The following is a 51,042-nucleotide window of genomic DNA, read 5'->3' on the forward strand; positions in this document are numbered from 1 at the left end:
TACTCACCCGTCCGCCGCTAGAATTACTCCCGAAGGAGCTCTTCTCGCTCGACTTGCATGTGTTAGGCACGCCGCCAGCGTTCGTCCTGAGCCAGGATCAAACTCTCATATTAAAAGTTTAATCTACTCATAAGTCATTGACTGGCTTTTATTTACCTTAATTCTGTTTAATTTTCAAAGACCAAATCTTTTATTTTTCGTCGTCATCTGACAGCTTATTTAGTATAACAAACTCATTTTTGATTGTCAACACTCTCTTTTAAACTTTTTAATAAAAATTACAATTTAAGAATCAAGAGCGTTTTATTTAGTTTTGCGTTAGCAAAACTCCATTGACTTTCCGCCGTCTCTCGTGACGACAAAGGTTATTTTAGCATAAATTTAATCCTTAATTTACATTTCATTTTCTTTTGTAATAATTTAAATTAATAAATCTCATTTTTTCTCTTTATATATTCATTTTTCTCAAATAGACACACCAGGACTAGTATATTTCATAAAAAATATACACCCTTAACATTAATGGTTAAGAGTGTACATTTTTATATGTTGGATAAATTATTGTTGAATTTTAAATGAACTCTTTAAAGATACTGTTCTATTAAATACTAATTTATCTTTAGTAGTATACTTAGGATCTACATTGAAATATCCATGTCTAACTAGCTGAAACTTGTCATTAGGCTTTGCATTTTTCATGAATGGTTCAACAAATCCTTGAGTTATTTCTAAGGAATTTGGATTTATATTATCTAAGAATGTTTTTCCTTCTTCCTGTTCGTCATCTAAAATTAAAGAATTATATAATCTAAATTCTGCTGGAACTGCGTGTTGTGCGCTAACCCAATGAATTGTACCTTTAACCTTTCTTCCAGTAAAACCAGTTCCGCTCTTTGTTTCTGGATCATAGGTACAATGAATTTCTTTAATGTTTCCATTTTCATCTTTTATAACTTCATTACATTTAATAAAGTAAGCATGCTTTAGTCTTACCTCATTCCCTGGGAATAATCTGAAATATTTCTTTGGAGGATTTTCCATAAAATCTTCAGCATCGATATATAATTCTCTTGAAAATGGAATTTGACGTTTGCCCAGTTCAAGATTATCTTGATTGTTTTCAGCTTCTAACATTTCAACCTTACCTTCTGGATAGTTAGTTATAACTACCTTTATTGGCCTTAATACTCCCATAGTTCTAGGTGCCTTAATTTTTAAATCCTCTCTTATAAAGTGCTCTAACATAGCAACATCTACTAGGCTATTGCTCTTTGATACACCAATAGCTCTACAAAAATTTCTGATAGCTTCTGGAGTATATCCCCTTCTTCTTAATCCTGATATAGTAGGCATACGAGGGTCATCCCAAGCATCAACAATTCCCTCGTCTACAAGTAGCTTTAACTTTCTCTTACTCATCACTGTATTAGTCAAGTTCAATCTTGCAAACTCAATTTGTTGAGGTTGATTTTCCATCTCACATTCTCTGATTACCCAATCATAAAGAGGACGATGGTCTTCAAATTCTAGTGTACAAATCGAATGGGTAATTCCTTCGATTGCATCTTCAATAGGATGCGCAAAGTCGTACATTGGATATATACACCATTTGTCCCCTGTATTGTGATGAGTTGCATGAGCTATTCTATAAATTACAGGATCTCTCATGTTTATATTGGGAGATGCCATATCTATTTTGGCTCTTAATACCTTTTCTCCATCTTTAAACTCACCATTTTTCATTCTTTCAAAAAGATCTAAATTCTCTTCTACTGTTCTGTTTCTATAAGGACTTTCTTTTCCAGGCTCAGTTAAAGTACCTCTATATTCTCTTATTTCTTCTGGTGATAAGTCACATACATAAGCTTTTCCTTTCTTTATGAGAAGAACAGCTCTTTTATACATTTCTTCAAAATAATCTGAAGCAAAATATAACCCATCCCACTCGAATCCTAGCCATCTAACATCTTCTTTAATAGATTCTACATATTCTGTATCTTCCTTTATTGGGTTTGTATCATCAAATCTTAGGTTTGTTCTTCCATTAAATTCATCAGCTAATTCAAAATTTAAAGTTATAGATTTTGCATGACCAATATGAAGATAACCATTTGGTTCTGGTGGGAAACGAGTAATCACTTCTTTTCTTTTTCCAGATTTTAAATCCTCTATAACAATATTTTTTATAAAGTTAGATGAAGCATTATTGTTTTCCATATTTTCACCTTTCTTTCATTTGACTATCTTAATAGTTTTTTATGTACTTTTTATTGTATACATTTTAATTATATAAAATCACAGACAATTAAAACATATTTCTTTATTTTATATGTAAAATTGCACATTATATCTAATTATACAATAAAACTTAAATTATGGCACGTAATTTCACAAAAAAGATTTGGTTAATCATATCTACTTATAAGTATTTTCGTATTAATACATACATCTTAAAATATTAATACTTTTTTATAATAATTAAGGCTATGTTTTTACGTTTTTAATTTTTTAAAACATAGCCTATTTTCTTAAATTTTATTTTTATCACCATGTTCAGTATAAGTATAGTCTCCATTAGAAGCTTTACGTTCTATATCTTTTAATTTAGCTTTAATATCTACTAATTCAGATTGTATATTAGACAATATTTTTTTTATTTCCTCCATATTTTTTCTCCTTCCTTATTAAAAGAACTTGTTGTATTTAGTGTTTTTATTTTATTATATATTATTCATTATTTAATAGATAATAATTATTTATTCATATTTATTATTGACATCATCTATGTTTTTATTTTATAATAAAAGCATAAACTTATTGTTTAACTTTATCTGTTACAATATATTATTCCCAATTAAACTGATGCGCTTTATAAATTCAAGTATAATAATCCCCTTTAACCTTAGTAAAAAGTTAGGTATATGCTTAATGCTATACCTAACTTTTTTATCTTATTTACTCAGCACCTCTATATATTTTTTCATATAATTCGGCAAGTCCATAGGACGTCTACTTGAAACTATATTTCCATCTACAACTACAGGTTCATCTATCCAAGTTGCTCCTGCATTTTCCATGTCATCCTTAATTCCTGGGGTGCTAGTAACATTTTTCCCATTTAAAATCTTAGCTGAAATAGAAACCCATCCAGCATGACATATTTGTCCTATAACCTTGTTCTGTTCATTCATTTTTGCTACAATTTCTAATACTTCTGGAAACCTTCTTAGCTTATCTGGTGCCCATCCTCCAGGAATTAAGATACCATCATACTCTTCCACATTTACCTCTAAAAAAGAACAATCTGAATATGCAGGAACTCCATACTTTCCAACATATTTCTCCTTAGCCTTTTCTCCTGCAACAACAACTTTTACTCCTTCTTCTCTTAGTCTTAAAATAGGATACCATAGTTCTAAATCCTCAAAATCATCATGAATAAGACTAAGTACCTTTTTGTTATCTAACATTTTCATTCCCCCTATGTTTATACATATCCTACAGATCTCTATATTAAACCTTTATTCTTAAATATAATTATATCATATAAAACTATTTCTTACTATTTTTTACAGATGCAATACTCATTAATTTATGATATAATATGGCGATGATTGTAAAATACAGTAAAAGGATGGTAATGACGTGATTACAGTAACTAATGTAAGCTTAAGATACGGCGAAAGAAAACTTTTTGAGGATGTAAATTTAAAGTTTACTCCTGGCAACTGTTATGGTGTCATAGGAGCTAATGGTGCTGGAAAAAGTACATTTTTAAAGATATTATCTGGAGAAATCGAACCAAACACAGGTGATGTAAGTATTCCAGATGGAATTAGAATGTCTGTTTTAAAACAGGATCACTATCAATATGATGATTATGAAGTTTTAGAAACGGTTATAATGGGAAATGCAAGACTCTATGAGATCATGAAGGAAAAAGAGGCACTCTACGCAAAGCCTGACTTTACAGACGAAGATGGAATAAAAGCTTCAGAGCTGGAATGTGAATTTGCAGAATTAGACGGCTGGGAAGCTGAAGCTGAGGCTTCTTCACTGCTTCAAGGATTAGGCATAGGAACAGAACTTCACTATAAAAAAGTTTCTGAATTAACGGGACCAGAGAAGGTTAAAGTACTTCTTGCACAGGCCCTATTCGGAAAACCTGGAATATTAATACTAGACGAGCCTACTAACCACCTTGATATAAAGTCTATTAGTTGGCTTGAAGAATTTTTAATTAATTTTGAAGGTACTGTTATAGTTGTATCTCACGATAGACATTTCTTAAATAAGGTTTGTACCCATATGGCTGATGTTGACTTTGGTAAAATTAAACTATATATTGGAAATTATGACTTTTGGTATGAATCAAGCCAATTGGCTCTTCAAATGGCTAAGGATCAAAATAAGAAAAAGGAAGAAAAAATCAAAGAATTACAAAATTTTATTGCAAGATTTAGTGCCAATGCTTCTAAATCAAAACAAGCTACTTCACGTAAAAAGCTTTTAGAAAAGATTACCTTAGAGGATATTCAACCATCTAGTAGAAGATATCCTTATGTTGGATTTAAGCCAAATAGAGAAGTTGGAAATGATATTCTTATGGTAGATGGATTATCTAAAACCATAGATGGAGAAAAAGTTCTAAACAATGTTAGTTTTATGCTCTCCAAAGGTGATAAGGTTGCATTTATAGGAGACGAGCTTTCCATAACTACATTATTTAAAATTCTAACTGGGGAAATAGAACCAGATGCTGGAAACTATAAATGGGGAGTTACTATTTCTACTGCTTACTTTCCTAAAGATAACTCCGAATTCTTTAATGATGTAGATTTGACCTTAGTAGATTGGCTTCGTCAATTCTCTGAAGAAAAGTCAGAAAGTTACCTAAGAGGTTTTCTTGGAAGAATGCTATTCTCTGGTGAAGAAGCTCTAAAGCAAGCTAAAGTTCTATCAGGTGGAGAAAGGGTAAGATGTATGCTTGCAAAGATGATGCTAACAAACGCTAATGTACTAATTCTTGACCAGCCTACAAATCACCTTGATCTTGAATCTATAACAGCCTTAAACAATGGGCTTCGTGATTATAGTAGCAATATTTTATTTACTTCTCACGACCATCAATTTATACAAACTATAGCAAATAGAATTATTTGTATTTCACCATCTGGAATTGTTGATAAAAGAATGACTTACGATGAATATCTTGAAAGTATAGGCTAAAAAGAAGAACCCAATTAGGGTTCTTCTTTTTAGCTACAAAAACTTTTCATTTAAGCAATATTTAATTTACTTTTAAATTCCTCAAAATGTATTTGTAAGGAATCATAGTCACCCTTTTCTACTAAATCTCGTCTTATCAAATCCGAACCTACCCCTACTGCATTTACTCCCAGATTAATATATTTACCTACATTCTCCATATTCACACCGCCTACAGCCATAATCTTTACATCATCAGAAGGTCCTTTAATCTGTTTTACATATTTTTCACTTACTGCAGATACAGGGAACAATTTTATCATACTGCATCCCAAGTTCTGAGCAGTTATTATTTCTGTATGAGTTAATACTCCTGGAATAATTAAAACTCCCTCTGTATTAGCATACTCTATTGCATTTACTGAAAGATTAGATGTTACTAAAAATCTTGCTCCAGCTTCTATAGCTTTTCTTGCATCCTCTTCACCTTTAACCTTACCAGCACCTATGTTAGCTACCTTATCAAATTTCTTTACTGCTTCTTTAATATGTTCTAGAGCATTTAAAGTATTCAAAGTAATTTCTATATTAGTTATTCCACTTTTAATTAGAGTCTCAATTGTTTTCATACTTTGTGAAAAAGAAAATCCATTAAGTATTGCTATTATTTTATTTTTTTCAATTGATTCTAGTACGTCTTTATACATATAAATCTCCTCTTCTGCTTTTAATTTTTAGAAAGTATAAAAATAAGTTTATATTTTTCACAACATTGTATCGTATTATGAAATCTAGTTTCATAATATAATATTTAAAAAAAAAGCTTCATAGGAATTAATGAAGTATTTTTATAGGATTTTAAAAATCCTCTTGTTTTCACACCACGAAATACAATTTATATTTTAAAATATTTTTATATTGATATTATATATCTTTTTTCAAACTTTTTCTACACTTTTTGATTTTTTCATAATTTTCTGAATTATGCATTATTATTTATAACCTAGCCAAAACTTTACTTTTTCTAGTATGGTTTTTACTAGGTTATAACGTCTATCCTTTTTTCAAGAATTAATTATGAAACTTGCTTATTTACTATTCTCAATTTTTTCAGCCAACTCGTTTAAATAAACCCATCTTTCCATTTTTTCTTCTAACTCTTTTTCTACTTCTTCTTTCTCCTTCAACAAGTCCTGTAACATACCATAATCAGAACTTGCCTCATTAATTTTATTTTCTAATTCTTCTATTTTTTCTTCCAAACTAGCAATTACAGAATCTATTTCTTCATATTCTTTTTGTTCTTTATACGAAAACTTTAATGCCCTTTCTTTTTTTCTTTCAGAATTATTTTTATTTACATTCTTTGAGTTTTTATTATTGTCTTTATCTTCTTTTTGTACATTACTTGAAGTTACACTTTCCTTGAACTCAGAATAATTTCCTGTATACTGAACTATTTTTCCATTTCCCTCAAAAGCAAATATCTTTTCTGCCATTCTATCTAAGAAATATCTATCATGAGATACAGTAATAACTGCTCCCTGGAAATTTTCAAGATAATCCTCTAGAATTGTAAGGGTTTCTGTATCTAAATCGTTAGTAGGCTCATCCAGAAGAAGTACATTGGGAGCTTCCATTAAGACTCTTAATAAATATAATCTTCTTTTTTCTCCACCTGAAAGCTTGGATATAGGAGTCCATTGAGCAGATGGCGGGAATAAGAATCTCTCCAACATTTGTGAAGCTGTTATCTTATCTCCATCAGCAGTTGTTAAAAACTCCGCAGCCTCTTTTATATATTCTATAACTCTTAAGCTTTCATTCATATTCGAAGCTTCTTGAGAATATAATCCTATTTTTACTGTCTCTCCAATTTCAATTTCTCCATTATCTGGCTCTATCCTTCCACTTAATATATTTATAAGTGTAGATTTTCCCATGCCATTTGGCCCTATTATACCTACTCTATCATTTCTCAAAACAATATAGCTAAAATCATCTATTAATTTCTTATCACCGAATGCTTTGTTTATATGACGAAGTTCAATTACCTTCTTACCAAGACGACTGCTGCCAACTGATATATCAATTTTTTCATTAGATATATTTACTTCCTGCTGACTTAACTTTTCAAAACGTTCTATTCTCGCCTTTTGTTTTGTAGTTCTTGCTTTTGCTCCTCTTTTAATCCATGCTAATTCTTTTTTCAAAAGGCTTTGTCTCTTTTTTTCATTAGTAGCTTCTATGCTTTCTCTTTCTAGCTTTTTCTCTAAAAATGTACTGTAGTTTCCTTTATAGGTATAAAGATTTCCTTTGTCCAGTTCTATGATTTCATTGACCACTCTATCTAGAAAATATCTATCATGAGTAATCATAAGGAGAGCGCCTTTTCTTTTATTAAGATATTGTTCTAGCCAATCAATAGTATCATTATCAAGATGATTTGTAGGCTCATCTAAAATCAATAAATCGGAAGGATTTATTAAAGCTGAGGCTAAGGCTATTCTCTTTCTCTGTCCCCCAGACAAGGTTCCTACCTTTGCTTTAAATTCTGTAATACCAAGCTGTGTAAGCACTGACTTTGCTTCATTTTCTAAACTCCAAGCGTTGAGCGCATCCATATTATGCATAAGTTTCATCAATTTTCCACTTGATGTTTCTGGATTTTCAACAGCTTCTTCATACTCTCTTATGACTTTCATAATTGGAGAATTACCTTTAAAAACTTGCTCTAAGACTGAAGCCTCTGGATCAAAATATGGATTTTGAGCAAGATACTCAATTCTTACAGAGTTGCCTTTGATTATCCTTCCACTATCACTTTCCTCCACACCTGCAATAACTTTGAGCAATGTACTTTTTCCTGTACCATTTATCCCTATTACCCCTATTTTATCTCCTTCATTAATTCCTAAATTTATATTATTAAATAGTTTTCTCTCACTATAACTTTTTGAAATACCTTCTGCACTTAAAAGATTCATAGTACTCCCTTTCTCTATACACAACATACATTTTTAAATATACATTTTATTTTATAACATATAGAGAAAAAATTAAACTGCTACTTTTCAATTATTTCTATGCTATCTCCAACTCTTACCTTTCCACCTTTTAATACCCTTGTAAATATTCCTTCTCTTGGCATAACGCAATCTCCAACTAGATTTTTAATAGCACACCCCCTATGACATTCCTTACCTATCTGAGTAACTTCTTGAATTGTTTCTCCAATTTTAAGCTTAGTTCCTACAGGAAGCTCCCATAGATTTATTCCTTCAGTAGTTAGATTTTCAGCAAACTTTCCTGCATCTAAATTTTTTACTCCCACTTCTTTCATCTTATTAATACTTTCAATTCCAAGTAAACTAACTTGTCTATGCCACTTCCCTGCATGAGCATCTCCTTCAAGCCCAAATTCTTCTATAAAATTTCCTTCTGGAATACTTGCCTTTGGAATTCCCTTTTTCTTACTAATATTTACTGATAATATCTTTGGCATTTATATTTTCTCCCCTTTTCTTATAAATTCTCCTGATTTTCCTCCTGTCTTTTTAACAAGTCTTATATTATCAATAACCATTCTCTTATCAATGGCTTTACACATGTCATAAATAGTTAAAGCTGCTATGGAAATTGCTGTTAACGCCTCCATTTCTACCCCTGTCTTACCGGTGGTTCTTGCTTCTGCTTCTATGTTAATGGCCGAATTTTCTTCATCTATTTCAAACTTCAAATCCACTCCATTTATAAGTATATTATGGCACATAGGAATCACATCACTTGTTCTCTTAGCCCCCATTATTCCAGCTACTTGAGCAACTGCTAGTACATCTCCTTTTTTCATCTGTCCTTCCTTAACCATAATTAAGGTTTCTTTATTCATTCTTACAACGCCTCTTGCAATAGCAATACGCTTAGTGCCATTTTTTCCTCCTACATCGACCATTCTTGCTTTACCGTTCTCATTAAAATGCGTAAACTCCATAGTATACCTCATCCTCCTATCTGCACCATTTCTCTATTTACAGGAGTATAATCACCTTTATTTATATGATGCTCTTTCGGCTTGATTTCTAGCGCTTTTCTTATAATAGGCAAAACATCTCCACCTTGCCTTAATACAGTTTTTATATCTATCTCCTCATTAGAATGGAGACATGGCTTAACTTTTCCATCTGCTGTAAGTCTTAATCTATTACAATTTGAGCAAAAATGTGAACTTATAGGATTAATTAATCCCACTCTTCCTTTTGCATTAGGGAGTTTGTAATGTTTAGCTGGTGATGATTTATCTTTATTATCTATTGGTATTAAACTTGGATTTCTATTTAGAACTATATTATTTGAAATGAAATGCTTTTGAGCCCACCAACTATTATCGCCAATTGGCATAAGCTCAATAAATCGTATATCTATTTCGTTTTTTAAAGTAAGATTTACAAAATTCTCAATTTCATCATCATTAAAACCTTTAATAAGCACTATATTTAGCTTTAATGGAAACAGACCTGCTTTCTTAGCTGCTTCTATTCCTCGAAGCACATCTTGAAGATTACCTCCCCTTGTTATGTACTCATATTTATATTTATTAAGAGTATCTAGACTTATATTTACCCTTTTTAAACCTGCCTTCTTTAAATCAGCAGCATACTTCTTCAGCAATATTCCATTAGTTGTTAGAGCAATCTCATTTATCCCTTCAATATTTGATATTTTATCTACAAGTTCCACTATACCTCTTCTAACTAAAGGTTCTCCCCCAGTAAGCCTTACTTTATTTATTCCTACCTTGGTTGACTCTACAACTATTTTTTCAATCTCTTCTAATGTTAAAATACTAGAGTGACACTTCTTTACAACGCCTTCCTCTGGTATACAGTATTTACATCTTAAATTACATAAATCTGTAACTGATATTCTTAAATAATTTATCTCTCTTCCCTCTCCATCTAACACCAAATTCCCTCCAGTCCAAAACCTTATTAATGGATAATACTTCTACGTTCAAGCATTTAATTCCTTCCTATTTTTGTAAAATAAGTAATTTATATGTTGATTTTCTTTCTCTCTTATATTAATCTTATTACTAAGCAGATAATTTTTTAAAGGTGGTGTTACCATTGTTTAAAGTTGGTATATTAACTGCTAGTGATAAAGGTTATTTAGGACAACGTGAAGATAAAAGTGGTAAAGTTATAGAAGAGGTTATGACAAACAACGGCTATGATGTTGCTTATTATAAAATTCTTCCTGATGAAAGAGAAATGATTTCTAAAGAACTCATAAAAATGTGTGATATTTTAAAATTGGATTTAATTCTTACTACAGGTGGAACAGGCTTTTCCCCAAGAGATTGGACTCCTGAAGCCACTTTAGATGTAATTCATAGAGAAACTCCTGGCATATCTGAAGCTATGCGATACTATAGCCTTAAAATTACACCAAAAGCAATGTTAAGCAGAGGAGTATCTGGAATACGTAATAATAGTTTAATTATCAATCTTCCTGGAAGTCCAAAAGCAGTTAGAGAAAACCTTGAATGTATATTTCCTGCATTAAAACATGGATTGGAAATTTTAAAAGGTATATCATCAGAATGTGCACGCAAATAGCTTTCTAGAACAGATGTAAATGAAAGCAGTCCCAATTAAAAAAGATTTCTACTAAATAATATAAGAAAATAATTAGATATATGTGAAAGATTAGAGGTGCATAAGCGTCTCCAGTCCTCCACTTTATTTTTTACATATTATTACAATTAAAATATAGCATAAAAAATAAACATACTTATTTTTATGAAACAAGCATGTCTATTTTTTAAAACACTAATACTGCTAGTTACTAGTACTATCCTTATATCCCTGTGGATTAGCCTTATGCCAATTCCAAGCACTTTGTATTATTTCCTCTATATTTGTATGTTTAGGCTCCCATCCTAGTATACTTTTAGCTTTTTGTGATGAAGCTATAAGTATGCTTGGATCTCCTTTTCTTCTCTCTCCTATTTTTGCTGGTATAGGGTGTCCTGTCACCTTTCTTGCAGTCTCTATTATTTCCTTTACAGAATAGCCTTCATTGCTTCCAAGATTAAATATATCGCTCTTTCCTCCATCTACCAAATATTTTAAAGCTAATATATGGGCATCAATTAAATCTATTACGTGAATATAATCCCTAATACATGTACCATCTTTAGTATCATAGTCATCTCCAAAAATAGTTATAAAACTCCTCTTACCTAGAGGTACTTGTAATACTAAAGGTATAAGATGGGTTTCATGTCTATGATCTTCACCAATGCCTTCTTCATTGTTAGCACCTGCAACGTTAAAATACCTCAACGATACATAATTTATATTATAAGCTACATTAAACCATTTCATCATCTTTTCCATAGCAAGCTTTGTTTCACCATAAGCATTGGTTGGATTTGTAATGCAGTCTTCTGTAATAGGTATTTGGGTTGGTTCCCCATAAGTGGCTGCAGTAGATGAAAATACTATGTATTTTACGTCATAAGCCTTCATTGCTTCCAAAAGCACCTGAGTTCCGTATACATTATTGTCATAATATTTTATAGGATTAGACATAGATTCACCTACTATAGAATTGGCTGCAAAATGCATTACTGCATCAAAGTTCTCTATTTCAAATATTTTGAATAACCTCTCCCTATTCCTTATATCCTGCTTATAGAATTTAACTCTTTCCGGTAAAGAATTTAAGTGCCCCGTCTGAAGATTATCGATAACAACCACTTCATATCCACCATTTAATAATCCTCTCACAGCATGGGATCCAATATATCCAGCTCCTCCTACTACTAAAACTTTCATAAACATTTCCCCCTTTACCATATACTTTTTAGATGAAATTTCTTATACGTATTTTATTATACCTATATAGCTACTTTTTTAGTATTGGAACTTGCTACTCTCTTATAACTATCTAATCGCTAAATTTCATCATATAATAGCAGTGCTAGCATTTTATATACTACACTACATTTATATTATACCTTACAAGATAATACTTTACATTAACAAAAATAAATTTAACATGATTTTTTAGTAACTTTCCCTCTGAACTTTTTGTATAAACTTATTATGACTAATGCAAAAACTCCACCTAAAGTATCAATTAAAACATCTCTAAACATACCCTCTCTACCCGGAATAAATATCTGATGTATTTCATCTGAACAAGCATATATAAAAGTTATTATTAAAGAAATAATAAGAGCCTTTCTTAAGTAAAAATCATTTCTTAAAGCATTAAATACAAGCAAATATAATATAAAATATTCCGTAAAATGAGCAATTTTTCTTACAATAAAGTTAGCAAGCTCTCCTAAAGTACTATTTAAATCTATTCCTAAGATATTTACTAAATTTATTATAAAATCACTTTTTTCATTTGATATATCTGCTGGATCATTTGAAAATAAAAATATAACTACCATCCAACCTATTACTAATATCCATCTAAAATAATTTTTTCTTTGTTTCATGTTATCCTCCTTTTGTATAAATGATAGTAACGTAATATATTAGATTTTTTACTATTCATAGGTATTTAGACTTATGTTATTATATCAGAACAACAAGTTCTTTTTCATTATATTATACCCTTTTGTTAGGGTTGCTTTAAAAGTTATATAGATCTCAATTCTTCTAAAATTCTATTATATAGATAATTCATTAAAAATTCTTAAGAAATTTTTAAGATTTGTGGTGAGTTATTTGTAAAAAACTCTTTGTAAAATAATTCTATAGTCACGTGACTTTAAAAGTGAAATCATTTATAAAAAAGGAGGAATAGAAATGATATAATACTAAAAGAAAGGATGGGGAAGATATGTCAAAATATAACGTTTTGGTAGTAGATGATGAAAACGAAATAAGGGATGCCATAGAAATTTACTTAAAATGTGAAGGCATAAACGTATATAAAGCAAAGGATGGAATAGAAGCTTTAGAATTGATTTCTGAAAAAGATATACACCTTATAATATTAGATATCATGATGCCTAGAATGGATGGTATAAAGGCAACATTTAAGATTAGAGAAAGCAAAAACATTCCTATAATAATGCTTTCTGCTAAGTCTGAAGATAGTGATAAAATACTAGGTCTTAATGTAGGCGCTGATGATTATGTTACAAAGCCCTTTAATCCTCTTGAATTAGTTGCAAGAGTTAAATCTCAGCTTAGAAGATATATGAATTTGGGCAGTGGAAAAGAAAGCTCCGATGAAATTGTAGTAAAGGGTCTTTCTTTAAGCAAAAGTACTAAATCTGTGAAAGTTGATGGTGAAGAAGTTAAGCTTACTCCTATTGAATACAAAATCCTGGAACTTCTAATGGAGAATAAAGGGAGGGTATTCTCTATAGAAGAAATCTATGAAAAAGTTTGGAAAGAGCCTTCTTATAAAGCTGAAAATACCGTAGCTGTGCATATAAGAAGAATACGAGAAAAGATAGAAATAAATCCTAAAGAACCAAAATATTTAAAGGTGGTGTGGGGTATTGGGTATAAAATTGAAAAATAAATATTTAAATAAAGCAGCTTTAATACTTACTGTATATCTATTCGGTTTTTCATTCATATTGGCTATTGACTTTGTTGGACATACAGAATACCTAAAGTCTGACTCTTACTTTGGTAGTTCTTTATTTAAAAATGATTTATCCAGCTTCTTTTATAATCTAAAATCTTTCCACATAGATTATAAAGATTATGAAAAAAAATCCAATTATGATAAGTTAGGCATAGAAACAATTAATGATATAAAAACAAATTATAATTCTCAGTTAAAAGAAGAACAAAATAAAATCAATAATGATTACATTTATTATATTGGTAATGAGAGTAAAATAAAAGATAATACCGTAATTAAGGCCCTAACTGAGGAAAGAGATAAAAAATTAAAAAAACTGGAAGAGGAATTCTCTCTTAAAATAGATGAAGAAATAAAAAGACAAGTAGCTGATAAAGATATGGAGTTTAATGCTCTTAAAAATAGCTTATTTGAAAGAGAAGATATAAAATATTACATTAAAAATATTAGCACTGGAGAAATATACTCTAACATAAAAAATATTACAGATATCAGTGTCTATATAAAAGATAAAGCCTTATACAGCATAGAGTTTCCTAGAAATCTTAATTTCCGCGATCCTTTTTTATCTATAAATAATGAATTTAAATCTTTAAATTTAGAAGGATACTTCATAATTCCCAAAGAATTTAATGGATATAGTCAAATGATTGCTAATTATAATTACTATAATTCTATAAGAGAAAGAGTTATTATAGAAGGAGCATTATTTGTGATCTGCATTGGAGTTGCAATACTTATATCTTTGTACTTAAATAAAAATAATGAATTGTTTATTGAGCCTATTAACACCTTTATTAAGTTTTTAAAAATAATCCCTTTAGATTTGCGAATTTTAATATTTATATTTTTGCTAACTATAACTTTGAGCTACTTATCAAGTATATCCTTCTTTTACTTTCCAATTAATATAGATCATTTTTTTAAACTTACTATTACCTCCATATTAACTTTGTATGTTTTGTTAAGCCTATTAGACTATATAAACCTTATAAAAAATAAAAAAGAAATTAAAATTGAATTTAAAAAAAGTATGCTTAATAAATTCGTAATTCTCCTTAAGGAAAGCTCTGCAAATAAAAGCATTTTATTCAAGGTAATTTCAATATTTATTTTTACATGCTTATTTTGTATGTCTGTAGCTGTTTTTATTTTAGGAATATCCGGGTCATCTACAGAAATTGTATTAATATCCTTAATTTGTATACTTGCGTATATCATAACTATCCCTTATTACGTGTTAAAAAAAGTTTCTGTTTTTAATAATATATTTGAAGGTTCTGAGGAAATTGTGAAGGGAAACTTAAATTATGAAATAAAAACAAAAGGCGCAGGTCACCTATCAAGGCTTGCTAACAATATAAACAATATGAAAGAAGGATATAAAAAATCTCTAGAAGAACAGATAAAAAGCGAGAGATTAAAATCTGAGCTCATAACAAATGTATCTCACGATTTGAAAACCCCTCTTACCTCTATTGTAAATTATGTAGATTTACTAAAAAAAGAGGATTTATCCAAAGAGGAAATTCAAGGTTATGTAGGGATACTAGATAGAAAAACTCAAAGACTTAAAGTTCTTATAGAAGACCTTTTTGAAGCTTCAAAGCTTGCTAGTGGCTCCATAAAACTTAACATAGAAAAAGTAGATGTTGCTGCTATATTAAGGCAGACTCTTGGAGAATTTGATGAAAAAATTAAAGCATCCTCATTAAAATTTAAAGTAAATATACCGAATCACAAAGTTTATGCTCATTTAGATGGTAAAAAAACCTGGAGAGTCTTCGAAAATCTCATAAGTAACGCTCTAAAATATTCTATGCCTAATACCAGAGTATATATTGATCTTGTAGATTATAATGGTAAAATCACCATGACAATAAAAAATATTTCTTCCTACGAAATGAACTTCAATGTAGAGGAAATCTTTGAAAGATTTAAACGTGGAGATGCATCAAGAAACACAGAAGGCTCTGGTCTAGGACTTGCCATTGCAAAAAGTATATTAGAACTTCAAGGCGGAAAACTCAACATAGAAATTGATGGAGACCTTTTTAAAGCAATCGTTGAGATTTAATAGTTTATACTTTGTTTATAATTAGTTTATATAAATTAGAGATATCTCCTTTATAATTAAAATATGAAGGACCTTCATAAAAATTAAAATTATACCAAAAGGAGTTTTCAAAATGAAGTTTAGTAAAAAAACTACTATGATTTTAAGTTTTGCACTGGGAACTATAATGTTTGCTACCACCGCTATTGCAGAAATAGCATCTAAAGGTGGATACGATTTATTAAAGGATTCTTTAAAATATACAGCAGAAAGCGTATCTACTACACTTTCAAGCTACACTATGGATGCTTCTTTTATAGTAAAGGCAGATGGAACTGTTATTTCATCTGATACTTCTACTAATAAATTTGATGCTTCTCGTCAAGCTTTGGAAACTACTTCAAAAAGTATCTATGGAAAAAATAAGAATGATTATTACTCTTACTCAGATAAAAATGTTCGTATAACTAAAAATGCTAATGCACCAATTTATTATGTAACTGAATTTACGTCGCCTCAAGAAGTACGCTCCTTCACAAATCCGTTTAAAGAAGAAGGTGCTGATGATATTGAGAGAATAGCAGATATTCTTGTAGGAAATCTAAAAGAAGCTGTTGTAGTAAAAGAAAACTCTGATGGCAGCAAAGAATTATCTGGTTCTTTAGATGAATCACAAATACCTGCTTTAATAAATGCTGTAGTATCCCTTCAAACAAAAAATGAATTTAGATCTAGACAAGATATGGATAGTACTATGCCTAAAATTACAAAAGATGTCTTTGTAAAAGAAGTTTCAGGAAAGATGATCGTAGATAAGAATGGATTAATGCAAAGCATAACTGGTAAAGGTACAATCTCTGGTAAAGACGATAATGGAAAAGAGCACACCTTAACCTTTGACTTATCTGCAAAACTATATAATGTTAACTCAACTAAAGTCACTAAACCTGACCTTTCTGGTAAGAAGGTAGAAAAAGACATCGAAATTGACCGCAGCAAATTAACCAATCCTAAAAAATATATAGGAAAATACAAGACTGATATTTTAATAGAAAAAGGAGATAAATTTGAAAAAATAGGTGAAAGAATTGTAGAAATCACTTCAATAAATGAAACCAGCGTTTCTGGAAAATATTACGAACAATGTGTACCAGGTTATGAAGATTATTTCTCAAATAAAAAGAGCTTTACTTTTAGTGGAACATTCCAAAAGGATAGTCTTGATGCACCTTATACAGCTACTAATGCTGATGGAAATACTGTCAAAGGATATATATATATTGATCAATGGTCTGGAAAAATAAACTTCAACATAGACGGACCTAGAAATGAAAAAGTTTTGTATGACGGCCAATTTAGTAGAGTATTTGAATAATAAGAATTTTGCTAAATAAAATTCTTAAATTAAGCGGCAGAACCTTTTCCTAACTCAGGTTCTGCCGCTAACATAATATTTTCTGGGGGTATTATAATGGAAAAAGTTATTGAGATTAAAAATCTCACTAAGATATATAAAAACGGAAGAGGTATAACAAATATAAATTTAGATATACATAGAGGAGAAATTTTTGGATTTTTAGGTCCTAACGGAGCTGGAAAAACTACGGCTATGAAAATTATGACGGGGCTCGTGAGGCCTGATAGTGGTGATGTTAAAATCTTGGGCAGCAGCATTCTAACAAACTTTGAAAAGGCTATAGAAAAAGTTGGCTGCATTATAGAAACTGCTGAGTCCTATCCCTATTTGACAGCCTTTGAAAACCTAAAACAATTTTCAAGATATTATAAAAATGTTGATACTAAAAGAATAGACGAAGTGTTAGAGCTTGTAGGCCTCTTAAAATACAAAAATGAGAAACCTAGAAAGTTTTCTCTTGGTATGAAGCAAAGACTTGGAATTGCAGCAGCCATATTATCAAAACCCGAAGTAATCATTTTGGACGAGCCTCTAAACGGACTTGATGTTGAGGGTATGATTCAAATGAGAAACATTATAAAGAACCTTGCAGAGATAGAAAAGACCACCTTTTTTATATCAAGCCATCTTATTCATGATGTAGAACTTACCTGTACAAAAGTAGGTATATTGTATAATGGTAAAATGTTAAATGTAGATACTACTGAAAATATTTTAAAAAATTATGTTTCCCTTGAAAATTATTTTATTAGTGAGGTAGAGAGAAATGGCAGGATTTAAAGCAGCTTTAATTAATGAAGTAGAAAAATTATATAAAAAGAAAAAGGTTATGGTGGCAGCTTTAATGTCACTTATTTTCGTTATTCTTGGACAATTATCTATCACTATTCTACGCAGTGGTTTTGGAGTACGCGGAGCTTCTAGCATGGAATTCCCTCTTCTTGTACTTTCTGTAGTTGTTAATTCCATACTCCCTCTTTTCACTGCTCTTGTTACCATAGATAGTTTCTCTGGAGAGTTTTCTCAAAATACCATGAAGATTACGATTACAAGACCAGCTTCAAGATTAAAATTCTTTACTGCAAAATTTACTGCTATAATGATTTTTGTATTAGTAAATCTTTTATTTGTAATGGTTATTTCAACTATAACTGGAGTAATATTTAATTCAAATTCTTTCACATTCCACAGCATTATTAGAATATTGATTTCATATTTAGTAACCTTAATTCCTATGACAGTGCTTGCTCTAGTTATTGTACTTCTCACAAATATATTAAGAAATGGAATAAGCATATTTTTTATATCTATTCTCATTTTTATTGTTTTTAAAGCTCTTGGAATTATATTTTCTAGTTACTCTAGCTTATTCTTTACAAATATGCTGGATTGGTACAGGCTATGGATTATGGGCAATGTATCCTTCCTAAAAATTTTCCGCCAGTTTTTATTAATGCTTAGCTATATTATACTATTGTTTACGGGAGCATATTATTTATTTGATAAAAAAGACTTTTAATATAAGGTGAAATTATGAGTATAAAAAAACGATTGATTGTTTATAACAGCATAGCTATTATAACTCCATTTATTCTAACTGCAATTGCATCTTTTATCTTTATAACTTTACATCATGAAATTTTTATTACAAATACTGAATACAATTCTTTAACAAATTTGAAAGATTTAAAATACGAACTTACATGTATAGCAATTATATTTTTTGTATCCTTTATTGTAACTAATCTTATTACATCCTATCTCTTTTCAAAAAGGATACTAGAACCCATATCTCAATTAAAAAATGCTGTATCTGAAATCAGTCTTGGTAATTTAAACCTTGAAATTACAGAAGATGGTGATGATGAAATTAGAGAACTTTGTGCAGATTTTGAGAAAATGCGAGTCCAGCTAAAGGATTCCGTACGCATAAGAAGAAAGTATGATGATAATAGAAAGATGCTGGTTTCTAGTATATCCCATGATTTAAAAACTCCTATAACCTCTATAAAAGGATACGTGGAAGGAATTTTAGACGGAGTTGCTAATACAGAGGAAAAAATAGACGCTTACTTAAAAACCATTTATTCAAAAGCTCAACTTATGGACATTATGATTGATGATTTACTTTTATACTCTCGATTAGACTTAAATCAGGTTCCATTTAACTTTGAAAAAACTAATATTATTGATTTCTTTCAGTACTGTGTTGACGAAAGCATATATGAGCTTCAAAAGAGTAATATAGAAATTTCTCTTCAAAATGACTTAAAAGAAGCAAAGTATGTTATGCTTGATAAAGAAAAAATGCAAAGAGTTGTACTCAATATAATAGATAATTCTCGCAAATATATGAATAAAGAAAAAGGACAAATAGTCATAATGCTGAGAGAAACTAAATCCAGCATTATTATTGAAATAAAAGATAATGGTTCTGGTATTGACAAAAATCATTTAAATAGAATATTTGATAGATTCTATAGAGCTGATGCAGCTCGTACTGAAATAAAAGGCAGCGGACTTGGACTTGCTATTTCAAAACAAATTGTAGAAGGTCATAAAGGTAGAATCTGGGCTATAAGCCATGAAAATTTAGGCACTAGCATAATAATATCGCTGGCTAAGCTATCATAAAGGTGGGAGGATATTATGAAAAAGATTTTAATTATTGAAGATGATCTAAGCATTGCTGAGCTTCAAAAGGATTATTTAGAACTTTCAGGCTTTGAAGTTACTATATGCACAGATGGTTTACAAGGTTTAAATGCTATAAAAGAAAATGAGTTCAATTTAATAATTCTTGATATTATGCTTCCAAAATTAGATGGATTTAGTATATTGCGAAGCATACATGAAGATAAAGATATACCCATATTAATGGTTTCTGCTAAAAAAGAAGAAATAGATAAAATTAAAGGTTTAACTCTTGGAGCTGATGACTATATTACTAAACCATTTAGTCCCGGGGAACTAGTTGCTAGAGTAAAATCCCATATTGAAAACTACGAAAGGATAAAGAATAAATTTGGTTCAAAGCCTAAAAATAATATATTAACCATACGTGGCCTTAAAATAAATAAAGATTCAAGACAAGTATTTATAAATTCTAAAGAAGTATTTCTATCACAAAAGGAGTTTGATTTGCTTCTATATTTAGCAGAAAACCCAAACAGAGTATTCAGCAGGGAAGAATTATTCGAAAAAATCTGGGGCCTAGATGCAATTGGAGATACCGCTACTGTTACAGTTCATATTGGGAGAATAAGAGAAAAAATTGAATCTTCCCCTTCTAATCCTCAATATATAGAAACAGTTTGGGGAGCAGGATATAGGTTTAGAGTATGATCAAAAATCAAAGCTTAAATTTTAGGAAATCCTAAACTTGTTAAACTTTCTCTAGCATAAAATATATTTTTGTTCTAAAATATTAATAATTAGATAAATAAGGAGGGCTAATCAATGTTTTCAGAAAAAGTAATAAATAATCTTAACAAATCATCTTGGATAAGATTAATGTTTGAAGAAGGCACAAGGCTTACAGAGAAATATGGGGCAGATAAGGTTTATGATTATAGTTTAGGAAATCCTTATGGAGAACCTCCAACAGATGTTATAAATTCCTTAAAAAATCATATATTGAATGAACAAAAAGGACTACATAAATATATGAACAATGCAGGTTATCCTGAAGTTAGAGAAAAAATAGCTAAACATTTAGAAAAAGAAAGCGGCGTTGAACTTTCTAAAGATAATATAGTGATGACAGTTGGAGCTGCTGGAGGACTAAATGTAGTTTTAAAGGCACTTCTTAATCCTGAAGAAGAGATTATTGTTTTTGCACCATACTTTGTTGAGTATAGTTTTTATGCTGATAATCATGGTGGAAAAACGGTAGTTGTGCCTCCTGACACTTCAACATTTGAACCGGACTTAGAAGCTTTTAAAAATAGCATAACTCCAAAAACAAAGGCTATAATAATCAACAATCCTAACAATCCAACTGGAGTTGTTTACAGCGAAAATACTCTTAAAAGCATAAACAATATATTATCAGAAAAAGAAAAGGAATTTAAAACAACTATATTTGTTATCTCCGACGAACCTTACAATAAGATAATATACGATAATATTAAGCTTCCAAAGATGCTTTCTATCTTCAAAAATGCTATTATAGTAAATTCCTTTAGCAAGTCTTTAGCTCTTGCTGGAGAGAGAATTGGTTATATTGCCGCAAGCAGCAATATCCAAAATATTGACATTCTTGTAAATGCATTAACCTTCTGTAACCGTACTCTTGGCTTCGTAAATGCACCTGGACTATTTCAAAAAGTCGTAGCTGATGCCCTAGAAGCTGAGATTGATATAGGTAGTTATCAAAAGAGAAGAGACTTTTTATATGAGAATCTAACCAAATTAGGATTTGAGTGCATAAAGCCTCAAGGCGCTTTTTATCTATTCCCTAAAGCACTATTAGATGATGATGTAGAGTTTGTAAAAAGAGCTTTAAAATATAATCTTCTCCTTGTACCTGGCAGCGGATTTGGATGTCCTGGTTACTTCAGAATCTCCTACTGTGTAGATTTTGACATGATTAAAAGGTCAATACCAGCCTTTGAGCAATTGGCTAAGGAATTTAGAAAGGTTTAGATGTTGCAATAAACATAATTTAGAACCTAAGGTCCTAAATTATGTTTATTTATTTCATATAAAAATTTTGGTGAATTAATAAGATAAAATATTTAAACATCATGCATGGAACTTGCACTGTAGAAAGCATTAAACAAATTATATTATATACTTTATCTCCTTATTATCAAATATAGAATTTATCTCCTTTGTAAAAAATTCTTTCATATCTTGCAATTGTTCTTTAGTGTATAGGAATTTTCCATATCCAAACTGTCCATACTTATATGTTCTCTCCTCATCTTTCATAGGAAGAGTTGTTTCTGGAAATACTTTTTGTATTATGTTTTTAGCTCTTGTAGTGTATCTATGAGATATCACTTCAAAGGTTACTGGGTAGTTTAGGTTCTTTGGCAATCTACTATTTAATTGTAACAACAGATTTTTATATTCTTCTTTCCAATTTTCATACAAAAATACTGGAGCTATAATAAATCCAGTTGGATAACCAGCTTTTGCCACATTCGCACTGGCCCCTATTCTCATATCTATAGATGCAGTTTTATTTTCATAATCATTTATAACTTTAGCTGTATTTATAGTAAATCTTATCTCTGTATTGCCATTATGTTCTACATTAAGAAGAGTGTCTACATCACTATATTTTGTAACGAATCGAAACCTTCCCTTTTCTGTTTTACCAAAAAACTCTATAGTCTTTCTTAATGAATGAGTATAAGGCTCTACAGGAACTGGATCTGAAGTGGCAGAGCCTTCAAAAATAGTAATACTCGGAAACCTCTCCTTCATATATTTTTCAGCCTTATTAAGTATATCATCTATATTCACGTTAATCTTTAAATAAGGTCTATCCCCTAAGTTTGTATTTAAATAACAGTATTCACACTGTCCTACGCATCCAGATATTAAAGGCAGCTGATAATGGGCTGATGGTTTACAGGATTGGAACTTAAATCCTTTTTTTATTCCCACAACTAAAGTCTTTTTTCCCTCTCTATAAAAATCATATAAATTATCTCCAGGAATATTCTGTTTTATCTTATTTGAAGATAGTTCTATCATTTCTACTTTTGGATTGTCCTTAAATTTTTCATATATATTTTTGCCTATTTCATAGTCTAAAGAACCTTTCTCAAATAGTATCCTTCTTGGAATGAACATATCTATATTTCCTTTCCTATATGATTCACTACTTTTATTATGTTTTATAAAATTATAACTATACTTAATACATGCAAATTTATAACTAAAAACATATTATAATTTCATTTTTTCAACTTCTTCATAAATATATTTTTTATAATAGGTAAAACTATATGTGTAATTACATTCATGGAAAGGAGTTTTTGATATGCCACTTACTAATAAAGAACAGACCTTAATTGAGGATAATTTAAATGCAGAGTATTTATGCGTAAGAAAATATGAACAATATGCAGCCATGGCTTCTGATCAAAACTTAAAGCAAGTATTCACAGATCTTGCAAATAGAGAAGTTCAACATGTAAATACTCTGAAAGGAATATTATCTCAAAACGGTGTAAACTCTCAAAATATATTTGAATCTTATAATAAACCTCAAGGTGATTTGTCAAATATGCAAAATAACCTTGGAATAACAGATGCACAACTTCTTAATGATGCCCTAAGCACAGAAAAGCACGTTTCAAGTTCTTACAATACTGCTGTTTTAGAGTCAGTAGATCCTAATATAAGAAAACAACTACAACATATTCAACAAGAAGAACAAAATCATGCTGAAATTTTATTTAAAGAAATGCAGTCTAGAGGTTGGTATAGCGTAAAATAAACTTGTAAGCACCTCAAAGATACCTCTACTATTGGTACCTATAAAAAATATTAAATAACAATAAAATGGAGATTCTTTTGTATCTCCATTTTATTTATAAAGTTTATTAACTATTTAATAATATTTATGCTTTTTAACAGAAAATTTCATCCACTATTTTGCCTTCTTTAACCATTTTAGTCTCCTGAGCTTTTAAATACACTATAAACCAACTTATCAACAGAATTCCCTTTATAACACTTGAAATGCTTATGCTCCACCAAACTCCATTAAGACCCAAAAGATTTGGTGAAGATAAAATTAAAGCCATTGGTATTCTTAAACCTGTAAAAACTATACTTATTAAAGAAGGAGGCAGTGTTTTTCCTACACCATTGAAGGCTCCTGCAGTTGCTATTTCGATGCACATAAATAACTGAGATACACCAAGTATTTTAAGATAAGCTATACCATATGGCAGTGTACTCTCTTCTGGTATAAAGAAAGAAAATATAGGTGCTGCTCCAAAAATTAAAAGAAAAGTAGCAAATATACCTATAATACTTACAGTTAAAATTCCTATTTTATATCCTTTAACAATTCTATTCCATTTCTTTGCACCATAATTTTGACCTACAAAGGCACTTATGGCAGTTTGGAAACCTCCTGCAGTCATCCAGGATATAGATTCAATTTGCGAACCTACTTTTTGTACTGCAATAGGCACTTCCCCCCAATCTGCAATTATTCTAGCAATTAGCATAGCAAATATAGTAAATAATCCATTTTCCATAGCCACAGGAAGCCCATATTTAAATATACTCTTCATATTTTCTGCATCCAAGTTTTTAAAAGAAAAGCTTCTAAGTAATCTGAATTTTTTTGCAGACATTATAAATAGTGTAGTTACCACTACTTGTGCAAATACTGTAGCTATTGCAGCTCCTTTAATACCTAAAGCCGGAATAGGTCCAACACCAAATATAAGCATTGGATCAAGTATCATATTTGTAACAAGACCTACTACATTGAACCTAAACGGTGTTCTGCTATCTCCTGTTCCATTATAAATTCCCGTAAATACTGGGTTTATAAAATAAAAGTTTATTCCTGCTGATACTATTACCAAATAGTCAATGGCCATATCTATAACATTTTTATTTTCAAGATTAAAAAACCCAACAAGCTGTTTTCTAAATATAATTAAAAAAGCTCCATAAATTAGTCCTAATATTATGTTAAGAATAATCGTATTATTAGCATACTTCTTTGCTAATTTTGTATCCCCTTTACCTATAGATTGGGAAATTCCTATTTCCGCACCAATTCTTGATATCAAGATAAAAGCCATGGCAAACCAAGTAAAGAATCCTGCTGTCCCTACTCCTGCAACTGCACTACTTCCTAGTCTTCCTATATATATCATGTCCGTCATATTATAAGCCATTTGAACAAAAGATGTTCCCATTATAGGAAGTGCCAGTTTTATAAGAACAGGCAATATCTTACCTTCTGTTAAGTTATTCTTCATATAAGCCCCACCTCCCTATTTATCTTCAAATTTTAAGTACTATTTATTATATATCAATATTTTAGGCTATGCTATGGATTTTATTTTTTTGAAATCGATTTTATTAATGTAATTTTTACTATATGTTGAGAATAACTTCTATTACTTGCCTTATATATTCCTTGACTTTAATTGTAAAATATTGTATAAATAATATCAACATATTTTATACAAATATTCCAAATCCATACACGCACAAGAGAGGAGTAATTGAAATGAAATTTAGTAATAAGGTTTTATCATTTATTTTAGCCTCACTGATTATATTCTCTATAACAGGTTGCACACAAACTGTAAACACAAGCCCATCTAGTGATAAAGAAACTTCATCAGTAACATTAACAATATCAGCAGCAGCTAGTTTGACAGAAACTATGGAAGAGTTAAAGACTTTATATGAAAAGGATTACCCTAATGTTAATATTATATATAACTTTGGTTCTTCCGGATCACTGCAAAATCAAATTGAACAAGGTGCAGAAGTAGATATATTTCTATCTGCTGCACAAAAACAGATGGATAACTTAGAAAATAAAGGACTTATATTAGAAGGCAGCAGAATAAACCTTCTAGAAAATAGCGTTGTGCTTATAACTCCTAAGGATGTTACTAACATTACAAGCTTTAACGATATAATTGGAGATAATATAGAACGCTTAGCCTTAGGTGAACCTAAGAGCGTTCCAGCAGGAGAATATGCAGAAGAAGTTTTTAAAAACTTAGGAATCCTTGATAAGATTAAGTCTAAGTCTATATATGCTAAGGATGTAAAAGAAGTTCTAGCTTGGGTAGAAACTGGAAATGCTGATGCTGGGGTAGTTTACGAAACTGATGCCAAGTCATCTAATAAAGTAACAATAGTAGCAAAAGCTTCTTCTAATTCTCATGAACCAATTTTATATCCTGCTGCTATTATTAAGTCTTCTAAAAATATTGATGCTGCAAAAGATTTTATGAAATTTTTACGTAGTGATGAAGCTAAAAAAGTCTATGAAAAATACGGTTTTATATTTGCAGAAAAATAATACACCTTAAGGTTTATAGCACAATAAAAGACACTTATTAATAGGAGTGAGTCAACTTGAACTCTGATTTATCACCTTTAATTATTTCAATTAAAACTTCCTTAGCTTCTACCATTATTACTTTCTTTCTTGGAATTTTTACTGCATGGTTTATGACCTATAGAAAAAGAAGATATGAAGGATTATTGGATGCTATATTTACTTTACCTATGGTTCTTCCCCCTACTGTACTAGGCTTTTTTCTTCTTCTAATATTGGGTAAAAACGGACCAATAGGGCGCTTGCTTTATGAATTTAATATAAAGATAATATTCTCTTGGTCTGCTACAGTTATTGCAGCAGCAGTTGTCTCTTTCCCTTTGATGTATAAAACCACTAAAGGAGCTTTTGAACAAATTGATAATAATATATTAAATGCAGCTAGAACTTTAGGAGTATCTGAATGGAGAATTTTTTGGACAATCACTCTGCAGCTTGCATGGCCTGGTGTCGCTTCTGGTACAATATTAGCCTTTGCTAGAGCCCTTGGAGAATTCGGTGCAACACTTATGATTGCTGGGAGTATTCCTGGAAAAACTCAAACCATTCCGCTTGCTATATTTTTTGCAGTAGAATCTGGAGATATTAATAAGGCTTTATATTGGGTAATATCTATAACAATCATTTCCTTTACGGTGATAATTCTTACAAATATTTGGACTAATTATCAAAAAAAACTTATATCATCAGGAGGAACAAAAATAAAATGAAACTTTTTTTAGATATAAAAAAGAACTTTCCTGATTTCTCTCTAGACATTAAATTAGAAACGGAAGATTGCATTTTGGGTATCCTCGGTCCATCAGGTTCTGGGAAAAGCATGACTTTAAAATGTATTGCCGGTGTTATAAAACCTGACTACGGGAAAATCATACTAAATAACAGGATTCTCTTTGATTCTGAAAAAGGAATAAATATGCCTATAAAAAAAAGAAAAGCAGGATTTCTTTTTCAAAACTATGCCTTATTTCCTCATATGACCGTTGAAGAAAATATCTCCTATGCTCTTAAATCATTAAAAAATAAGGAAAGAAAAGAAATAGTGGAAAAGCACCTGGAAATGATGCATCTAAAAGGACTAGAAAAAAGATATCCATCCCAACTTTCTGGTGGGCAGCAGCAAAGAGTTGCTCTTGCTCGCGCCCTTGCAGTAAATCCTGAAATTTTGCTTTTAGATGAGCCCTTTTCTGCACTAGACTATCATCTAAAAAAACAAATGATTGCTCAAATGTCAGATACATTAAAAAGCTATTCTGGTATTACTTTATTTGTAACTCACAACATGAAAGAAGCTTTTCAGTTATGTAATAATCTTATTATAATAGAAAATGGCAAAAAAATAGAATATGGTAATAAAAATCATATATTCAATTCTCCTTCTACTGCAACTACTGCTTATCTTACAGGTTGTAATAATATTGTTCCGATAAAAGTTGTTAGTTCAAATTGGGTTGAGGTTCCAGATTGGAAATGTAAATTAAAAATAAATAACATAAATGATAATAAAGTAAATTATATAGGCATAAGGTCTCATGATTTAGAATTATTTAAAGACACAGGAGAAAACCAATTTTTATGTTGGCCAGCCTATATTGAAGATAATCCTTTTAGTAAAATTATTTATTTAAAATTAAATAATCCTCCTTTAAATAATCTTGACTATAATCTTCAATTAGAACTATCTTTAGAAAAATGGAAAAGTCTTAAAAATACTCCTTTGCCATGGAAAATTAATATAAATCCAGATAAACTGCTTCTATTAAAATAAAAATAGAGGTAATCCTTAAAATTAAGCATAAATCCAAACTAATATACTATAATATACTAGTTACGCATATATTAGGAGGATTAATACATGAAATATGTATTCTTTTCTACTATTTTAAAAATGCTTCCAATAATTTTATTGGTGCCGCTCGGATTTATTTTAAAGAAACTTAAATTTATAAAAAAAGAGTCCATTGAAGATATAAAAAAATTAGTTATCAATATTGCTCTACCATGCCTTATTTATATAGGATTTTATAAGTTGAATTTTCAAAGAAAATTTTTAGTACTAATATTAACTATATCTCTAGTTAATATTTTAATGCTGTTTATAGGAAAACTGATAGGTAAAGTTTTTAATATACAAAACCCGTATTTTCCACTTTTGTTTAGCAGCTTTGAAGTTGGAATGATGGGTTATTCTATGTTTACAGCTATATATGGGGATAATGAGTTAGGAAAGTTTGCTATTATGGATTTAGGACAAACATTTTTTATATTTTTTATATGGATGCCTCTCTTTATGAGTAAATCGGATAAAAAGAAAAATATTAAGGATACACTAAAAAACTTTTTCACGTCTCCAATAGTAATTGCAATTTTTTTAGGTATAATTACAAGTTTAATTTCATCAGAAAGCCTATATAATAGCAAAATATTTTTATCTTTATTTGATGTTATAAACAAACTAGGTAGTTTAACCGTACCTTTAATAACTATTATTATAGGCTATGAATTAGAAATAAACTCTTCCTATATAAAACTTCCTATTATAACTATAGTTTGTAGAATGACCTTATTAATATTCTTTTCATTAGCAATAAACAAGTATATTATATATAGTATGCTAGACCTTCCTAAGATTTACGAAAATGCACTCTTCACCATGTTTATACTTCCTCCATCATTTACAGCACCTTTATTTATTAAAGATGATAATGAAGAGAATAGATGCTATATTGTAAATACTTTATCTATTGGCATACTTTTATCCATTGTAGTATTTATATTTAGTATGATATTTTAAAATTTGCGCAAAAGCCATAACATATTATGGCTTTTTTATTCTTCCTGTTTTATAATAGTAGGCGTACTCATATATTTATCTTGAGATACTATTTCCCTTCTAATCAATTTTCCATTTTCATAAACCTTTTTTATAAGTTTAGATCTATATCCTGTACGTCCCTTTTTTACTATTTCTCCATCCTTCAAATTTGTATCTTGTACATATTTTATAGGTGAATCTATACGTTCTATTATCTTAGAAATAAGTTCTACTTTTTTGTTGCTCTTTGTTCCAAACAAATCGAAGGTAATAGTATTTTCACCAGTTTCTGCATGAATGTATATATAAAAATCCTTATTATTCCTAAATTTAAAGTCCTTTGATCCCCAGCTTACTGCTGCATCCCTGCTTAAAGGCACATAGTTAACAGTCAAACTATGATTATTTCTCTGCACAACTTCCAAATCTGATAAAAGCACCGCGTTATATAAAGTACTAGATACCTGACATATTCCTCCTCCTAATTCTGACTCTATATTTCCATTTATATATACACCAGCTTCATCAAACCCTCTTGCCTTTGTTCTCTCACCTACAACTTTATTAAAAGAAAACACTTCTCCTGGTGCTACTATAGTGCCATCAATTATACTTGCAGCTAAACGAATGTTTTTACTTCTTGATTTATTATTAGAATTAAATTTAGTTGTATAGGAAGCAATTTTTTCTTTAATCCCCTGTTTTTTTAGTACCTCTTCTGTAATCTTAGGCTTCACTGTCTTATAATCCAAAGTAAACTCTCTTTTATCTCCCAACATATTTGAGCAAACTTGATTATAAAGTTTTTCCTTATCAAATTCATATCCATAGATTTCTGGTATAATTATAATTTTTCCATCTTCACATTTGTATTTTGCATTTTGAGGCTTAGGCAATTTAAATTCATCAAATACACTGATTGATTTACAAAACTTTTCATAATCTATTCCATGATTTAAGTCATATTTTCTTCCATACTTTTTTATATTTATATACTCCTTTAATTTTTCTATTGGACTTAAGTCATTATATAATATTAAAGAAATTTTATTTTTAACTTCTTCTTTATTTGAATAGTACCCTAAATCCTTTAATTTAAAATTATGAGTTTGTACATCTCCATTATAAGAAAAACATATATTTATCTTTTTATTTTCTATTTCCTCTACTTCTCTATCGATGATCTCCTCCACATCTTTTATTGTCTTTCCACTTAAATCAACTTCTTTAAAATAAACATTTTTAGGTAACTTTTTATTCTTTTTATTTATTGCTTCTGAAAAAGCATAAGAAGGCAAAGCATATATAAAACATAATAAAATAGAAAAAATAATTCCTTTCTTTAACATTAATCTCTTTTTCATAAAATCTGCCTCCATTGAAAAATAATCTTCTATAAATATTTTCACGTAAAAAAGCATATTTTATTACAAAATAATAATGCCATTTACTTGAATCCATTCTATAGTAAACTAAAAAAGCACAAGACAAAGTGATTTAATTATACATAGATCTTCTTTGCCTTGTGCTATATAAATAATAATATCATTTATCTTCAGTAAAGCTGCAGTAACCTACTTCATCACATCTTCTTTTCATATCCTTCCAAACTTCTTCGTCATTTATTGATTGTAGAGCTGATGGATATAAAATATAGTTTTCCTTAAATATATGATCTCTAAGGTTGAATATTATATATTTTGATACTTCATGAAGAGTTTTCTTAAAGGTTTCAAAATCAAGCTGAGGTACAAACTCCGCTATATTCTTTAATTGTTTTTTTCTTTCTCTTAAATCATCATGTTCCATTCTCATAATTCTTGTAGGACCAGTGATTTTTCTATCTTCCATCTCTTTAAACAGTACATCTTCTTCCCTTTTATGGTGCTTTTCTGCATCCAGGATTTTGTTTGCCACCTCAACTAATTTTTTAAATTCTTCTGCATTATGCTCATACTTTTCCATCTTTTGAATTTTAGAATTCAATTTTTCTAATTCTGTTAAGAATCCAAGTATCTTTTCATGCTCTCCTATAAAGGTATGAAGTACATGTCCTTTACTTATCTGAGTTTTAATTTTATCCAGTTTGTCCTTTAAAACCTCCATATGAATATCACATAGATGCCTTAAATCTTGAGGATTCATACCTTCTTCTATTAAGTTCTGTTCTGCTATTGATAATTCAAGTGGATTTATGCTTGAAACAATTTTTAATGCCTCTTCTCTCAGATCCTCTGTTATCTCTTCAGTATTTAGTCTTTTTAAAATCTCAGTTAATTTTTCTATATTTTCATTTTGTATATTTTTATTTTCCATTTCTATTCCTCCTGTCTAAAACATTTTAAATAAAACGCTATTTTCTAAATAAATATGAATAAATAAGTCCTTCTCTAAGTTATGAAGTTTATCATATACAAGCTTATAGGTTGTGCAAGCACCTTCTGGAGCTTTAAAATCTCTTGTAACTTTCTCCATTTCCTTTAATATATCCCCTGCATCATCATGTTCATTTTCCGTATCTTTAATAAAATTGTGTATTTGTTCTAAAAGCTCTTTTTTATTTGTTTCTTCAAATTCAATTATAAGCGGGAATAATTCTTCCTCTTCTTTTACAAAATGCTCTTCTAATTCCATCTTTAAAGTTCCAAAAAGCCTGTGTACTTTTAAAAGTTCCTCTTTATGATGCTTAAAATGTACCTTTAAAATTTTAAACATAAGCATATCTATTTCTCTAAGCTCTTTTTTTGTATAATCATGATGATTTCTTAATATATGCTTAATTAAATCTGAAGCTTTTTCCTTTCTCCAATCTTTGTATTCTGTATTTGAATTTATGAACTTATTGTACTCATTATTAAGTTCTTCTATAATTTTATTGCTGTCTAAGCCTTTTTCTTCTAACGCTTCTTTTAAAGTATCATGTCCGCCACAGCAGTAATCTATTTTATGTCTATTAAATATCTCACTTGAATCCGGAAATATTGAAACTATCTCTCCAAGTTTTTGATTTAAATTTATTAATTTTTCCATTATTAAATACCTCCTATTATGAAATAAATTAAAACTTAGAGTGCTAAAGTAGCATAATCAAGTTAATGTTTATGGTGCTAGAATAAGTTCTGAAGTAAATATAGCTGCTCTTTTTATCTTTTTTATATCTTCTTCTTTGGGTGAAAATCTTATTCTTAATGGGAAGTGTATATCAGTCATTCCTGTAGATTTAATTATCTCTGATGTATTTAATGCCTTCATGGTTGTTGTATTTATATAGTCCTGAATCACTTCAATAGCTTCTCCACTCCATCCATAAGATCCAAAAGCTGCTGCTACTTTTCCTTCTAAATTCATATTTTTAAGTTCTTTTAATATATCTTCAAGTTTTCCAATCATATCTCCATATCTTGTGGAGCTTCCAAAAAGTACAGCATCTGCTTCTTTAATTTTTTCTAATACTTCTTCCTTAGAAAACTTTTTTATATTCATAACTTCAACATTTATACCGCTTTCTTCAAAACCCTGTTGAAGTATTTCAGCTATCTTTCTTGTATTTCCTCCCATAGCAGAGTATACAATTACTGCTTTCTTGTCTTTATCCGTATTTTTGCTCATTTCATCATATATTTCTATGAATTTATTAACATCTTGTCTTATAATAAATCCATGGGATGGAGCTATCATATCTATTTCTAAATCTTTAATTTTTCCTATCATTTCTCGAACATATCTTCTATGAGGATGCATTATTAATTTGTAATAGGTTATAAAATCCTCTGTAATATCTTCTTCAGCTAAATCATTAAAATATTTATAATTAGCTGCGTGAGTGCTGAATATATCACATGGAAATAAAATTTTATCTTCTTCACAATAGGTTACCATAGTTTCTTCAGTATGAAGATACGGTGTTTCTATAAATCTTAGAGTCTTTCCTCCTATGTCTAATGTATCTCCATCCTTAACTACTAGAAATTTTCTATCGTGTAGCTTGTACATTTCCTTTAACTCATTCACAGCAGGTTCTGTACATACGATAATTGCTTTTTTTGCTCTTGCAGCTAAGGCTCCAAGTCCACCTGAATGATCTGGCTCTGTGTGATTTATAACTATATATTCAATTCTATCTAAATCGATTAAAGACTTTAGATTTTCTATAAATTCTCTTCCAAAACTTATATCCACAGTATCAATAACTGTTGGCTTCTCAGCCATTAATAAATAACTGTTATAAGTAGTTCCTTTAGTTAAAGTTAATCTATGAAAAGGTACATCTCTATCATCAATCTTTCCTATCCAATATATATTTTCATTTAACATAACTCTGCTTTCCATTATTAATTCCTCCCTAAATTCTCTCTTTTCTATGCCCTTATTTTATAGGGATTTATACCAAAAAAATATGATTCAAATCAAAGTTTAAAAAAATTATATTAAATTCTTGATATAAATTTAGCTGAGCCTTGATATATAAAATATAAAAGCCTTCTACCTCTGTAAGTTACAGAGGTAGAAGGCTTTCTTCTGCTATTTTACTCTAATTATCTAGTCTACATATTTACTTAAAGCATCTTTATTCTTTATTATAATTATCTTATTTCCTATCAATTCTATAAGCTTTAATCCCTCAAATTTTTTAAGCTTTCTACTGATAGTTTCTCTCGTTACTCCACAGTAATTTGCCATTTCTTCTCTATTTACAGGAAGATTTATTTTTATTCCTTCTTTATCTTTAACTCCATATTTTTCACTAAATTCCACTAACATATTGGCAATTCTAACTTCCGCATCGTTAGTTGCAAGATTTTGTGCTAAATTTTCTATTTCTGTCAGTCTCCTTGTAACTTCCTTAAGTATTTTTAAGGAAATTTCAGGATTGCTCATTATTATTTTTTTCATATCATTTTGAGTTAAAGTACAAATCTTCACATTAGATATAGCATAAGCATCAAAGTTATAAGTTGCACTTTCACTAAATAGGTTTAACTCTCCAAAAAAATCTCCATCGCTTAATATATGCATTATTTGCTCTTTTCCATCTTTAGTTATCTTTGATAGCTTAACTTTTCCCTCATTTATAATAAATAGAGTATCAGACTCTTCACCTTCATGGCAAAGAGCTTCTCCCTTCTTATAACTTTTATGTCCTGTCATAGCAACAATTTTTTTTAATTCTTCTTGTGAAAGAGCTGAAAATATAGGCACTTTACTTGCACAAATGTTATGGTGGCATCTGCCGCAGCCGCACTCTTGCATAAATTTCCCCTTCCATAGAATATGTTCTTATTTACATACATCAATCCAAGTTCCTTTAGTTATATTTTGCAATTCATCTATTGAAATCTTCACTGCTGCATTTGGAGCTCCTGCTGCTGGATATACATGATCATACTGTTTAAGCGACTTATCCAAATATATATGGAGAGGATTTTTAAGTCCAAAAGGACATACTCCTCCTACAGGATGACCTGTTATTTCAAATACTTCTTCGCTGCTTAACATTTTAGCTTTAGTCTTAAAATAATCCTTATACTTTCTATTATCTATCTTTGCATCTCCTTTTGATACTATAAGAATATTCCTATCCTTTAAAGCTAAAGCCATGGTTTTTGCAATCTGCCCCATTTCTACCCCTATAGCTCTAGCAGCCAGCTCGACTGTAGCTGTGCTCTGCTCCATTTCCATGATTTCAAGTCCTAAGTTTTCTTCCCTAAATTGTTTTTTTACACTTTCTAAACTCATAAATATTGCCCCCCATTTTTATGTTTTTGTAAAATAACTTTATTATATTACAAAACACAAAAAATGCAACACTTAACAATTTATTTCTACTCCCATTCTTTCCAAACATCTGGCTTATATCCTACGGTTGCTTGTTTTCCATTTCTAACTATAGGAGTTTTGTAGAGCTTTGGATTACTTAACAAAATTTCTTCCTTAACGCTGTCATTTCTAATATTCTTAAGATTTGATTTTTCGTACTCTTTTGATTCTTTGTTTATTAAATTACTTAAGCTCCCTACTGCTGACTTTACACTTTCTAGCTCTCTTTTACTTAACCCCTTTATATTTAAATCAATGAATTGATAACTTATTCTTCTTTCCTTAAAGTATCGTTCAGCCTTTTTCGTATCAAAACATTTTTTAACTCCATAAATTTGAATGTTCATTTTATCTTCTCCTTAATCATTTTAATATCTTTGCTATTGCTTCTTCACTAATTCCTTTAGTTATTGATACAGGCAGTAATCCACCCATCCACTAGAAATAATTTGTCATCACTGGAATCACATTTATAACTGGTACCTCATAAGGATGTACTTCTTTAATTACTTCTATAGCTTTCCTAATTACTTCTTTTTTACAAGTAAATTCTACTTTTATTTCTTCGGCCTCACAGATCTCCCCCACTTCACCTAAATAGGGATTTGTGCCCTCTAGCGGTCTCCAAGACCCCTTAACACGAGATGTGGACATACAATTATCATATTTTTCATCTACTGTAAGCGCACCTACTTTATTAAGTTCAAAACGCAGCTCATTTACATATTCTTCTGGTATAAAAGTTTCCACTTTAAATAATTGAAAATCCATGTTACTTACCTCTCCCCTCTAAATATCTATTCTATAGGTAAAATCTCTTTTAGCAAAGAGTATCCATTATATACTTTTATCTTTGCTAAAATTTTTCCTTTTATCACAGTATCTTCCAAATTTTTTCCTGTGTTTTCAGGTACAAAATATTTGTCCAGGGCATAATCTATTCTAATTCCTTTCACTTCTATTTTATGAATGCCATTTTCTTTTTTCTGAAGTTCTTCCTTATCCAACTCTTTATAAATAGGATATTTATATTTACCTTTAAGAAATACTCCACCATTTGGCTTTTGTAAAGTAACCTTATCAACCATATAAAAATCATTATATTCTTTCAATATCACATACAGCTCTTTCTTTTTTAGTCCTTTAAAATCTTCATATCCATTTCCATTTTTCATAGCTAGTATCTCATTTTCTAGTTTCTCTAAAGGTACTTCACTAATTTCATAATCAAGCCGCACATAATCGCCTCTAAATACATCTCTCGGGTCAAAAGGTTTTGTTTTTATGAGTATTTCTTCTCCAAATATATTTGTCATTAAAGGTCTTATTGTCATAGAAAGCAGTATAAAAAATGGAATTAAAAATGACATCAAATATTTAAACCCTCTCTTTTTAACTATCTTTTTCATTTAAAATACCTCCTGGCTTCTTTCTAAGCTTCTCAAAATAATATCCGAATCCTAATAGGATAACTCCACCTATAACAAAGAATAAAGATTTTGGCATAAAATCATATAGAGTGTCAAAATAGTATCTTAAAATTAAAGCGCAGATAAATATGAGAGGAATTAGCATTCCTTTTTTCACTAATATGAGAAGGTAGAGTAATAAGATCACTGCAAAACTAATAGATACAAAATTTCCATTGTTTATAAAGCTTAGATTTTCCCAAAGATGCTTTGAGGTTAAAAATAATCCACTTATGCCTGATACAATAAGTCCTTGAAGCTTAAATATATCCAAATTCAACTTATGTTTTATATAGTACATTAATAATCCTAATAAAAAGAATATTAGCGCTATATATAAATTATCTAAGTCTATATAGTTAAAAAAATATAAAACGAGATTTAAAACTATTAAATTATTGAAAAAAGTTATAACTTTAGAGTAATTGAAGTATTTATTACCTGCATAAAAGACAGCTGTAATAACTGAAGCCAAAATAATTATATTATCATCAAAACTGCTATTTATATATATGAGAAATAAAAAATGGGAAAATATAAAAATAATTTCTTCCTTTAATATAAGGCTTACAGCCAAAGCACCTATGGACCATAATAAAAATGCTCCCGTAAATTCTCCACCATAATTAAAGGTTTGCCCCATTAAAAAAATCCCTGCTCCATAAGCTAAAACACTGAGATATAATAATGCTCTTGAGGTTTTATAATATTCCTTTTCTAACTTAAAGGATGCAAATATAGAAAAACCTACTACAGATTCAATAATTATCACCTTAAATATTTTACTAATGTATATCCAGTTACTTGCTACAAAAGTCAAAACTCCAAGTCCAATCAACACAGCCCCTACAGTAACTAATGTTTTTATAAAATTGATATTCTCCTCTTCCTCATAGAATGTCATCATATCATCTAACTGCTGCTTAGTAATTATTCCTCTATCTTTTTGACTATTTAATTCTTCTAAAAGAAACTTATAATAAGCTTTACTCAGTTTCTTCTTCACTATCTTCCCCTCCTTTTAAAAGTTCATAAAACTTCTTTAATATATATTCTTTGTCAAAAGAACTATACCATCTTCTGTTATTTCCATCTATTATTCTATAGTGAGAACTTATTATATTTTTCTGAACCTTAAATTTTCCATCAACTTCAATATCCCTCCAAAATACCTTTCCACCACCTGTTAAATTCTTAGGAGTGTCCATATTTTTAAATACTATGGTCTCTACAAGCTCTATAGGATCTTCTCCTATAACCATTTTTAATATCTCACTTTCTCTAAAAAGACCACATACTGCTAAAACCAATGTCCAAGAAGCTTCAGTTCTTTCCTTTTCTATTTGAATTAAAGTCTTCTTTGAAATTCCCAAAATCTCTGCCATTTTATCCTGGGAAAAATTATACTCGCTTCTTATAAGCCTGAACTTTTTTGATACTATACTTATTAACTCTTCTCGAGTTGAAATCCCCATCTTTTCACCTCTATCCTCTTAATAGTATATGTAATTTTTATATGTTTAGTGTAATTTTACACTATTTTTATATATTCTGCAACTATATAAAAATAATTTAATGGACGGATGATTTTGTATTATATTCATAAAAACTTCACTATGCAAAAAAAACTCTAATATTTCTGACTATCCACCCTAAAACCTTCTCACTATCGCTCAGATAATAGAAGATTATTATGGTATTTTTAAGTCAGAAATAAAGAGTTTCTAATACTTGTTCAACACTACTCTACTTGATAAAAATAATGTGCATTTTTCTTAAATCGCGCTTTCCTCTGCATTTAGCTCTTTTTCTAAATCTATGTCGCTATTATATATATCTAAATTTAATTCTTTTTCAGAATTTGACATTATTATAGTGGCTGCTGCATCTCCTGTTACATTAACAGCAGTTCTTAACATATCAAGTAATCTATCTACACTCAATATCAATGCTATTCCTTCTACTGGAAGTCCAACTTGTTGAAGAACCATTGAAAGCATTACAATACCTGCTCCAGGAACTCCTGCTGTTCCAATTGAAGCTAAAGTAGCTGTTAATACTACCATTAACATCTCATGTATTGTAAGATTTACTCCTACTAATTGAGATATAAATATAGTCGCAACTCCCTGCATTATAGCAGTACCATCCATATTAATAGTAGCACCCAATGGTATAGTAAAACTTGCTACAGATCTAGATGCACCAAGTTTTTCTTCACAAGTTTCAAGGCTTACAGGAATTGTAGCATTACTACTTGAAGTACTAAAAGCTACAAGCATAACAGGCCAGAACTTTTTGAAAAACTTTATAGGATTAAGTCCTCCAAGTACTTTAAGTGCAGTTCCATACACTATTAAAGCTTGTAAAATTAATGATAGTATAACTGTCATGAAATATTTTAAAAGAGGCAGTAATGCTCCTATTCCTTGGAACATTATAACTTTTGATATCAACGCAAAAACTCCAACAGGCGCAGTAAGCATAATAACAGTTATCATTTTTAAAAGCACTTCATTTATTTGAGATATCATATCTAATAATGTTTCGCCTTTTTTACCAATTAATGTTATGCACATTCCAAATAATATAGCAAAAACTATTATTTGAAGCATATCTCCTTTTACCATAGCTTCAATTGGATTAGTTGGAATCATATTCACAAACATATCCATAATAAAAGGTGGAGTTGCGGTTTCAACTTTTTCGGCTGTTTGTATACTTAAATTAGTTCCTATTCCCGGCTTTATCACATTAGCAACTGCCATTGCTAAAGATATAGCTAAAGCTGTAGTAAAAACATAATATATTATAGTTTTTACTCCCACTCTTCCTAATTTTTTTATATCTCCAATGCTAGCAACTCCACATATTAGAGAGCACAATACGAGAGGTACAACTAGCATCTTTATCGCTCTTAAAAACATATCTCCAAGAGGGGATAATATCCACTTGCTTATTCCTTCATTTATTCCCGTTGAAAAAAATAAATTTGCAATTATTCCAAACATTACTCCAGCTACTAATGCTATTACAATCTTTGCAGCTAATGATAGTTTTCTATTATTCATTATTCATCTCACCCTTTCATATGAATTTATATAAAATTAACATTCATATCTTACTAATATTATATCAATTTAAAGCATATTCTTCAATAAAAATGAATTATTTTTTTTAATTCTTGCATATTATATTTAAGCTCGAATAATTTTCAAACAACTTATTCGTAATACCAAGTTGTACGTATTAATATACATATATATCTTGCATCATTTATAAACTATCGTTTCTTCCTATAATTTTAAAATTTGGTATTAATTATTTTACTTAAGTCTTGCAATATCTATATGCTAATGCTAGAATGAAATCATAAAATAAAATATATGTGCTAGGGGTGCCTTTGGGCTGAGAGATGAATTTATTCATTAACCCTCTAACCTGATCTGGATAATGCCAGCGTAGGAAAGCAGTTACATAGTACTTGTAATCTACTAGCCGTAATCCTACATTACGGCTTTTTTGATTATAAGGATTATAATCCTACTGCAACTTCCTTAGCACAAATTTAAAGGAGGTTATTTTTATGTCATTAAAAGAAAATATTTTAACTCTAATCAAAAATCCAACTTCAATTATTGCACTTATAGGTTTATTAATTATAATAGGAGTGCTAATAAAGACTAGAAAAATTAAACTTAATTCAAGAATTATAGCTATTATTGGCGTATCTTTAGGGTTAGCCACAGTACTTAAGGTATTTAGAATATATCACTTACCTCAAGGTGGAAGCATTACTGCTGGAAGCATGGTACCAATATTATTAGTTGCTTTTTTCTATGGCCCTGAAATAGGTTTTTTAACAGGATTCCTATATGGACTTATTACTCTTTCTCTTGACCCATATATTTTGCATCCTGTTCAAGTTTTATTTGATTATCCATTACCATTTATAGCTTTAGGACTAGCTGGATACTTCCCAGAGAGAAAAGTGCTAGGTTCCGTTGTGGCCATCTTTGGAAGATTTTTATGTCACTTCATTTCCGGATGGGTCTTCTTTGGAAGCTTTGCTCCTAAAGGAATGTCCCCATTTATATATTCGTTTACAGTAAATGGTCTATTTATCTTGGTGGAAGGTGGAGTTGCCATTGCTATAATGTCATTACTGCCAGTAAAAAATCTAAGGGCAATCTTAAATAGAGGAAACAAAAACTTTGCTCACTAGAAGAAAATCTAGCATCATTCAATGTTAAACATTACGTATCGGATTTGCATTTAGGAAAGATTCTAATAGCGTCCTATAGTTGCCACCTATTATTTCACTTGATATTTTAATAAACAATTTGATAGTATAATTAAGTAGGTTATAATTTTACGAAAGGAAGAAATCTTATGTGGACAATTCTTCTATCTTTATCAGTAGGTGCAGCTATAGGATATTTCTTCAAATTATCTCATAAGCAAAAGAAAATTAATAATAAAATTCAGCAATTTGGAGTAATATTTTTGCTTTTTTCTATGGGAGTATCTGCTGGCGCAAATAAATCTGTAATTAAAAACTTAAAAAATATAGGCGCTGTATCTATCACCTTTGCCATTTTGACTTCTTTATTTAGTATTATTTTAGTATTTATAGTAACTAATAAGTTTATGAAGGAGAGTGATTCTAAGTGACACTCATTATACTTATAGCAGTTATAACTGGGATGCTCTCTGGATATCTTATAGTCCCTGAAAGTATTGCAAATAATATGGAAATTTTCAGTACCATTGCTCTAAATATTTTAATTTTATCTGTTGGAATTGATGTGGGATCTAATAAATCTATCCTAAAAGATTTAAAAAATACTGGTTTTAGGGTATTGCTAATTCCATTGTGTATAATCTTAGGAAGTTTTACTGGAGGCATTATAACTTCCTTAATTTATCATATTCCAATGAAATCTGGCTTATCTATAGCCTCTGGTTTTGGGTGGTATAGTTTATCTGGAGTGATGTTATCAAATCTAGATGGAGTTAATATTGGAACTATAGCTTTTCTTACAAATATCTTTAGAGAACTTATTGCAGTAATGCTCATTCCTGTTATTGCATCTAGATTAAATCATTATACTGTTATAGCTCCAGCTGGTGCCACTTCTATGGATACTACTCTTCCTCTTATATCCGAGGTTACATCTCCTAATATAACTATGATATCATTTTTAAATGGAGCAATACTAAGTTCTCTTGTTCCAGTGCTTATAAGTTTTTTCTATAGCTTCTAATATCTATATTTTAAAATACTAAAAGTCATCTAATCTTATTAAATATGTTTACCCCTTAAATTTGGTGGTATAATAATAGTGAAACTTAAACTTAGGGGATATTTATAATGAATTATATAGTATTTGATTTAGAATTCAACCAAGGATATAGCCCTGTAAAAGGTGATAAAAGTGCAATAAACAAAGACTGTCCTTTTGAAATAATTCAGCTCGGAGCTGTTAAATTAGATAAAAATTTGAACACTATTTCTACTTTGGACAGACTTATAAAACCTAGTATATATACTACCCTTCATCCTCTTATAGCTGAGCTTACAGGGCTTACTATAGAAAAGCTTAATAAAGCAAAACCTTTTGAAATTATATATGAAGAATTCATGGAATTTTTAAATGGTGACAGAAGCATTTTATGCACTTGGGGCATGGCAGATATTAGGGAGTTATTTAGAAATATACTCTACTATAAACTAGATATTTCTAAAGTTCCAAATGAGTATATAGATCTTCAAAGTTATGCATCTAAATATCTTAAGCGTAAAAAAGGTTTTAGCATAGGTCTAGGTGCTGCAGTTGCCTTGCTGAATATTCCTTTTAAAGAGGATTTTCATAACGCTCTTGCAGATGCTACTTATACAGCAGAAGTATTTAAAAAAATATATAGCAAAAATATTAAACCTAAAATATGCACCTTTTATAAAAATAAAAAAGATAATAAGCTCAATAAAAGAAAACAGACTGTAGACTATGATAGTCTAATCAATCAGTTTGAAAAAATATTTAATAGAGAAATCTCCGAAGAAGAAAAGTCCATGATTAAATTAGCCTATATTATGGGTAAGACAAACCAATTTCAAAATAAATAAAAGTATCTAAGGATAAATCTCCTTAGATACTTTTATTTTCTCCAGAAGGTTGGCATTATAAGTAGTAATATTGGATAAATTTCAAGTCTTCCAATTATCATATCTAGAGACATTACTATCTTACTTAAAATAGAAAAATCTGAAAAATTCCCCATAGGTCCTACCATTCCAAAACCTGGTCCTATATTTCCTAGAGTTGCTGCCACAGCTGAAGTTGAAGTTATCATATCAAACCCATCTAGTGAAACTATAAAAATACTAATAATAAATATAATGAAATATATGAAAAAAAATCCTCCTATACTCATTAAAGTTTCTTCATCTATAGATTTTCCTCCAACCTTTATAGTATATACTGCTTTAGGATGAACAACTTTTAAAATTTCTCTTTTTATAACCTTAAAAAGCAGTATTATTCTAATATTTTTAATTCCTCCTGACGTAGATCCTGCACATCCTCCAACAAACATAAGACTTAATAAAATCATTTTACTAAATGTTGGCCATAAATTAAAATCCGTAGTGGAATACCCTGTTGTTGTTGTAATAGTAACCACTTGAAATGCAGAATATCTTAAAGACTCACCTATTGTTTTAAAAATGTTTTCATGAATATTTAAAGTTATAAGTGCAATAGACACTAAAACAATTCCAAGATAAAACCTAAATTCCTCATCTTTAAAAATCTCTTTTATATTTCCTTTAATAGCTTGATAATACAGTGAAAAGTTCACTCCACATGCAAACGTAAAAATTGTAATAATAATCTCAACATATATATTATTATAAGCTCCAACACTTAATCCCTTACTAGAGAATCCCCCTGTGCCAACTGTTCCAAATGTATGAATTAATGAATCAAACAACGGCATACCAGCTACTTTAAGCAGTATAACTTCTATAATTGTAATTATTCCATATATACCATATAAAATCTTAGCTGTTTGCCCTACCTTGGGTACTAATTTTCCTGGATTGGGTCCTGGACTTTCCGCTTTCATTATTTGAAGAGTGCCTGCTTTTGCAGATGGTAGTATAGCCAATGTCATAACAAGTACTCCCATACCTCCAATCCAATGAGTAAAGCTTCTCCAAAATAGAATTCCTTGAGGCAGACTTTCAACATCTTTCAATATACTAGATCCAGTAGTTGTAATGCCTGATGTTGTTTCAAAAAATGCATCTACAAAAGATGGAACAGCTCCACTTATTACAAAAGGAAAAGCACCAAAAAATGCAGCAAGAAGCCATCCAATAGCTACAATAGCAAAGCCATCTCTAGCATAAATATTTCTTCTTTTAGGCTTAATTCTAGCAGCTAGCAATCCAACTATAAACAATATTGCAATTGTAATTAAAAAAGCTCTTTCATCATTTCCTCCATTATATATTAAGGCTACTATGAAAGAGGGGATCATTACCAAACCCTCACATATTAATAATCTCCCCAAGCTTTTTAATACCATCCCATAGTTCATTGTGTTTTCCTCCATTTGAGCTAGATATTAAATCTTCTAATTTATTTATATTCTTATCCTTAGATATAACGATAACTCTATCTTCTTCCTGAATGGTATCATCACCATGAGGAATTATAATTTTCTTTTTTCTGACTATTGTTGCAACAATAACATCTTTTTTAAACTTTATTTTTTTCAATGGTATATTTAAGATCTTATTTTCACGATTTGCAATAAATTCTAATATTTCAACCTTTCCATCAACTATTCTATATAAGGATTCTATATTATTTCCTCTTACATACTTTAAAATCTGATTTGCAACTATAACCTTAGGAATTATTACATTATCAAGCCCTAAACTATTAACAATATGTGAATAGTTTGTTCTGCTTATTTTAGTAATAACTTTTTTTACTCCATTTTGTTTAGCTACCAAGGAGGATAAAAGATTTTCTTCATCCATGCCTGTTACCGCAATAAATCCATCCATATCTTTTATATTCTCAGATAATAGAAGTTCTTCATCTGTTCCATCAGCATTAATAATAAGTGCTCTTGGTAAAAGCTCTGAAAGAGCTACACATCTTTCTTTATCTATTTCAATTATTTTTACATTTACTCCCATATCTAAAAGCATACTTGCAAGATAGTAGGCAATTCTTCCTCCACCAAGTATCATAATATTTTTTAGTTTTTGTGGCAAAACTCCTGCCATTTTACTAAAGTTATAAATACTTGAATATTTTCCAATTACATGAATTCTATCATTTTCTTCTATTACAAACTTTCCATTTGGTACTATAACTTCTTCTCCTCTTACAACTATTCCAACTAATATACGAAACTTAAATTTACTCAATATATTCTCTAAAGCTTGGCCCACAATAGGCATATCTCTAGTAATCTTAAATTCAACCATTTTTACCATACCTTTAGAGAAATTCTCCACATTTACTGCAGAAGAAAAGTTAACCCGCTGTGCAATCTCATCAGCAGCTGCCATCTCAGGGTTTATAACCATTTCAAGGCCAAGTTCTTCTTTTAATAAAGAAAGCTCTCTTGCATATTCTGTGTCTCTAATCCTTGCAATAGTATGAGCAGCTTTTAATTTCTTTGCAGTAAGGCAACACACTATATTTACTTCATCACTATTAGTAACTGCAATAAGTAAATCTGTTCCTCTCACTCCTGCTTCTAACAGAGTACTAGTGCTAATACCATTTCCTCTTATGCACATTACATCTAAATTTTCTTCGGCTCTCTTTAGCGCAGCTGGATTTTTATCAATGATTGTTACATCGTTTCCTTCCTTCTCTAAGCTTTCTGCTAAATTGTAGCCTACTTTCCCTGCTCCAATAATTATTATTTTCATAATAGCCTCCTATTTAATTAAGTAGCTAACTACTAATAGCATAATTAAACATATATTTTTTAAGTTATTTCATATAAATTTTATTATTAGATACATGATAAACCTTTATAATAAAGATAAACAACTCTATATAAATATAAAGATTTATCACACACCTAGTTTCCTAAGCACTAATATACATTAATCATCTACAAAAATCGAGAACTTTTACGTGTTTATACTGTTTTATTTACCACTTTATTTGCCATTACCTTTAAATTCTTAAATATTTCTTCAAAAATCAACCTATTGCAATAAATTATGTTTGTTTTCGAAAAAGATTCGACTGTAACTTCAGAAAACACCATAATCCTATTAATTTTTATATTTTTTCCTTACCCTTTCTTTTGGTATATTAGCTCTACTATTGATGCCAATAATAGAGCTATTTATTTTAAATTTCCATAATAATCGGAAGAATGATAGGTCTTCTCTTTGTTTTTTCAAACAAAAATTTTTCCACAGCCTTTTTCATATTAGACTTCAAAACATACCATTCAATAATTCTATTATCTAATGATTTGTTCAGCTCTTTTTTTACAATATTCTTTACTTCTTCAATTAATTCCTCTGACTCTTTTGCATATATAAAACCTCTTGTTATTACATCAGGACCTGCTATTACACTATAAGATTCTCTCTCTAATGTAACAACTATAGCCAGCATACCATCCTCAGCTAAATGCTTTCTATCTCTAAGAACTATAGTTCCTACATCCCCAACTCCAAGTCCATCAACATATACAGCTCCAGTAGGAACTCTTCCTGCTATCTTAACTTCATTATCTGATAGCTCTAAGACCTGACCTGTTTCTAAAATAAATACATTCTTTCTATTCATTCCCAATTTAACCGCTAAATCAGCATGATGCTTTAAATGTCTGTATTCTCCATGAACAGGCATAAAAAATTTTGGCCTAGCTAAAGTATGAATTAACTTTATTTCTTCTTGATACGCATGACCTGATACATGAACTTCTTCTAAATCATCATATATTACCTCTGCACCCTTTCTAAACAACTCATTTATTACTCTTGATATAAGTTTTTCATTTCCTGGAATCGGAGATGCAGAGATTAGTACCAAATCCTTAGGCTCAATTTTAATCTTTCTATGATTAGAAAATGCTATTCTAGCAAGTCCTGCCATAGCTTCTCCCTGGCTTCCTGTGGTTATTATTGTAATCTGCTCGTTAGGATATTTATTTATTTCATCTATGTTTATCATATATCCATCTGGTATATGAAGATATCCTAAATTCATTGCTACCTCTGAAATATCTACCATACTTCTTCCACTAAATGCTATCTTTCTCCTATTTTTTACGGAAGCATCTATTATTTGCTGCATCCTATGAATGTTTGAGGCAAAGGTTGCTACAATTACTCTTCCTTCAGCATTTGAAAATATTCTAGTCAGAGTTTCGCCTATGGATTTTTCTGAAATAGAATGTCCTGGACGTTCTACATTTGTACTGTCAGCCATAAGAAGCAATATTCCCTCTTTTCCTAAGGTCGATATACGTTCTAAATCCATTACTAACCCGTCAATAGGAGTATAATCCACTTTAAAATCTCCAGTATGTAATAAAGTTCCAACAGGGGTGTGTACAGCAATACAGCATGAATCTGCTATGCTGTGAGTATTTCTTATGAATTCAATCTTTAAATTCTGAAGTTTTATTGTATCTCCAGCTGACACTACATTCAATTTGCAATCTGAAAGTATGCCATGCTCTCTTAATTTATTTTCTATTATTCCTAAAGTAAGTTTTGTTCCATAAACAGGTACATTTAATTGTTTTAATATATAAGGAAGTGAACCTATATGATCCTCATGCCCATGAGTTATAAAGATTCCCTTTACTTTTTCTTTGTTATTTATTAGATAGGTTATATCAGGAATTACTAAATCTACACCATACACATCTTCATCTGGAAAAGATATACCACAGTCTATTACAATAATTTCTTCTTCATATTCAATAACTGTTATGTTTTTACCAATTTCCCCAAGCCCCCCTAAAGGAATTACTTTCACATTGCCCTTATCCATATTTAATTCTCACCTTCATTCTTAAAAATTATATTATTTCCATTTACTTTATTTTGCCTTATAAGCGAGAATTTAATTCCTACTTAATGCTAAATAAAAAAACTTCAGACAGAGTTTTCACTCTTTCCGAAGTTTTTCACTGGTACTTTATATTTCCATTTCCTTTACATCATCAGGAACTATTAAATCTGCATCTGTAACTTTAAGAACATCTTCTACTGAAACACCTGGAGCTACTTCTTTTAATACTAATCCTTTTTCAGTAACTTCCATAACAGCTTTTTCAGTGATTATTAAGTCAACAGCTTTTGCTGCAGATAATGGTAATGTGCATTTCTTTAAAATTTTAGATTGTCCTTCTTTATTTGTATGAGTAAGAGCCACTATAACTTTCTTTGCTCCTACTAATAAGTCCATCGCTCCGCCCATTCCTGGAGTATACTTTCCTGGTATCTTCCAGTTAGCAATATTACCTTCTTGATCTACCTCTAAAGCTCCTAAAACTGTCATATCAACATGTCCGCCTCTAATAATTACAAAAGAATTAGATAAATCAAAAGCTGCTGAACCTTTTAGCATTGTAATTGGCTCTCCACCTGCGTTTCCAAGGTCTGGATCTGACTCTCCTTTTCTAGGAGTTTCTCCAAATCTAAGTCCTCCATTTTCTGTCTGAAGTATTACATCTACTCCTTCTGGTATGTAGTTAGCTGATGCTGTAGGAATACCAATTCCTAAATTAATTACCATTCCACTTTTAAATTCTTTTGCTATTCTTCTTGCGATAAGTTCCCTACTATTCATAATCGCTATACCCCCTATCTTAATTTGTTTTTAGATGCCCAAAGTTCCTCTAGATCTTGCTTTCTTTCCTCAAGAGATTTACCTTGAACAATAATATCAACAAAAATTCCAGGAGTTCCTACATTATTATAAGGAATTTCGCCAACCTCAACTATTTCATCTACTTCTGCAATAACCAAATCTGCCGCTGTTGCCATTACTGGATTTGAATTTAATGCAGTTCCTCTATACTCTATGTTTCCATACTTATCTGCTCTATATCCTTTAATTATTGCTACATCTGCCCTTAATGGCGGATATACTAAGTATTCTTTTCCATCTATAGTTATTTTCTCTCTACCTTGTTCAACTTCTGTTCCAATTCCTGTAGGAGTAATTATTCCTCCAAGCCCTGCTCCTGCTGCTCTTATTCTTTCAATCCAAGTTCCCATTGGATTAAATTCTACTTCTACTTCACCAGCATTATATTGTCTTACAAACTCTGGGTCTGTTCCAATATGAGTTCCTATAAATTTTTTAATTTGCTTATTTATCGTAAGCCTTCCTAAATCTCTTCCTCCCCCTGGATATCCTCCAGCGACAGCGATTAAAGTTAAATCCTTAACACCACTGTCTGCAATCTCATTGATCATTTCAAGTGGAATACCAACTCCAAAGAATCCACCTATCATAACTGTTGTATTATCTTTAATGTTTTTTACAGCTTCTTGCTTAGTTTGAATAATAGCCATACTTACACCCCCAAGTAATAAACTCTTTACTAAAGCTAATTATAATACATTGTTAAATTTTTGTCCAACTTTTTTTTAAATGTTTTCATAAAAACTCGAATATTTTCAACTTTTACATATATTTATCAAAATTATATTCTAATTGGCAAATCCATATTAACAAATTTATCCATTATAACTTTAAATCATTTTAAAACTCTCTAAACTCCGCGGCTTCTAGAACATATAATAAAGATTTCCTGAAGGATATTCAGCATCACATGTTACATCTATTCCTAGTTTTCTAAATGTCTGTTCATCACTTCCATTTAAAATCGTAGTCGAATGAGCTTGACATCCTTTTAACATTGGAAGCTTTTTCATTGCTACTTGAGCTGTTGGATTAGTTGCCGCTGAAATACTAAGGGCAATCAATATTTCTTCGCAATTTAAAGCTACATTTTTATCTCCTAAAATTTTAGATTTTAAGTTTACAATCGGCTCAAGTATAACTGGAGAAAGGAGATATATTTCATCAGATATATTAGCATAATATTTAATAGCATTTAACACTGCAGCAGCTGTTCCTTCCATCAACTCAGATTTTCTACCAGTTAAAATTGTTCCATCTAAAAGCTCTAGTGCTACAACAGGGCAAACATCATTTTTGCTAGAATCCTGTCTTAGCTTATGGGAATATTCTCTTGCAGGAATAACCACCTTTCTATCTTCTGGCTTTAAATTAAGTTCTTCCATAATAAGCTTTATTCTTTGATAAGCATCTTTATCCACATACCCTTTTTTATATTCACAAATTGTCTTAAAATATCTTCTTATTATTTCCTGTTTTGAAGCTTCCTTTACAACTTCATCATCTATAATTCCAAAACCTACTCTATTGACTCCCATATCTGTTGGAGATTTATATATGGATTCCTTTCTTGTTATTTTCTCTATTATTTTCTTTAGCACAGGGAATAACTCAAGGTCACGATTATAGTTTACAGCAACTTCATTATAAGCATCCATATGGAAAGAATCTATCATATTTACATCCTTAAGATCTACTGTGGCAGCTTCATAGGCTATATTTAGAGGATGTTTTAAAGGAATATTCCATACTGGGAAAGTTTCAAACTTTGAATATCCTGCATTTTTTCCTCTTTTATATTCATGATAAAGTTGGCTGAGACATGTGCTAAGTTTTCCGCTTCCTGGTCCTGGAGCTGTTACAACAACTATCGGTTTTGTAGTCTCTATATATGGATTTTGTCCATATCCTTCATCGCTCACTATTGTATCTACATCTGTTGGATATCCTTTTGTTGGCTTATGAATGTATACTTTTATTCCCCTACGCTCTAGCTTATTTATAAATACATTTGCAGATGGCTGTCCTTCATATCTAGTTATTACAACACTATTTACATCAAGTTCATATTCTCTTAATTCATCAATAAGCCTTAAAACATCCATATCATATGTAATTCCAAAGTCTCCTCTTATCTTGTTTCTCTCAATATCTCCTGCATACACACAAATGACAACTTCAGCTTTTTCTCTTAATTTATGTAGGAGCTTAACTTTTGCATTTTCATCAAATCCAGGAAGAACTCTTTTAGCATGCAAATCCTGTAGTAACTTTCCTCCAAATTCTAAATACAGTTTATCATAGTTATTAACTCTTTCTAATATGTACTTTGATTGCTCTTCTAAGTATTTTTCATGGTCAAATCCTATTTTCATTTGTAATACCCCTCATTCTATAAAATCTTGTTTTATTAATAATAATTATTTCAAGTACAAAAAACTTCGACTTTTTATTATTGCATATTTTTAAACTAAAGTAAATAATGTATTCTTAGTTTCAGAGATTTCGCATCTAATTTCCAGTAAAGCTTTTTTCTTTATAGGAAATTAGATTTTTTCTATTTTATTGAAATTTTGGAAGGGAAAAAGGCCGTAGGCCATGTATATAGATACACCTTCCCCCT

At 30.1% G+C, this 51,042-nt stretch carries 48 protein-coding genes, 1 rRNA gene, 1 pseudogene and 1 riboswitch; of the genes and pseudogenes, 19 read left to right on the forward strand and 31 right to left on the reverse strand.

Annotated features, from left to right (window positions below):
• The 4 genes from CPAL_RS04590 to CPAL_RS04600 form a co-directional block, all read right to left on the reverse strand.
• Positions 1-113: ribosomal RNA gene (locus CPAL_RS04590) — 16S ribosomal RNA — on the reverse strand; the annotation flags it as partial.
• Positions 114-558: 445 nt separating this feature from the next.
• Positions 559-2,217, reverse strand: coding sequence for a glutamine--tRNA ligase/YqeY domain fusion protein (locus tag CPAL_RS04595; protein WP_061858816.1), 1,659 nt, complete (start codon positions 2,215-2,217; stop codon positions 559-561).
• A gap of 311 nt (positions 2,218-2,528) precedes the next feature.
• A complete protein-coding gene (locus CPAL_RS13845) occupies positions 2,529-2,666 on the reverse strand; it encodes a hypothetical protein (protein ID WP_165815377.1) in 138 nt (45 codons plus the stop codon).
• Between the two features lie 285 nt (positions 2,667-2,951).
• Positions 2,952-3,470, reverse strand: coding sequence for a type 1 glutamine amidotransferase domain-containing protein (locus tag CPAL_RS04600; RefSeq protein WP_061858817.1), 519 nt, complete (start codon positions 3,468-3,470; stop codon positions 2,952-2,954).
• Between the two features lie 175 nt (positions 3,471-3,645).
• Between CPAL_RS04600 and CPAL_RS04605 the strand changes: the two genes are divergently transcribed.
• Positions 3,646-5,229: an ABC-F family ATP-binding cassette domain-containing protein gene (locus CPAL_RS04605; RefSeq protein WP_061858818.1), complete on the forward strand. Its 1,584-nt coding sequence runs from the start codon at positions 3,646-3,648 to the stop codon at positions 5,227-5,229.
• A 50-nt stretch (positions 5,230-5,279) separates the two neighbouring features.
• Here CPAL_RS04605 and CPAL_RS04610 read toward each other — a convergent pair whose 3' ends face one another.
• The 5 genes from CPAL_RS04610 to moaA all read right to left on the reverse strand — a co-directional run bounded on the left by CPAL_RS04610 (position 5,280) and on the right by moaA (position 10,170).
• Positions 5,280-5,915 carry a bifunctional 4-hydroxy-2-oxoglutarate aldolase/2-dehydro-3-deoxy-phosphogluconate aldolase gene (locus tag CPAL_RS04610; protein ID WP_061858819.1) on the reverse strand — a complete coding sequence of 212 codons (636 nt, stop codon included), beginning with the start codon at positions 5,913-5,915 and terminating at the stop codon, positions 5,280-5,282.
• A gap of 381 nt (positions 5,916-6,296) precedes the next feature.
• Positions 6,297-8,195 carry an ABC-F family ATP-binding cassette domain-containing protein gene (locus CPAL_RS04615; RefSeq protein WP_061858820.1) on the reverse strand — a complete coding sequence of 633 codons (1,899 nt, stop codon included), beginning with the start codon at positions 8,193-8,195 and terminating at the stop codon, positions 6,297-6,299.
• 80 nt (positions 8,196-8,275) lie between these two features.
• Complete coding sequence (locus CPAL_RS04620) at positions 8,276-8,713, reverse strand: MOSC domain-containing protein (RefSeq protein ID WP_061858821.1); 438 nt, start codon at positions 8,711-8,713, stop codon at positions 8,276-8,278.
• Positions 8,714-9,199, reverse strand: a complete 486-nt coding sequence (gene moaC / locus CPAL_RS04625; RefSeq protein WP_106024175.1) for a cyclic pyranopterin monophosphate synthase MoaC — start codon at positions 9,197-9,199, stop codon at positions 8,714-8,716.
• 8 nt (positions 9,200-9,207) lie between these two features.
• Complete coding sequence (gene moaA, locus CPAL_RS04630) at positions 9,208-10,170, reverse strand: GTP 3',8-cyclase MoaA (RefSeq protein WP_061858823.1); 963 nt, start codon at positions 10,168-10,170, stop codon at positions 9,208-9,210.
• A gap of 164 nt (positions 10,171-10,334) precedes the next feature.
• Here moaA and CPAL_RS04635 point away from each other — a divergent pair, with 164 nt between their 5' ends.
• Positions 10,335-10,826 (forward strand): MogA/MoaB family molybdenum cofactor biosynthesis protein, encoded by a 492-nt coding sequence (locus tag CPAL_RS04635; RefSeq protein WP_061858824.1) that lies wholly within the window; start codon positions 10,335-10,337, stop codon positions 10,824-10,826.
• A gap of 222 nt (positions 10,827-11,048) precedes the next feature.
• Here CPAL_RS04635 and galE read toward each other — a convergent pair whose 3' ends face one another.
• Entirely contained in the window at positions 11,049-12,050 is a 1,002-nt protein-coding gene (galE, locus tag CPAL_RS04640) for a UDP-glucose 4-epimerase GalE (RefSeq protein ID WP_061858825.1), read from the reverse strand.
• Positions 12,051-12,268: 218 nt separating this feature from the next.
• Complete coding sequence (locus CPAL_RS04645) at positions 12,269-12,724, reverse strand: VanZ family protein (protein WP_061858826.1); 456 nt, start codon at positions 12,722-12,724, stop codon at positions 12,269-12,271.
• A gap of 347 nt (positions 12,725-13,071) precedes the next feature.
• Here CPAL_RS04645 and CPAL_RS04650 point away from each other — a divergent pair, with 347 nt between their 5' ends.
• The 8 genes and pseudogenes from CPAL_RS04650 (at position 13,072) to CPAL_RS04685 (ending at position 21,953) form a co-directional block, all read left to right on the forward strand.
• On the forward strand, positions 13,072-13,764 hold the full coding sequence (locus tag CPAL_RS04650) for a response regulator transcription factor (protein WP_061858827.1): 693 nt from the start codon (positions 13,072-13,074) through the stop codon (positions 13,762-13,764).
• The gene (locus CPAL_RS04655) at positions 13,742-15,910 is read left to right on the forward strand and encodes a sensor histidine kinase (protein WP_061858828.1); all 2,169 of its coding nucleotides are present in this window, start codon (positions 13,742-13,744) and stop codon (positions 15,908-15,910) included. Before CPAL_RS04650 ends, CPAL_RS04655 begins: the two co-directional genes overlap by 23 nt.
• A gap of 112 nt (positions 15,911-16,022) precedes the next feature.
• Positions 16,023-17,264, forward strand: coding sequence for a hypothetical protein (locus CPAL_RS04660; protein WP_242976283.1), 1,242 nt, complete (start codon positions 16,023-16,025; stop codon positions 17,262-17,264).
• Between the two features lie 96 nt (positions 17,265-17,360).
• Positions 17,361-18,086: an ABC transporter ATP-binding protein gene (locus CPAL_RS04665; RefSeq protein ID WP_106024176.1), complete on the forward strand. Its 726-nt coding sequence runs from the start codon at positions 17,361-17,363 to the stop codon at positions 18,084-18,086.
• Complete coding sequence (locus CPAL_RS04670) at positions 18,073-18,825, forward strand: ABC transporter permease (protein ID WP_061858831.1); 753 nt, start codon at positions 18,073-18,075, stop codon at positions 18,823-18,825. The genes CPAL_RS04665 and CPAL_RS04670 overlap by 14 nt, the downstream gene beginning before the upstream one ends.
• Before the next feature lie 194 nt (positions 18,826-19,019).
• Positions 19,020-19,940, forward strand: a pseudogene (locus tag CPAL_RS04675) (sensor histidine kinase); the annotation flags it as partial.
• 15 nt (positions 19,941-19,955) lie between these two features.
• Positions 19,956-20,651, forward strand: a complete 696-nt coding sequence (locus tag CPAL_RS04680) for a response regulator transcription factor (protein ID WP_061858833.1) — start codon at positions 19,956-19,958, stop codon at positions 20,649-20,651.
• A 114-nt stretch (positions 20,652-20,765) separates the two neighbouring features.
• Positions 20,766-21,953, forward strand: a complete 1,188-nt coding sequence (locus tag CPAL_RS04685; RefSeq protein ID WP_061858834.1) for a pyridoxal phosphate-dependent aminotransferase — start codon at positions 20,766-20,768, stop codon at positions 21,951-21,953.
• Positions 21,954-22,091: 138 nt separating this feature from the next.
• Here the strand turns inward: CPAL_RS04685 and splB are convergent, their stop codons facing one another.
• Positions 22,092-23,114: a spore photoproduct lyase gene (gene splB / locus CPAL_RS04690; RefSeq protein ID WP_061858835.1), complete on the reverse strand. Its 1,023-nt coding sequence runs from the start codon at positions 23,112-23,114 to the stop codon at positions 22,092-22,094.
• A 190-nt stretch (positions 23,115-23,304) separates the two neighbouring features.
• On the opposite strand from splB, the gene CPAL_RS04695 reads away from it, so the two are divergent.
• Positions 23,305-23,763, forward strand: a complete 459-nt coding sequence (locus CPAL_RS04695; protein WP_061858836.1) for a spore coat protein — start codon at positions 23,305-23,307, stop codon at positions 23,761-23,763.
• Between the two features lie 133 nt (positions 23,764-23,896).
• Here CPAL_RS04695 and CPAL_RS04700 read toward each other — a convergent pair whose 3' ends face one another.
• Positions 23,897-25,273: an MATE family efflux transporter gene (locus tag CPAL_RS04700; protein WP_061858837.1), complete on the reverse strand. Its 1,377-nt coding sequence runs from the start codon at positions 25,271-25,273 to the stop codon at positions 23,897-23,899.
• 254 nt (positions 25,274-25,527) lie between these two features.
• Between CPAL_RS04700 and modA the strand changes: the two genes are divergently transcribed.
• The 4 genes from modA to CPAL_RS04720 all read left to right on the forward strand — a co-directional run bounded on the left by modA (position 25,528) and on the right by CPAL_RS04720 (position 29,170).
• Positions 25,528-26,337, forward strand: a complete 810-nt coding sequence (gene modA, locus CPAL_RS04705; RefSeq protein WP_061858838.1) for a molybdate ABC transporter substrate-binding protein — start codon at positions 25,528-25,530, stop codon at positions 26,335-26,337.
• A gap of 56 nt (positions 26,338-26,393) precedes the next feature.
• Positions 26,394-27,086, forward strand: a complete 693-nt coding sequence (gene modB, locus CPAL_RS04710) for a molybdate ABC transporter permease subunit (RefSeq protein ID WP_061858839.1) — start codon at positions 26,394-26,396, stop codon at positions 27,084-27,086.
• Positions 27,083-28,144, forward strand: a complete 1,062-nt coding sequence (locus tag CPAL_RS04715) for a sulfate/molybdate ABC transporter ATP-binding protein (protein WP_061858840.1) — start codon at positions 27,083-27,085, stop codon at positions 28,142-28,144. Before modB ends, CPAL_RS04715 begins: the two co-directional genes overlap by 4 nt.
• A gap of 87 nt (positions 28,145-28,231) precedes the next feature.
• Positions 28,232-29,170: an AEC family transporter gene (locus CPAL_RS04720; RefSeq protein WP_106024178.1), complete on the forward strand. Its 939-nt coding sequence runs from the start codon at positions 28,232-28,234 to the stop codon at positions 29,168-29,170.
• Between the two features lie 35 nt (positions 29,171-29,205).
• Here the strand turns inward: CPAL_RS04720 and CPAL_RS04725 are convergent, their stop codons facing one another.
• The 12 genes from CPAL_RS04725 to CPAL_RS04780 form a co-directional block, all read right to left on the reverse strand.
• Positions 29,206-30,555, reverse strand: coding sequence for a VanW family protein (locus CPAL_RS04725; protein ID WP_061858842.1), 1,350 nt, complete (start codon positions 30,553-30,555; stop codon positions 29,206-29,208).
• 181 nt (positions 30,556-30,736) lie between these two features.
• Positions 30,737-31,492, reverse strand: coding sequence for a DUF438 domain-containing protein (locus CPAL_RS04730; protein WP_106024183.1), 756 nt, complete (start codon positions 31,490-31,492; stop codon positions 30,737-30,739).
• Between the two features lie 30 nt (positions 31,493-31,522).
• Positions 31,523-32,221, reverse strand: a complete 699-nt coding sequence (gene ric, locus CPAL_RS04735; protein ID WP_061858844.1) for an iron-sulfur cluster repair di-iron protein — start codon at positions 32,219-32,221, stop codon at positions 31,523-31,525.
• 69 nt (positions 32,222-32,290) lie between these two features.
• Positions 32,291-33,520 carry an FprA family A-type flavoprotein gene (locus CPAL_RS04740; protein ID WP_061858845.1) on the reverse strand — a complete coding sequence of 410 codons (1,230 nt, stop codon included), beginning with the start codon at positions 33,518-33,520 and terminating at the stop codon, positions 32,291-32,293.
• 210 nt (positions 33,521-33,730) lie between these two features.
• Positions 33,731-34,441: a Crp/Fnr family transcriptional regulator gene (locus CPAL_RS04745; protein ID WP_061858846.1), complete on the reverse strand. Its 711-nt coding sequence runs from the start codon at positions 34,439-34,441 to the stop codon at positions 33,731-33,733.
• Between the two features lie 27 nt (positions 34,442-34,468).
• On the reverse strand, positions 34,469-34,927 hold the full coding sequence (locus CPAL_RS04750) for a YbaK/EbsC family protein (protein ID WP_061858847.1): 459 nt from the start codon (positions 34,925-34,927) through the stop codon (positions 34,469-34,471).
• A gap of 86 nt (positions 34,928-35,013) precedes the next feature.
• Complete coding sequence (locus CPAL_RS04755) at positions 35,014-35,355, reverse strand: arsenate reductase family protein (protein ID WP_061858848.1); 342 nt, start codon at positions 35,353-35,355, stop codon at positions 35,014-35,016.
• 91 nt (positions 35,356-35,446) lie between these two features.
• On the reverse strand, positions 35,447-35,779 hold the full coding sequence (gene cutA / locus CPAL_RS04760; RefSeq protein ID WP_061858849.1) for a divalent cation tolerance protein CutA: 333 nt from the start codon (positions 35,777-35,779) through the stop codon (positions 35,447-35,449).
• A 26-nt stretch (positions 35,780-35,805) separates the two neighbouring features.
• Entirely contained in the window at positions 35,806-36,417 is a 612-nt protein-coding gene (locus tag CPAL_RS04765; protein ID WP_106024179.1) for a GDYXXLXY domain-containing protein, read from the reverse strand.
• The gene (locus CPAL_RS04770) at positions 36,401-37,483 is read right to left on the reverse strand and encodes a DUF2157 domain-containing protein (RefSeq protein WP_061858851.1); all 1,083 of its coding nucleotides are present in this window, start codon (positions 37,481-37,483) and stop codon (positions 36,401-36,403) included. Before CPAL_RS04770 ends, CPAL_RS04765 begins: the two co-directional genes overlap by 17 nt.
• Entirely contained in the window at positions 37,464-37,952 is a 489-nt protein-coding gene (locus CPAL_RS04775; RefSeq protein ID WP_061858852.1) for a helix-turn-helix transcriptional regulator, read from the reverse strand. Before CPAL_RS04775 ends, CPAL_RS04770 begins: the two co-directional genes overlap by 20 nt.
• 300 nt (positions 37,953-38,252) lie before the next feature.
• Positions 38,253-39,548, reverse strand: coding sequence for a dicarboxylate/amino acid:cation symporter (locus CPAL_RS04780; protein WP_061858853.1), 1,296 nt, complete (start codon positions 39,546-39,548; stop codon positions 38,253-38,255).
• A 312-nt stretch (positions 39,549-39,860) separates the two neighbouring features.
• A riboswitch (TPP riboswitch) is annotated at positions 39,861-39,962 on the forward strand.
• Positions 39,963-40,063: 101 nt separating this feature from the next.
• On the opposite strand from CPAL_RS04780, the gene thiT reads away from it, so the two are divergent.
• The 4 genes from thiT to CPAL_RS04800 all read left to right on the forward strand — a co-directional run bounded on the left by thiT (position 40,064) and on the right by CPAL_RS04800 (position 42,607).
• Positions 40,064-40,702, forward strand: coding sequence for an energy-coupled thiamine transporter ThiT (thiT, locus tag CPAL_RS04785; RefSeq protein WP_061858854.1), 639 nt, complete (start codon positions 40,064-40,066; stop codon positions 40,700-40,702).
• A 167-nt stretch (positions 40,703-40,869) separates the two neighbouring features.
• Positions 40,870-41,151 carry a LysO family transporter gene (locus tag CPAL_RS04790; RefSeq protein ID WP_061858855.1) on the forward strand — a complete coding sequence of 94 codons (282 nt, stop codon included), beginning with the start codon at positions 40,870-40,872 and terminating at the stop codon, positions 41,149-41,151.
• The gene (locus tag CPAL_RS04795; protein WP_061858856.1) at positions 41,148-41,744 is read left to right on the forward strand and encodes a LysO family transporter; all 597 of its coding nucleotides are present in this window, start codon (positions 41,148-41,150) and stop codon (positions 41,742-41,744) included. Before CPAL_RS04790 ends, CPAL_RS04795 begins: the two co-directional genes overlap by 4 nt.
• 107 nt (positions 41,745-41,851) lie before the next feature.
• Positions 41,852-42,607: a 3'-5' exonuclease gene (locus CPAL_RS04800; RefSeq protein WP_061858857.1), complete on the forward strand. Its 756-nt coding sequence runs from the start codon at positions 41,852-41,854 to the stop codon at positions 42,605-42,607.
• A 32-nt stretch (positions 42,608-42,639) separates the two neighbouring features.
• On the opposite strand, the gene CPAL_RS04805 is transcribed toward CPAL_RS04800, so the two are convergent.
• From CPAL_RS04805 to CPAL_RS04830, 6 genes are all read right to left on the reverse strand, one after another.
• Positions 42,640-44,085, reverse strand: a complete 1,446-nt coding sequence (locus CPAL_RS04805; RefSeq protein ID WP_061858858.1) for a TrkH family potassium uptake protein — start codon at positions 44,083-44,085, stop codon at positions 42,640-42,642.
• Positions 44,036-45,442 (reverse strand): Trk system potassium transporter TrkA, encoded by a 1,407-nt coding sequence (trkA, locus tag CPAL_RS04810; RefSeq protein WP_106024181.1) that lies wholly within the window; start codon positions 45,440-45,442, stop codon positions 44,036-44,038. The genes CPAL_RS04805 and trkA overlap by 50 nt, the downstream gene beginning before the upstream one ends.
• Positions 45,443-45,875: 433 nt before the next feature.
• On the reverse strand, positions 45,876-47,537 hold the full coding sequence (locus CPAL_RS04815; RefSeq protein WP_061858860.1) for a ribonuclease J: 1,662 nt from the start codon (positions 47,535-47,537) through the stop codon (positions 45,876-45,878).
• A gap of 147 nt (positions 47,538-47,684) precedes the next feature.
• Positions 47,685-48,338: a 3-oxoacid CoA-transferase subunit B gene (locus CPAL_RS04820; protein WP_106024182.1), complete on the reverse strand. Its 654-nt coding sequence runs from the start codon at positions 48,336-48,338 to the stop codon at positions 47,685-47,687.
• A gap of 14 nt (positions 48,339-48,352) precedes the next feature.
• Positions 48,353-49,069 carry a CoA transferase subunit A gene (locus CPAL_RS04825; RefSeq protein ID WP_061858862.1) on the reverse strand — a complete coding sequence of 239 codons (717 nt, stop codon included), beginning with the start codon at positions 49,067-49,069 and terminating at the stop codon, positions 48,353-48,355.
• 216 nt (positions 49,070-49,285) lie between these two features.
• The gene (locus CPAL_RS04830) at positions 49,286-50,794 is read right to left on the reverse strand and encodes a DUF1846 domain-containing protein (protein ID WP_061858863.1); all 1,509 of its coding nucleotides are present in this window, start codon (positions 50,792-50,794) and stop codon (positions 49,286-49,288) included.
• Between the last annotated feature and the right edge of the window lie 248 nt (positions 50,795-51,042).

The organism is Clostridium thermopalmarium DSM 5974, assembly GCF_002995795.1.
Taxonomy (GTDB): Bacteria; Bacillota; Clostridia; order Clostridiales; family Clostridiaceae; genus Clostridium_H; species Clostridium_H thermopalmarium.

Bases quoted from the DNA above. Each gene is read 5' to 3' on its own strand.
- CPAL_RS04595 (WP_061858816.1), bottom strand. From the start codon at position 2,217: ATGGAAAACAATAATGCTTCATCTAACTTTATAAAAAATATTGTTATA.
- CPAL_RS13845 (WP_165815377.1), bottom strand. From the start codon at position 2,666: ATGGAGGAAATAAAAAAAATATTGTCTAATATACAATCTGAATTAGTA.
- CPAL_RS04600 (WP_061858817.1), bottom strand. From the start codon at position 3,470: ATGTTAGATAACAAAAAGGTACTTAGTCTTATTCATGATGATTTTGAG.
- CPAL_RS04610 (WP_061858819.1), bottom strand. From the start codon at position 5,915: ATGTATAAAGACGTACTAGAATCAATTGAAAAAAATAAAATAATAGCA.
- CPAL_RS04615 (WP_061858820.1), bottom strand. From the start codon at position 8,195: ATGAATCTTTTAAGTGCAGAAGGTATTTCAAAAAGTTATAGTGAGAGA.
- CPAL_RS04620 (WP_061858821.1), bottom strand. From the start codon at position 8,713: ATGCCAAAGATATTATCAGTAAATATTAGTAAGAAAAAGGGAATTCCA.
- moaC (WP_106024175.1), bottom strand. From the start codon at position 9,199: ATGGAGTTTACGCATTTTAATGAGAACGGTAAAGCAAGAATGGTCGAT.
- galE (WP_061858825.1), bottom strand. From the start codon at position 12,050: ATGAAAGTTTTAGTAGTAGGAGGAGCTGGATATATTGGATCCCATGCT.
- CPAL_RS04645 (WP_061858826.1), bottom strand. From the start codon at position 12,724: ATGAAACAAAGAAAAAATTATTTTAGATGGATATTAGTAATAGGTTGG.
- CPAL_RS04650 (WP_061858827.1), top strand. From the start codon at position 13,072: ATGTCAAAATATAACGTTTTGGTAGTAGATGATGAAAACGAAATAAGG.
- CPAL_RS04660 (WP_242976283.1), top strand. From the start codon at position 16,023: ATGAAGTTTAGTAAAAAAACTACTATGATTTTAAGTTTTGCACTGGGA.
- CPAL_RS04665 (WP_106024176.1), top strand. From the start codon at position 17,361: ATGGAAAAAGTTATTGAGATTAAAAATCTCACTAAGATATATAAAAAC.
- CPAL_RS04670 (WP_061858831.1), top strand. From the start codon at position 18,073: ATGGCAGGATTTAAAGCAGCTTTAATTAATGAAGTAGAAAAATTATAT.
- CPAL_RS04680 (WP_061858833.1), top strand. From the start codon at position 19,956: ATGAAAAAGATTTTAATTATTGAAGATGATCTAAGCATTGCTGAGCTT.
- CPAL_RS04685 (WP_061858834.1), top strand. From the start codon at position 20,766: ATGTTTTCAGAAAAAGTAATAAATAATCTTAACAAATCATCTTGGATA.
- splB (WP_061858835.1), bottom strand. From the start codon at position 23,114: ATGTTCATTCCAAGAAGGATACTATTTGAGAAAGGTTCTTTAGACTAT.
- CPAL_RS04695 (WP_061858836.1), top strand. From the start codon at position 23,305: ATGCCACTTACTAATAAAGAACAGACCTTAATTGAGGATAATTTAAAT.
- CPAL_RS04700 (WP_061858837.1), bottom strand. From the start codon at position 25,273: ATGAAGAATAACTTAACAGAAGGTAAGATATTGCCTGTTCTTATAAAA.
- modA (WP_061858838.1), top strand. From the start codon at position 25,528: ATGAAATTTAGTAATAAGGTTTTATCATTTATTTTAGCCTCACTGATT.
- CPAL_RS04715 (WP_061858840.1), top strand. From the start codon at position 27,083: ATGAAACTTTTTTTAGATATAAAAAAGAACTTTCCTGATTTCTCTCTA.
- CPAL_RS04720 (WP_106024178.1), top strand. From the start codon at position 28,232: ATGAAATATGTATTCTTTTCTACTATTTTAAAAATGCTTCCAATAATT.
- CPAL_RS04725 (WP_061858842.1), bottom strand. From the start codon at position 30,555: ATGAAAAAGAGATTAATGTTAAAGAAAGGAATTATTTTTTCTATTTTA.
- ric (WP_061858844.1), bottom strand. From the start codon at position 32,221: ATGGAAAAATTAATAAATTTAAATCAAAAACTTGGAGAGATAGTTTCA.
- CPAL_RS04740 (WP_061858845.1), bottom strand. From the start codon at position 33,520: ATGGAAAGCAGAGTTATGTTAAATGAAAATATATATTGGATAGGAAAG.
- CPAL_RS04745 (WP_061858846.1), bottom strand. From the start codon at position 34,441: ATGCAAGAGTGCGGCTGCGGCAGATGCCACCATAACATTTGTGCAAGT.
- CPAL_RS04750 (WP_061858847.1), bottom strand. From the start codon at position 34,927: ATGAGTTTAGAAAGTGTAAAAAAACAATTTAGGGAAGAAAACTTAGGA.
- CPAL_RS04755 (WP_061858848.1), bottom strand. From the start codon at position 35,355: ATGAACATTCAAATTTATGGAGTTAAAAAATGTTTTGATACGAAAAAG.
- cutA (WP_061858849.1), bottom strand. From the start codon at position 35,779: ATGGATTTTCAATTATTTAAAGTGGAAACTTTTATACCAGAAGAATAT.
- CPAL_RS04765 (WP_106024179.1), bottom strand. From the start codon at position 36,417: ATGAAAAAGATAGTTAAAAAGAGAGGGTTTAAATATTTGATGTCATTT.
- CPAL_RS04775 (WP_061858852.1), bottom strand. From the start codon at position 37,952: ATGGGGATTTCAACTCGAGAAGAGTTAATAAGTATAGTATCAAAAAAG.
- CPAL_RS04780 (WP_061858853.1), bottom strand. From the start codon at position 39,548: ATGAATAATAGAAAACTATCATTAGCTGCAAAGATTGTAATAGCATTA.
- thiT (WP_061858854.1), top strand. From the start codon at position 40,064: ATGTCATTAAAAGAAAATATTTTAACTCTAATCAAAAATCCAACTTCA.
- CPAL_RS04790 (WP_061858855.1), top strand. From the start codon at position 40,870: ATGTGGACAATTCTTCTATCTTTATCAGTAGGTGCAGCTATAGGATAT.
- CPAL_RS04800 (WP_061858857.1), top strand. From the start codon at position 41,852: ATGAATTATATAGTATTTGATTTAGAATTCAACCAAGGATATAGCCCT.
- CPAL_RS04805 (WP_061858858.1), bottom strand. From the start codon at position 44,085: ATGAACTATGGGATGGTATTAAAAAGCTTGGGGAGATTATTAATATGT.
- trkA (WP_106024181.1), bottom strand. From the start codon at position 45,442: ATGAAAATAATAATTATTGGAGCAGGGAAAGTAGGCTACAATTTAGCA.
- CPAL_RS04815 (WP_061858860.1), bottom strand. From the start codon at position 47,537: ATGGATAAGGGCAATGTGAAAGTAATTCCTTTAGGGGGGCTTGGGGAA.
- CPAL_RS04820 (WP_106024182.1), bottom strand. From the start codon at position 48,338: ATGAATAGTAGGGAACTTATCGCAAGAAGAATAGCAAAAGAATTTAAA.
- CPAL_RS04825 (WP_061858862.1), bottom strand. From the start codon at position 49,069: ATGGCTATTATTCAAACTAAGCAAGAAGCTGTAAAAAACATTAAAGAT.
- CPAL_RS04830 (WP_061858863.1), bottom strand. From the start codon at position 50,794: ATGAAAATAGGATTTGACCATGAAAAATACTTAGAAGAGCAATCAAAG.